Genomic DNA, 57,671 nt, shown 5'->3' on the forward strand with positions numbered 1-57,671 from the left:
GGGATAGGTTCGGATGAAGTTCTCGACGGTGAACCTTGGAAACTCGACGGCAATCCGCCTGGCGATCGACTGCGCCTGCGCCGGCTCTTCGAGCAGCGCGTGACACAGGGCACGGAACATCAGAGTGACGGGAATATCCGGCGGACTTTGGCACAGCGACGACAGACTGTCGGCATAGCGACCGGCGACGAACCGCGCCCGGGCGAGCTGCGCGTAGTACCAACTCGGAGCCTGCGGATTGAGGCGAAGCGCCCGTTCGGCAAGAGCACAGCCTTCTTCCGGATTTCCACACACGAGAGCTCGGCTTGAGGCAAGCATCGACAGCACATCGGCGTCGTTGGGTGCCAGGGCCAGCGCCCGGTCGTATTCCTCTGCGGCCCCGCTGACATCGCCGTCAATGGCGCGGAGAGCGCCCATGTAAAGGCGCGTCATCGGATCGGTAGGGTCGAGCGCCAGAGCCTTTTCCACGCATTCTCGCCAGCGCTCGACCGAAGCGGCTGAATCTGGCGTGAAGGCATTGAAGGCATCGACCGCATGTGCCAATCCCAACGTCATCCAGGCCCGCGCGAAGCCGGGGTCGAGTTCCACGGCGCGGGACAGCATGCGTATGGCTTCTGCCCTCGCGTCGGTCGTGAATCTGTCGTGCAGTTCCACCCCGAGTAGATAGCAGTCGTAAGCACCCAGGCTCGAGGGAGGCTTCCGCCGAGCCACCTCACGCCCGAGATTGGCGAGCTTGCCGAAAGTGCCTGCCAGGGCATTGATGACGTTCTGTGTGATGCTGTTCTGCATGAGAAAAAAATCATCGGTCGACTCGTCGAACCGCGCCGACCAAAGGTTGGCTCCGGTCCGGGTGTCGACCAGCTGCACCGCGACGCGGACACGCTGTCCGATTGCCTGGAGGGTGCCTTCCAGCAGGTAATCGGCGTTCAATTCCCGTCCAACCGAGCGTGTGTCGCTCGCCCGTCCCCGATAGGACTGCATGGTCTGGCGCGAAATGACCGCAAGGTCGGGATAGCGCGCTAGGTCGCCGATCATGTCGGCCGACAGGCCGTCTGCCAGCCGCGTCCAGCCGTCGTCGGCGCTCAGGTTTTCGAACGGCAAAACCGCAATTACCGGCGGCTTACTGTCGTCGCCGGCAGAAAGGCCTGGTTTGGCACCGACGATCTTGCCCGCAGTAGCGGGGTCGATCAAGACACGGTACACGCGAACCGGTTCGGCGATACTTTTCATTTTCTGCTCGCCGAGTGAGGCAAAGCCGATCGGCACCTTTCCCCTCACATGGTCGCAGGCGGTGGCGGAAATCGCGATTCCTCCAGGTTCCGCCAGCCCTTGCAGCCGATCGGCGATGTTCACCGCATCGCCGTGGATGTCGTCACCCTCAACGATAACATCGCCCAGATTGATGCCGATGCGGAAATCAAGCCGCCGTTCTGGCTGCGTGAGAACGTTCACCTCCGCCTTCTGTTGCTGGATTTCGACCGCGCAGCGTAGGGCGTCGACCACACTGTGGAACTCGACCAGCATCCCATCTCCCATGGTTTTCACTAGTCGACCATGGTGCGCAGCGATCCTTGGCTCGAATACTTCGTTCAGGTCGGTTCGGAAAAGCGCACGCGTACCCTCGTCGTCGATCTGGCTCAAGCGGCCATACCCGACGACATCGGCAATCAGGACGGCTGCGAGATGACGTTCCATCCCCCCAATCCTTCGCGGATTGTTACCCGTTTTCCAAGCTTACAGCAGGTCGCAGGTTGATGCCATTGCCGCCGCCCCTGAAAGACAGCTTTTCGGGTCTGTGTACCTTGCTGCATGAGAGCCCGAATGTCGGACAAGGGTCAGATCGCGTCATGCGACGCTCCCAACTGGATGACGGCAAAGGGTCGAACTCGGTCGTTCAGAGTGATTGGGTTTTGACCCAAGCATTTTGCAGCCAAGTGGAAACGCGCCTAAAATAAATAGATAGAACGGGATGCTCGGTTCAACTTGAAAGCATCCCGCCTCAGCTGAAACGGCTACCGATCAGCCGGCTCCACTGCTCGCCCGCAAGCCCATTCAGAAAGACTTGCGAGTTCTTCATCGCGTCCAAAAGCTCTGGATCACGTGAATGTACCACCGTTGAGGCAACGGTCAGGAAAGCAATGCGTCGTCCAAGCATCGCCTCCAGAAGTGCAGGTTGAATGCGTCCGCGCAGGCCGCTGACGCCGCGCGCCGCGGCGTGATCGATAAGGCAGTCAATCACCGCGCCCGCCTGGCCGGGGAGGGCGAAGATCTGCAGCACGCGACCAATTTGATACTTCCGTGCGTAGTAGGCGAAAGCGCCGACATTGGTGCCGACTGGCGATGTCACGCAAACGTACACAAGCTCGCCCAGATCCGGCTTTTGTGCGGCATCGGTCAGGATGTGGTCGAGTTGGTCTTCCGTCCATTCCGGGCGCAGGGCGAATTGAGCGGTAAACGGTTCGATGAGCTTGGCAAATGCGTGGCTGTCGATTTCGGATGTACGAAATGCTCCGTGGCCTGCCCCGTCCACCGCCACACCCGACCAACGTCGTTCGCTGGACGTCATCCTTCTGCAGTAAAATCGGTCGACTGTACGCGCCAGCGGATTGAGCATTCGCGCAAGCGCCATGCGATTGGCGGAAAGGCTGAGCATGAAGGCCGCGGGGCGCATCACGCGGACCCAGTCAAGGCTGTATTGCGGCAGGACCACGCCGCGCAGCCGGGTCCACAATTTCACGGAAATATCGTTGGCCGTCTCGCTGAAGGAGATGTCCTGCGGACCATCCAGGTAAGCTTTCAGCAAGCGGGCGCCGGCCAGCGGGTCGTGCTCATGGTCCTCGACCATGAGCGAGCTACAGATGGCCGCGCGTAGTTGTCGGCCGTTGAACGTCATCGGCAGGACGTGGACGCCGACAAATCCGGAGACGCGACCGGCGTCGTTGACATGGACAAGCGACCGGAGGTTGTCTGCGCAACCGGGCGCATCCAGATAAAACCGTTTCATGTATTCCACGAGAGAGGCCGGCGCTTCGGTTCTCTCCTTCAACAGCACGCGCTGAAACATGTTCGCAACTGCCGGGAGGTCGGCGCCTTGCAAGGCGCGAATGACGCTCAAGCCCGGCTCCCGCCACCAAAGTCCCATCCACCGAGCTTCCGGGCCAAGGCGACGCGAGGCACGAGAACATCGGGCGCGCGTTCCAACTCGACGCCCATGAAGCCGTGCAACCTCGGCCAGTTGCGATCGCCCCGGTGACCGAACGGAGTGCTGAATTGCTGCGGCAAGGTGGAACCCTTTGCTTGACCGACGAAAAACCGGCGTCATTGCTGCTAGCAGATTCAGGTAAACCGATATTAAAGTCGTTGCTTTGAATGGTAGCGAACCGGGTTTGTCCGGCGCGCTCAGCGAACGTGGATTTATTACGCATTCCACGGCGAACCATAGCGGCTACCCCAAAGTTTCCGGCCGATCTAGCAAGAACGCTCGGGGGCAGCAGCATGTGTCATCGGATGTGATCGGCCCTCGCCGGCGCCGTTCGGCAGTGACCGGTTGGCAAGATCACCCATTTACATCTGACATGTTAGTGTGCTAACGCTACGTCCACATTGATTTCAACGGAGATCGCATTGGCTTCCCGCTTTGGTCTTTCGGTTGCCCTGACCACACCCTTCGACCCGTCGGGGCAGATAGCGCTCGCGCCGATGATCGCGCATGCCCGAGGCTGCCTTGGCGCCGGCTGCAGCAGCGCGACGCTGTTCGGCACCACCGGCGAAGGAGCCTCGGTCGGCACCGACGAGCGACGGATCGTCACCGAGGCCATGCTGGCTGCCGGTATTCCGCCACATCAGCTCGTCGCCGGAGTGCTGGTCGATGCAGCCGAGGATGCCGCCGATCAGGCCCGGCACGCTTTGCAGCGCGGCGTTCGCAACATTCTGCTCGCTCCGCCGAGCTACTTCAAGAATGTCGGCGAGGACGGGCTGTTCGGATGGTTTTCCGCCGTCTTCGCCGCACTCGGTCCGCTGGCGCGCGACGTGCTGCTCTATAACATCCCCTCAGTCACCATGGTGCCGCTCCCGCTTGGGCTGATCGGCCGGCTGCGCGCCGCTTTTCCCGCTGTGGTGGCCGGGGTGAAGGATTCCGGCGGGGACTGGAGCTACAGTGAGGCGCTGCTTGAGGCGCACGGCGATCTGGTGATCCTCATCGGCGACGAACGGCATCTGGCGAGAAGCGTGCGCCGCGGCGGACAGGGCGCGATTTCCGGCATGGCTAATTTTGTTACCGGCGAAATCCGGGCAATGGTCGAAAACGGGGGCGACGACCCACGCGTCGAAGACTTCGTGCCCGAATTGCTCAAATACCCGGTCACGCCGGCGGTGAAGGTCATGGTCGCGCGCAAGACCGGCGACGAGCGCTGGCTGGCGGTCCGCCCGCCCCTAGAGGCGATCGATCCGCAGGGACAGCGGCAGCTTGCCGCTGCCTACGACAGGCTGTTTGCGACAGAGGCGGCCTGACCGACAAGGCCGGGCCGACCGACAAGGAAGCGAGCTGAAGTGGAAGACGGCAGCGAACCGATCACTCTCCGGGAGAAGGCCTATGCCAGCTTCACGCGGCATTTGCTGGCCCGCGATCTGCGGCCGGGGCAGTTCGTGTCACAGCGCGAACTGGTCGCTTTCACCGGGCTGCCGCTGGGTGCCATTCGCGAGATCGTCCCGCGTCTCGAGGCCGAGGGACTGCTGACCACCATCCCGCAGCGCGGCATGCAGATCGCGCATATCGATATCAATCTGATCCGCGAGGCGTTTCAGTTTCGGTTGTTCATGGAACGCGAGGCAGTGGCGCTATTCACGACCAGCGCTTCTGATGCCGAACTTGCCCGCATGCGGCGCGAACATGAAGAGATGCTGGCTCAAGCTCTCGGGCAGGCGCCGACGCCGGAAATGGAAGCCAAGGCCCAGAACATCGACTGGGCGATGCACGACACCTTCATCAATGCGCTCGGCAACGAGATTATCGCCAAGGCCTATCTGGTCAACTCGGTGAAAATCCGGCTGATCCACCAGGAGCGTTTCCGCATCGACGGTCGTGTGGTGCCGGTGATGCGCGAACATTTGGCGGTCATCGAAGCCATGGAGAGCCGCAATCCGCAAAAGGCGGTTGAAGCGATCAGTCTGCATATCGACAATGCGCGCCGGCTGGCGCTCCAGATCTGAGGAAATATAGCCGCGCCGCGGTTCGCGGCGCATCCACAACGACAGCAACCGGGAGGAAGAAATGTCGTCCAATCTGTTCAACCCAACCAGGAGGCAACTCCTTGCCGGAACCGCGGCGCTAACCGCTGCCGGCCTTGTGGGGCTTCGCCCCGGCTTTGCCGCAGGCGTTGACTGGAAACGCTTTGCCGGGACGACTCTTGACGTCAATCTGGTGAAAAGCCCGCGCAGCGACACCATCCTGAAATATCTCGCCGAGTTCGAGGAACTGACCGGCATCAAGGTCAATGCCGAGGCAACGCCCGAGCAGCAGCAGCGCCAGAAGACGGTGATCGAGTTGAGCTCGGGCAAGCCGAGCTTCGACGTCGTGCATCTGAGCTACCACGTGCAGAAGCGCCAGTTCGAGAAGGGTGGCTGGCTGGCCGACATCGCCAGCTATCTCGCCGATCCGTCGCTCACCGACCCGGCGCTGGTCGAAAGCGACTTCGCCGAAGCCGGCATGCTGTTTGCCAAGGACGGCCAGGGCTTGCTGCGTTCGCTACCGTTCTCGGTGGACTACTGGATCCTGTATTGGAACAAGGAGTTGTTCGAGGCCAAGGGCCTCAAATACCCAGAGACCTTCGAGCAACTGGTGGCAGCCGCCGAAGCGCTGACCGACCCCTCGACCAATACATACGGCTTCGTCGCCCGCGGGCTCAAGAACGCAAACACGCCGGTGTGGACGTCGCTGATGCTCGGCTACGACATGACGCCGCTAGATGACAAGGGCAAGCTGCGCACCGAGGCTCCCGAGGCGATCGAGGCTGCCGCGCTCTATCAAAGATTGATGACCAAGTCCGCCCCTCCGGGCGTTACCGGGTTCAACTGGGCCGAAGCACAGTCGGCCTTCCTGCAGGGCAAGATCGGCATGTGGCTCGACGGCGTGGGTTTTGCCCCGCCGATGGAAAATCCGGAAAAATCGAGGGTGGTCGGCAAGGTCGGCTACGGCGTGATGCCCAAGGGTCCCAAGGCGCATGCCTCGGGCACCTTCGGCGACGGGATTGGCGTTACCGCCGCCAGCGAGAAGAAGGAGGCTGCCTATCTGTTCTGCCAGTGGGCGGTATCGCCAACCATGGGTGCACGGCTGTTGCAGGCCGGCGCCGGCGTTCCGTTCCGCAAATCCGTGCTGGAGGATCCCAAGGTGCGCGAAGGCGTCACCATGCCGGCAAGCTGGCTTGATGCCGTGGTCGGCTCGGGCAATATCAGTCGGCTGGCACTGCCGGTCATCATCCCGGTCACGGAATTCCGCGACATCTATGGCGTGGCGCTGACCAACATGATTGCCGGCGCCGATCCCGCCGCGGAGCTGAAGAAGGCCACCGAACAGTTCCAGCCGGTTCTCGACAGGAGCGAGCAGGGCTGATGTCGGCCACCACCCCAGAACAGACCGGGGTGACGATGCCGGTTATCGACGGGAGCCAGACGATCCGGCTGGCTCCCAACTACTGGCCTTTCGTTGTCCCCGCACTCGTCGTCGTCGGCGCCGTCATCGTTTTCCCCTGGGCTTTCACCCTGTGGATGAGCGTCAATCGCTGGACGCTCGGCCAGTCGCGGAGCTTTGCCGGGATGGAAAACTATCTCCGCCTGGCCAGCGACCCACGTTTCTGGGAATCCCTTGTTCATACGTTGACCTACACCTTCCTCTCGGTTGCAGCGCCGATGCTGCTGGGCACTTTGGCCGCCCTGATCTTCGATGCCAGGTTTCCGCTGCGCGGCTTGCTGCGCGGCGTCTTCGTCATGCCGATGATGGCGACACCCGTTGCCGTCGCACTGGTTTGGACAATGATGTTCCATCCTCAGCTTGGCGTACTCAACTACCTGCTGTCGCTGGTCGGCATCCCGGCTCAGGAATGGATATTCAACGCCAACACGGTCATCCCGTCGCTTGTTGCGGTCGAGACCTGGCAGTGGACGCCGCTGGTCATGCTGATCGTGCTTGGCGGGCTGGCCTCGGTGCCGCGCGAGCCGTTCGAAAGCGCCGAGATCGACGGCGCCAATGCCTGGCAGCAATTCCGCTATCTCACTCTGCCGATGATCGCGCCGTTCCTGATGATCGCGGTCATCATCCGCACCATCGATGCGCTGAAGAGCTTCGACATCATCTACGCGATGACCCAGGGCGGGCCGGGAACGGCGTCGGAGACCATCAACATCTATCTCTACAACACCGCCTTCTCCTACTACGATATCGGCTACGGCTCGGCCATGGCCGTGGTGTTCTTCGTTGTCATCGTGGCCCTGTCGTTTGTCCTGCTGATGCTGCGCCAACGCTCGCAGTGGATCGATACGGAGGGCAAATAGATGAGTTCACGGCTGCTCAACCAGATCGGTCTGTTTTTCGCTGCCCTGGTTTTCGTCTCGCCGGCGATCCTGTTCTTCCTCTGGATGATCTCGCTGTCGCTGAAATTCGAGATCGACAACGGTGCCTATCCGCCGATCCTGATCCCCGAACGCTTCGCCTGGTCGAACTATGTAAAGGTGTTCGAGGAGAACAATTTCCTGCTCTATCTCTGGAATTCGGTTCTGGTGACCGGCACGGCGACCTTGCTGGCGCTGCTGATCGGCGTACCGGCCGGCTATGGCATCGCACGGCTCAAGGCTGAACGATCGGCGGTCGTCATCATGATCGCCCGCATGACGCCTGGGCTATCCTATCTCATCCCGCTGTTTCTGCTGTTCCAATGGATCGGGATACTCGGCACGCTGTGGCCGCAGATCATCATCCATCTGGTGGTGACGGTGCCGATCGTGGTGTGGGTGATGATCGGCTATTTCGAGACCACGCCGATGGAACTGGAAGAGGCGGCCAACATCGACGGCGCCAGCTCCTGGCAGGTTTTCCGGCTGGTTGCCCTGCCCATCGCCAAGCCGGGCATCGTCGTCGCCTTCATCCTGTCCGTGATCTTCTCGTGGAACAATTTCGTCTTCGGCGTGGTGCTTGCCAGCCGTGAGACGCGCACACTGCCGGTCGCCGTCTACAACATGCTGTCCTACGAGCAGGTGAGCTGGGGGCCGCTCGCCGCGGCGGCGCTGGTGGTGACGTTGCCGGTGCTGATCCTGACCATGTTCGCGCAAAGGCAGATCGTCGCGGGGCTGACCGCCGGCGCCGTCAAGGGCGGCTGAGGGCGCGCCCGGACATCACTCTTTTCCAGGAAAGATCCAATGGCATCGGTAACGATCAACAACGTGCAGAAGGCCTTCGGGGCCACCAAGATCATTCACGACGTCAGCGTCGACATCGCCGACGGCGAATTCGTCATCCTGGTCGGCCCGTCGGGATGCGGAAAATCGACGCTGCTGCGCATGATTGCGGGCCTTGAAACGATCTCCGGCGGAAAGATCGCCATTGGCGAACGTATGGTCAACAATCTGCGCGCGCGGGACCGGAACATCGCCATGGTGTTCCAGAATTATGCGCTCTATCCGCATATGACTGTTGCCGACAATATGGGCTTTGCCCTCAAGATCAAGAGAGCCGATCCGGCCGACACCGCTGGCCGGGTCCGGAAGGCAGCCGGCATTCTTGGCCTGGAAAAGTTGCTTGACCGCTATCCGCGCCAGCTTTCTGGCGGCCAGCGCCAGCGCGTCGCCATGGGCCGCGCGATCGTACGCGACCCACAGGTCTTCCTGTTCGACGAGCCGCTCTCCAACCTCGATGCCAAATTGCGCGTCCAGATGCGCGGCGAGATCAAGGCCCTGCACCAGCGGCTGGGTACCACGACGATCTATGTCACGCACGACCAGATCGAGGCCATGACCATGGCCGACAAGATCGTCGTGCTGCATGACGGCCTGGTCGAGCAGATCGGCGCGCCGCTGGACCTCTACGACCATCCGGCCAACCTCTTCGTTGCCGGTTTCATCGGCTCGCCCGCCATGAACTTCATTGCCGGCCGCATCGAGGAGGGCGTGTTCCGCAGCGCCGGCGGGTTGATCCTGCCGTTGCCGGAAGGCGCCCAGCCGGCGGATGCCGCAGGACGCGAACTCGTCTACGGCATTCGCCCGGAACATATCCGGGCGACGGGGCAAGGCGTGCCGGGCACGATCACACTTCTCGAGGCGACAGGCTCGGAAATCTTCGCCAGGGTCGACTGCTCCGGTGAAGAAATTTCCTGCCTGTTCCGAGAAAGGCTTGTGCTCAAGCAAGGCGAAGGAGTGCGGATCGAAATCGACCGCGCCTGTGCGCATCTGTTCGACGCCGAAACTGGTCGGCGCATCTGACTCGGTGGTCCGCTGAATGCGTGGTCGGCCTTAGGTCGGCAAGGCGAATTCACCGGCGAGTTCGATGGCGCGGCCTTCGCGGGCCGATCTCTGGGCGGCGAGACCCATGACGACGGCCCACCAGCCGTCTTGCAAGGTCACTTCAACCTTGCTCTGTCCGCGCACCGCAGCGGTGAAGCGGGCGTGCTCGAAATAGGTCGAACCGTTATGGTCGCCTGCCTCGAGCAGCCGGGGGTCGACGGGAATCTCCAGCAGTCGTGGTCCAGGCGGATTGCGCGGACTAACGATCAACTGGGGCACTGGCGCAGGGCCAAGGTGGGTCGGCCAGAAACGGCCTGGTCCGGGCACCAGACACTCGATCTTTCCGTCGCCGCCGACAGCGCAGAGTTCCTCCTGGTAGCGGCTGCCCTCGGCAAACATGCAGAGTTCCAGCATGGCGCGCGCGCCGCTCGCGAAATCAACCAGCACATAGCCATGGTCAAGGATATCCGGCCTCTCACCGCCATAGCGTTCGTCGAGATGGTTTACGGCCTGTCCAGCGCTCGCCATCACGCGGACGGGGTCCGATCCGAGGATCAGCCGCATCAGGTCGAAGAAGTGGCAGCACTTCTCGACGAACGTGCCGCCGGTGTTGCGGTTGAAGCGGTTCCAGTCGCCGACCTTGGCCAGAAACGGGAAGCGGTGCTCGCGGATCGTCAGCATGCGGATGCCGCCGGTGGCGTGGCGCGCCTGCTCGACGAATACGGCGACGGGGGGCATATAGCGATATTCCATGGCCACCCAGACGAGCGGAAGCCGAGCTTTCAACGCCGCGATCCGCCCCTCGTCGGCGCCCTCGGTGAAGAGCGGCTTTTCCACCAGTACCGGCAGTGGTCGAAGTGCGGCGATCTGCTCCATCTGACCGAGGTGCTGGTGGTTGGGGCTGGCAATCAAGACGCAGTCCACCTCATCCATGGTCAGCAGTTCGGCGATCGATGCCGCCGATCGCGCGCCCGACGCCGTCGCCAGCGACGCCGCCAACATGCCGGGGTCCGGCTCGACGATCGCGGCCACATGCGCATCGGGCAACAGAGCGATGTTGCGGATATGCTCGCGGCCCATCATGCCGCAGCCGATGATGCCGTAGCCAATCGATGATCTGGTCACGCTGGATCTTCCTCCGGCCTATCTGAAACGCGTGACGTACCGCGCCGCGCCCGGATCGAACCAGCTGCGGGAATATTCCGCGCTGGCGCCGTCGCCAGCCCAGGCGATACGTTCTATGAACCCCACGACCGTCCCCGGCGGTGGCCTGAACTCGAGCGGGACCCAGTCCGGCGCAGGCGCGACGGCGACGTGGTCTTCGGCGCGAACGATCGAAAAGCCGAGCGCGAGCCGGTAGTGGAGATAGAGGGATTCCGACAAATCCTCGCGCTTGAGCCGCTCGGCGCGGCTGACGTCCAGCCAGATCTCCTCGACCGCGGCCGGCTCGCCGTCGAGCCGCCGCAGCCGGCGTATACGGTGGGCTTCGCCGGAGCTGCCGAATTGCGGCAGGTCGGCGGGCTTGCGCAGCCGCTCGACGGACAGCACGTCGGCGCTCGGCAGGCCGCCACCGCCGATGCGCTCAAGGCGAAAAAAGGCATAGACCCCGAGCAAGTCGCCGCGCGCCCGCACATAGTTACCCGAGCCCTGGATGCGGTCGAGAAGGCCCTTTTCGGTCAAATCTGCCAGCGCCCTCCTGAGCGTGCCGACGGCAATCCCGAGGCTCGCGGCCATCTCGCGCTCGGGCGGCAGCCGCGCCCCGTCGGCCAGCCGTCCGGCCGCGATTTCGCGGATCAGCATTTCGCTGGTCTGCAAGTGCACAGGCAAGGGCCCACGCATCTGGCTGGATCGGTGGCCGGGGTCAGCCCTTGTCAAATGCATCCCGCGTTCCAATCGCATCCCGGTTTCGGGTTTGGCTCAAATTGATACAGTATTGATCTACACCAAAACGAATGCTACGCAAGCCCTATTCGCAGCTCCGGACCTCTTTGAAGAATGGCCCGGGCTTCTTTTTTGAAGAGTGGCAATGAGCATCGTCCCAATCACCTCGCCGGATCTCGATGCAGCCGAAGTCTCGTGGTTCGCCGCACTCTGCTCGGACGACCATCGCTATCTCGGTGTGCCGGACGGCGCGTTGCGCTCGAGCTGGGCGCATTGCTCCGAGATCGTGAAGATGTCCGAGGAACTAGGTTTCCGCAACATCCTGTGTCCGTCGTCCTATCAGGTCGGCCAGGACACGCTGAGCTTCGTAGCCGGCTGCGCGCCGATCACCTCGAAGATCAATCTGCTCGCCGCTGTGCGCTGCGGCGAGATGCAGCCGATCATGCTGGCGCGCACGATCGCGACGCTGGATCACATGCTGGAAGGCCGGCTGACGGTGAACATCATTTCGTCGGACTTTCCGGGCGAGACAGCCGACAGCGCCTACCGTTATCAGCGTTCGCGCGAGGTTGTGCAGATCCTGCGCCAAGCCTGGACCAGGGACAGCATCGATTTCGAGGGCGAGGTCTATCGCTATAAAGGACTCTCGACGGCGCCAGCGAAGCCCTATCAGCAAAATGGCGGCCCGCTGCTCTATTTCGGCGGTTATTCGCCCGACGCGCTCGAGCTTTGCGCCGAACAGTGCGACGTCTACCTGATGTGGCCGGAAACCAGGGAGGAACTTGCCGGCCGCATGAAGGCCGTCCACGAACGCGCCGAGCGCCATGGGCGGACGCTCGACTACGGCCTGCGCGTCCACATGATCGTGCGCGATACCGAGGCCGAGGCAAAGGAATATGCCCGGGAGCTGGTTTCGAGGCTGGACGACGAGCAAGGCAGGGCGATCCGCGAGCGCGCGCTCGACGCCCGATCGCTCGGCGTATCGCACCAGGCCAGGAACCGCCAGATCGCCGATGCCGAAGGCTATGTCGAGCCGCATCTGTGGACCGGCGTCGGGCGGGCGCGCTCTGGTTGCGGCGCGGCGCTGGTGGGCTCGACCGATCAGGTTCTGTCGGAAATCGAAGCGTATATGAAGATGGGGATCCGCGCTTTCATCTTTTCCGGCTACCCGCATCTCGACGAGGCGCGTCATTTCGGCACCAAGGTGTTGCCTCAGCTCAAGACATGCTCGCTCCCGCACGCCTATGGCCGTGTGCCGGAACGGACCCCGGCGACACCATTGGGAACGGGGGAGCGCCGCTGATGGAGCATGTCGTGTGCGATCCACGCCTTTTGCGCAATGCCTTCGGGCGCTTCGCCACCGGCGTCACGGTCGTCACCACCGGCACGGCCGACGGCCCGGTCGCAATCACTGCCAACAGCTTCTCATCCGTGTCGCTCGATCCGCCGCTGGTGCTCTGGTCTATCGGCCGCCACTCGCGCCGGTTCGAAGCCTTCGCCAATTCCGCGCACTACGCCATTCACGTGCTGGCGGAAGATCAAATCGATCTGTGCTGGCGTTTTTCGAAGTCGGGGACGGACTTTGCCGATCTTGACCTGTCGTGGAGCGAGCACGGCGTGCCATTGCTGCCGCGCGCACTGGCGCGGTTCGAATGCAGCGTCGCCGACCGCTTCCCGGCTGGCGACCATATGATCCTGCTTGGACGTGTCCTTGAACTGCAGACGCAAGAGGGTTTGCCGCTGCTCTTTGCTGGCGGCAAGTCGCGCGCTCAAGAGGCCAGTTGATGACCGCCGGCGCCGCTTCGGGCTGGTGCCGTCGACTGGCGCACCACGAGATTGCAGGCAAGTTCGACGCGACGCGGCGGCGACCCCGAATGGGCCATATCGTCGAGCAGCAGGCTAAGCGCCGCCGATCCGATCTCGCGCATGGGAATGTGCATCGCCGTCAGCGGCGGGTTGCAGAAGGCAGCGAGCGGCAAGTCGTCCATACCGACCACGGACACATCGCCAGGCACCGAATATCCGGCCTCCTGGACGCCGGCGATGGCACCAAACGCCAAGCTGTCGCCGGCCGTCAGCACGGCGGTGAAATCGAGGCCACGGGCCGCGATGCGCTCGGTCACGGCCCTGCTCGCAAGTTCCGGCAGCCAGTCCTGCACCTCAACCACGAAGTCGTCGAAGCCGGCAATTCCAGCTGTGATCAGCGCGTCGCGCCAACCTTCGTAGCGCCGCTCGATCGTGCGCCGGCCACGCCGCATCAGGAACAGGATGCGGCGGTGGCCGAGGCCGATCAGATGCTGCGCCGCAAGCATGGCGGCAGAGCGATTGCAGGGCGTCACGCTCGAATGGCGCATCGAGGGATCGTCGCCGTTGACGAGCACGATCGGCTTGGCGAATCCGGCTGTCAGCGTCAGCACATCGTCATCGTCCAGCGTCAGAAACAGGCAGCCGGCGACGCTGTCGTCGCGCTCGGATTCACGCAGCAGCGCGATTTCGTCCTCGGGCGCCGAAACCGGCCGGGTCACGAGTTCGACGCCCAGCAACCGGGCGCGCTCGTTGAGTCCATCAAGGACATGGTAGGTGAACTGATTGCGGGCACTGTCCACCATTGCCACGCTGCTTGCGGCCAGGATGACCTTGCGGCCGGCAACCGAGGCGGGAATGGCATAGTTCATCGACTTCGCCGTTTCGATGATCCTGGTGCGAAGCTCGTCCCTCACGCCGCCGACGCCGCTCAGCGCACGGGAGGCGGTGCTGACCGACACGCCGCAACGCGCCGCTATCTCTTCAAGTCGAATGCGGCGGCTGGGGCGGCCGCGCTTGCCCCGGATATTCATCCGCTCCGTCACCTCTGGCAAAGTCATCCGATTAATGCAAAAAATTTTCAGATTGCGCAAGAAAAATGGCTGTGAAACAGTTCCGATGAAGCGGGAGAAACGGGAGGAGTGATGCCGCTATCGGCCGAACGCCTGAATTCCGTGCTTGCCAGCCTTGTGGCCGGCATGACCGGCTTGCGTCATGACGGGCGGTTCCATGAGCCGAATCTCGACGGCACGCCGGGCGACTATGTCAGCTTCGACAGCTGGGAATGGCCGCAAGGCGTCGGGCTCTACGGCCTGGTTCGGCTGTGGGCGCAGACCGGCGACGATCGGCTGCTGCAGACGATCGAGGCCTGGTACGACCGACGCATCGCTGCCGGTCTCCCTGCGATGAACGTCAACACCACCGCGCCCCTTTTGGCGCTAAGCGAATTGTGGCGGCGCCGGCGCCAGCCGCGCTTCGAGCCGGTGCTGCGCGAATGGGCCGAGCGGGTGGCCACCGCCTTGCCGCGGACGCCCGAAGGCGGTTTCCAGCATGATGTTTCGGACCGGGTCAATGACGACGAATTGTGGGACGACACGCTGTTCATGGTGGCGCTGTTCCTCGCATCCTACGGCCAGGCTGCCGGCCAGCGTCGTTTCGTCGAGGAAGCAGAAAGGCAATTCCTGGTCCACGCCCGCTATCTCGCTGACCCGGCATCAGGGCTGTGGTTTCACGGCTGGACGTTCGCGGGACGGCACAATTTCGCCCGCGCGCGTTGGGCGAGAGGCAATGCCTGGATTACCGTCGGCATCCTGGAACTGGTGGAGTTCGCCGAAATTGCACCTTCGGTCCGGGCCTATCTGCTCGGCGTGCTGGACACGCAGATCAACGCCCTGCTCGAGGTGCAGGCAGGTTCGGGCGCATGGCACACTCTGCTCGACGACCCGACGTCTTACGAGGAGATTTCCGCCACGGCCGGCTTCGGCTACGGGTTGATGAAGGCCGCGCGGCTCGGAATCGGCTCGACAGAGTGCCGTGCCGCCGGCCTCCGCGCCTTGGAAGCCGTGGTGGCCAACATCGATGACAAAGGTGTGGTGGCGAACGTGTCCTATGGCACACGCATGGGCGCCGACCTGCAGTTCTATCGCGATATACCCATCCATCCGACGGGCTACGGGCAGGCGCTGGCCATTCTGTGCCTGACCGAAGGGGCGCGGCATCTGCAGTCGAAGGTGGAGGCGGCATGATGCGGACGCTCTATGGCGCGTCGCCGGGCGATATTGCCGGCATGGACACGGACCGGCTGAGGGCCGAGTTCCTCGTCGACGGCTTGTTCCGGCCTGGCGCGATCGAATTCGTCTACACCCATGTCGACCGCATGATCGTCGGCGGCGCGGTGCCGCTGGCCAACCCGCTGGCATTCGGCAACGGGGCCGAAGTCGGCACCCCGCTCTTCTTTGACGCGCGCGAGATGGGCATCGCCAATCTCGGCGGCAATGGCGCGGTCGCGGTGGACGGCCGGCGCTTTCACGTGGCTAACCGCGACATCGTTTATGTCGGACGCGGAGCGCGTGAGGTGACGCTGGAGAGCGACGATCCGGAGAGGCCGGCACGCTTCTACATGAACTCGGTGCCGGCCGGCGCCGATATTGCGCACCGTCTCATCGTCAGCAGCGAAGCCAGGCCGCTTGTGCTCGGCGAGGAGGCCCGTGCGAACCGGCGCACGCTGCGTATGTACATCCATCCCGAAGTGGCCCCGTCCTGCCTCTTGCTGATGGGGATCACCGACCTCGCGCCGGGCAGTGTGTGGAACACCATGCCGCCGCATCTGCATGAGCGGCGCATGGAAGCTTATTGCTATTTCGACCTCGCCGAGGCCGACCGTGTAATCCATCTGATGGGCCGGCCAGACAAGACGCGCCACCTGATGGCCGCTGACGGCGACGTCGTCCTGTCGCCTGCCTGGTCTATCCATATGGGTGCCGGCACCGGCCCCTATGCCTTCGTCTGGGGCATGACCGGCGAGAACCAGGCCTACACCGATATCGATCCAGTTGCCGTGAAGGATTTGCGATGAGCGAGGCCGCGCAAAGCGTTCGGACGGATTTTACGCTGCGCCGGCCGCTCATGGCGGGGCAGCCAATCGTCTATTGGCGGCTCGGGTCTATCGCCGAGCAACGCTACGACGTGGCCGACCAGCCTATGCAAGGCGAGATGGATCCCTTCTTCTTCCTGACCAAGCACAAGAATTTCATTCCCCATGAATATCCGTGCCGCACGCAGTTCGCAGCGGAACGACGCGGCAAGCGACCACAGGTCAGCGCCGAATTCGGCGCCGAGCGCATCTGGCTGCCCTTCGCCTCGCCGCGCATCGACCTGTCGGGCTTCTGGTTTCGGCCGACGGTGCTTGGAACCTGGGCCGAGACCACCATCGAGGCGGCCTCGAGTGGCGAGGTGATGATGCGGCTGCGCACATGCGGCGGCGCCATACTCTTTGCCAATGGCGAGGAAGCCGGCTGGATGGCGCCCTACGGCCGCAACCTGGAAAGTGCCGAGCACTTCAAGATCGCGCTGCGGGCCGGCCGTAACGACATTCGCGTGTGGTTCGACGATCTCGCCGAGCGCGACGCCCGCTACTATTTCCAGCTCGACTATCTGTCCGGTCCGGCTGCTTCGGTGGCACTGCCGATCGAAGTCGAGAGCGGCGTTGCCGATGCGATGGAGGCAGCCCTTGACGACATGCATTTCGACCGTCCCGCCTATGACGGCGGCGAGGTGGCGCTCGTCACCGGCGTGGCCCTGCCGCGCGACGCGCAAGTCGAGATCGAGATCGAAGGCGATTTCATGTCGATCGAGACGCCGGTGCGCTTCGCCTTCGATCTGCCGGCGGGCCAGACGCGGCTGCCGATCGCCGATACCGAGCAGCTGCCGGCCGACTTTCGCCATTTCAAGGTGGCGCTGACGGTCGCAGACCATGCCGTATCGCGTGTCTTCGGCGTCGAGATATGCCACGCGCGCCGTCAGGGCGATGCGCCGGAAACGCTTACCGCGCGTATAGATGAAGCCCTGCGCGAGGTCGCCGGTCACGCCGAGGCCGATACGGTGCGCGCGCTGGCGCGCCTGGCGATCGGGCGGCAGGGCGCCGAGACCGACGCCATGATCTCCGGCACGCTGCCGGCGATCGAGGATTGTCACGATTGCGCCGACTTCATCCTAGTGCCGCTGCTGTGGTGCCGCAAGGCCTATGGCGATCGGCTGGAAGCGAGCCTGCGCGCGCGCGTCGACAACGCCATCCTCGGCTATCGCTACTGGATGGACGAGCCCGGCAATGATGTGCAGTGGTACTTCTCCGAGAACCACGCGCTGCTCTTCCACACCGCCGCCTATATTGCCGGGGGCCTGTTGCCTGATGTGCGGTTCGTGCGGTCGGGCCGCCTTGGCCGCGAACAGTCCGCGCTTGGAGCCGCGCGTGTACGCGCCTGGCTCGACCATTTCGAGGCATGGGAGATGGCCGAGTTCAACTCGGCGCCTTATTTCCCGATCGACCTCAAGGGCCTGTGCGCGCTCTACGCGCTGGCCCCGGACAAGGACATCGCCGAACGTGCCGGCAAGGCAATCATACGCCTGCTTGAAATCGTCGCCCGCTCGGCGCATCGCGGCATCCTCACCGGGGCGCAGGGCCGCTCCTATGAGCACACGCTGCGCGCCGCGCGTTCCCTGGAATTATCCGGCATCTGCCGCATGCTTTGGGGCAAGGGCAACTACGGCATGCGCTTTCACGCGCTGCCGCAGCTGGCATTGTGCCTGCGGGATCACGATTTGAGCGTTCCGGACGGGTTGGCAGCAATTGCTTCCCTCACCGACGATACGGCGTGGGAATGGACTTTTGCGCAGGGACAAGATCGCTTCGCGCGGCTCTACCACTACAAGACGCGCGACCATGCGATGGGCAGCGCCGCTGGCTACCGCTGGAACCAATGGGGTTATCAGGAGACCGTCATTCACGCCCGGCTGGGCAAGAATCCGGATGCGCAGATCTGGATCAACCACCCCGGCGAAGTGCTGCAGTCGGGATATGGCAGACCATCATATTGGGGTGGCTCAGGCACGTTGCCCCGGCTTCACCAATACCGCGACCTCGCCGTCGTCAGCTTCTCCTGCTCGGATGAACAGCCCGACTTCACGCACGCCTGGTTTCCCGCACGTGCCTTCGATGCCGTGCAAGTGGGTGGCGATCGGGCGTTCGCGCAATCGGGCGACGCCTTCGTCATGCTGACGACGGATGTGCCGCTCACGCAGGTAGTGGCCGGCCCGACCGCCGGCAACGAGCTGCGGGCGGCGGGACGCAGGACGACATGGATCGTTCGCCTCGGTGACCGGAATGCCAATCGGCCGGCCCTCGACGCCTGGACTGCCGTTTTTGGGGACCTGTCGGTGCGGCCAGGTACCGACGGCGAGTTGATCGTCGAGGATCCGGAATACGGCACGGTGCATTTCCTCGCCGACGCAAGGATCGTGGCTGAGGGACGTACACTCGATCCGGCCAACTGGACCGTGCGCGGTGAGGCGATGCGCATGAAGCACAGAGAGTAGGGAGGAGATCGGCTGCGACGCTCAAGAGGAGGAGGGCGTAGCAGGCTTGAACCATCGGGGCGCCGCCCCGCTAAAGGAGGAGACGAAGCATGAATAAGACCCGCACTTTGCTGGCCGCGCTATCGGTCAGCCTGCTCGCATCGACCAGCGCGTTTGCCGGCGACGTGCGCATCATGTGGTATTCGGACGGTGTCGAGGGCGATGTCATCCAGGACATTCTGAACCGCTTCATGAAGGACAATCCCGACATCCACGTCACGCTCGACAACGTCGCCTACAAGGTGATCCAGGAGCAGTTGCCCATCCAGCTCGAAGCCGGCCAGGGTCCGGACATCGCCCGCGTCACAAACATCAAGGAGCTTGCCCAGCACTGGCTCGATCTCAGGCCACTGGTGGCCGATCCGAAATATTGGGAGGACAATTTCGCTGACACGCTGGACTGGATGCGCCCCGACGGCTCCAACGTCATCCCGGGTTTCATGACCCAGCTCACGCTCACCGGCGGCTTCGCCAACAAGACGCTGTTCGAACAGGCCGGCGTGCCGCTGCCCGGTGACAAGGCGACCTGGGACGACTGGATCAACGCCGCCGCCGAGGTGGCGAAGAGCCAGCAGCTTCCGGCTGCCTTCGCCATCGACCGTTCCGGTCACCGCATTTCGGGCCCGAATGTCTCCTTCGGAGCGAACTATATCGGGCCCGATGGCATGCCGGCGAAAGTGGACGACGGCACCAAGGCTTTCGTCGGCAGGCTCGTCGACTGGACCGCCAAGGGCCTGATGCTGAAGGATACCTGGGTTTCGGCGGCAGGGTCGACCTATCGCGCGGCCGCCGACGACTTCATCAACGCCCAGATCCCGTTTTATTATTCGGGTAGCTGGCAGGTCGCCAATCTATCGACCAAGATCGGCGATAGTTTCGACTGGGTGGCGACCGGCTCGCCTTGCGGTACCGCAGGCTGTTCGGGCGTGAAGGGCGGCGCGGCGCTGGTCGCCATCAAATACACGAAGAATCCCAAGGACGTCGCCAAGGTCATGGATTATCTAGCCCGTGAAGACGTGGTAAAAGAGTTCAGCGAGCGCACGCTGTTTCTGCCCGCGCACAAGGGCGTCGTAGACAAGGGCGGGCTGAAATGGGTCTCGGCCGACAAGAACGTCGGTCCGGCGCTCGACAAGTTCGTCAAGGCGGCGGGTGAAACCCTGCCGGCGGCCGATGCGCTGCCTCCGTGGAAGTGGGCCAACGCTTACTTCGCCGCGCTGGTGACGCGCGTCAGCCAGGTGATGGCCGGCGAGCTTAGCCTCGACGATGCCTGGGGCAGGATCGACCAGGATATCGCCGACAAGGTTGCCGAGGCGAAGTGACCGCCGCCGCGACACTGAAGGCATGGATTGGCGCCGCCCTCGCGGCGCCGGTTGTGTGGCTGGCGTCGATCGTCAACGTGCCGCTGAAGTTCTGGCAGCGAGCGACGGGCACCGGCGGCATGGCCGCGTTCTTCCTCGCCCCAAACATGGCGATCTTCGGCATTTTCGTCCTAGTGCCGATGATCATCAACTTCTTCTATTCGGCCACGTCGGGAACGGCCTACTTCCTGCAGGACCGAACCTATGTTGGGCTCGAGCAATATCAGCGCCTGCTCGATTGCGGCAACTACCTGGACACTGCCACTTGCCACGAGGATCTCTTCTGGAAGGCCGTGCACAATACCGGCCTGTTCGTCGTCGTGCAGGTGGCGCTGATGACGGTCGTGTCGATGGCGACAGCGTTGATCCTCAACCGCGAGATCGTCGGGCGCAGCTTCTGGCGCGCGGTGTTCTTCTTTCCGGTGCTGCTGTCGCCCGTCGTCACCGGCCTGATCTGGCGTTGGATCCTGCAGCGCCAGGGCCTGCTCAACCTGATCGTCCATGATCTGGGCGGCGAGCCGCACAACTGGCTGACAGACCGTTTCTGGGCCTTCACCGCCGCGGTCAGCGTTTCGGTTTGGGCACATATGGGCTTCTATACGCTGATCTTGCTTGCCGGATTGCAGGCGATCCCGCGCGACCTTTACGAAGCGGCCGAGATGGACGGCACGAAGCCGGCGCGGGTGTTCTGGCGCATCACGCTGCCGCTGCTGATGCCGAATCTGCTTGTCGTCATCGTACTAGCGCTGATCCGCGCCGTGCAGATCTTCGACGAGGTCTATGTGCTGACGGGTGGAGGGCCGGGAACCTCGACGCTCTATATCACGCAGTACATCTATGAGATCGGCTTCGCCTCCCTGTTGCGCAATCCGGGGCTGGCTTCGGCGGCTTCGATCCTGATGGGGTTGGTGCTGGTCGTGCTCACCTTGGTTCAGCTGCAGGTCGGACGCCGGGGTGAGCGGAAAGGAGCCCGCGAATGAGCCGGGTCGTGACATTCCTGACCCGCCGGCGCGGTGGTCGCGGCTGGCACTGGACGGATATCGTGAGCTGGCTGTGGCTGCTCGGCGGCGTTGTCATCATGTTCGGCCCGGCCGTCTGGCTGGTGGGTTCGTCATTCAAGACGCCGGCACAGCTCGCCGAGTTCCCGCCGACCATAATGCCTTATGTCAGCCAACACGCGAGGGTCGAAGGCTACGACAAGCCGCTGACCCTCTACAGGGTGAAGTTGCCGGATGGTTCGACCAAGGTGCTGGCCGAGGTGCGGCGCATCGGCATCGTGGCGCAGATGGTGGATCCGCAGGTGCCGAACGATATCGTGAAGGTCAACATCGCCGACCGGCAGCCGGTGCGCGAAATCGGCTTCGCGACGGAGAATTACACCGAGCCCTTCGTCCATTTCGACTTCCTGCGCTATCTGCGCAATTCGGTTTTTGTGACGGCAATGGCAACGCTGATCACGCTGCTCACCAATTCGATGGCCGCCTTCGCCTTGTCGAAATACAAGTTCCGCGGTCGCGATCTGACGATGCTTGTGATCGTCGGTACGCTGATGGTGCCGCTGTCGGTCATCCTGGTGCCGCTCTATTCGGTGGTGGGCGCCGTCGGACTGCTCGATTCGCTGTGGGGCGTGATCTTGCCGACCGTGGCGACGCCAACCGGCGTCTTCCTGCTGCGCCAATATATGCTGACCATCCCCGACGAGCTGCTCGATGCGGCGCGCATGGACAACGCTTCCGAATGGCAGATCTACTGGCGCATCGTATTGCCGCTTACAGCACCGGCGCTCGCCGTGCTGGCGATCTTCTCGGTCGTCTGGCGCTGGAACGACTTTCTGTGGCCGCTGGTGGTGCTGTCGCGCAAGGAACTCTACACACTCCAGGTCGGCCTCAACACCTATGCCGGCCAGCTAAACGTGCAGTGGCACTACATCCTGGCGATGACCGTGGTGACGATGATCCCCGTCGTCCTCGTCTTCGTCTTCCTGCAGCGTTACATCACTTCCGGCATTGCCGGCACCGGGCTGAAGTGAGGATGTCATGGGACGGATAACGCTGACCAACATTGATCGCGCTTACGGCAAGATGAAGATCTTGCACGGTATCAACCTCGACGTCGGTGACGGCGAGATGCTGGTCCTCGTCGGCCCGTCGGGTTGCGGCAAGTCCACGCTGCTGCGGTTGATTGCCGGGCTCGATCGGCCGACCGACGGCAAGGTCGAGATCGACGGGGTCGACGTCACCAACGTTTCGGCCGCGCAACGCGGTCTGGCGATGGTGTTCCAGTCTTACGCGCTCTACCCGCACATGAGCGTGCGCCAGAACCTCGCCTTCGGGCTTGAAAACATTCGTATGCCGAAGGCCGAGATCGACGCGCGGATCACGGAAGCGACGCGCATGCTGGAAATTGCTCCCTATCTAGACCGCCGGCCCGGTCAATTGTCGGGCGGCCAGAAGCAGCGCGTGGCGATCGGCCGTGCGGTGGTGCGCAATCCGACCGCCTTTCTGCTCGATGAACCGCTGTCCAACCTCGATGCCGAACTGCGCATCACCATGCGCGCTGAACTGGCGGGCCTGCACCGGCGGCTGACAACGACGATGGTCTACGTCACCCATGACCAGATCGAGGCGATGACGCTGGCGGACCGCATCGTGGTCATGCGCTCGGGGCGGATCGAACAGGTCGGCCGGCCGCTCGATCTCTACAACGCGCCGGCCAACCTGTTCGTCGCCGGCTTCATCGGCGCGCCGCGGATGAACCTGCTGCCGGTGAAGGTGCGTTCGGCAAGCGGCGCCGAGGTGCGTGTCGACGGTCCAGGCGGGCTGTCGGCCTCGATCGCCGCCGACGGGGTCGCGCTGAAACCGGGAGACGACGCGACGCTTGGCATCCGGCCACACGACATCCAACTTTCGAATGGCGGCAAGGGATCGGTGGAAGCGCGGGTAACGCTGGCCGAGGCGTTGGGACCGGAAACAGTTGTCCACGCCACCATTGCCGGCGACAGCAAACTTATCGCCGTTCTCAAGCAGCAGGGCGTTGAATCGCAAGGGCCGCCGATCAACCTCGCTCTGCCGCCGGAGCGCATGCATCTCTTCGATGCCGCCGGGCTGCGTGTCGCACCGCGTTAGCCGGCGGCAAAATAGCGGGTTGCTTTTCATGAAGTCGCAACTGCGCACAGCGAATGCGTGTTGCGCGCTTGTCAAAATAGGTGAACGTTAAGACAACCGAACTCTTCAAGAGGGCGCTCTCTGCGATCATTGCTGCCACAGGATGATCCGGAAACACTTCAAAGTGGATTTTCTCGTGGGCGGTCTTCGGCACTACGGAGGTCCGCGCCGGCACGTTCGCGCGCCTGAATCCGGCTGACTGATAATACGACCTGTGCTGAGGTTCAGTACGAACTACCGATCAGGGCAGATGGGATGTTCGTCCGCGTGATAGCGGCGAGACCGTGAAATCCGCGATCGTTCTGCAGTTCTGCTTTGCTGCAGAGCCGCAGCTCGACGGAGACGTTCTCGTGAAACTGTACTGCGCACCGTGGGTTTGCAGCCTTGCCGAACATCTCGCTCTTCGGGGGGCGGATACCTCCTTCGATAGCGAGCGCATCGACCGGGTGTCGAGGCAATCATGAGCCGAGCCCGCAAGATCGCAATCGCCATGGTTGCCCTTATGGTGATTCCAATGGCAGCTATTTGGAGCTGGCAATGGTTCACGCGGGGCCGGTTCGAGGAAACGACCGATAACGCCTATCTCCGCGGAGACATTACCAGCATCGCGCCGAAGCTCGCCGGTTACGTCGTCGAAGTCGACATAGACGACAATGCCAGTGTGTCAAAGAGTGCTGTCCTGTTTCGCATCGACGACAGCGACTACAAGGCCAAGGCGGAGCAGGCGAAAGCCAACATCGCCGCCCGGCAGGCGGAAATCGCCAACATCAAGGCGACCCGTGAACTGCAGGACGCATTGATCGCGCAGGCTGAGGCGTAGAAGCAATCTGCCGCAGCCGACCTGCAATTCGCCCGCGCCAACCTGAACCGCTACGTCACGCTGCAGAAGAACGGGACCGCAAGCGATCAGAAGCTGCAGGATGCGCACGCCGGCCATGACAAGGCAAAGGCATCGCGGGACGGTGCAGAGGCCAAACTGCTGGCTCAAAAATTGAAGCTCGGTGTCCTGGATGCGCAGTTGTCCGGTGCGCAGGCAGCCCTGTCCCAGGCACAGGCAGCGCTCGACCTGGCAATGCTCGACCTGGCCAACACCGTCGTGAGGGCCCCGGTCGACGGCATCGTCGGTAATCGCCAGATCCGTGTCGGCCGCTATGTCACCCCAGGGACAGCAGCCTTGGACATCGTTCCGACAATTGCTCGGATCCTCCTGAGGACCAGTTCCTTGACGGCCTTGCTCCACATCGACGTTGCGCTTGACTCGTCCATATTATCCATAATAAATCATACATATCGCCTTCGAAAAAAGGCGGCAGGTCTGGGAGGACCAATGAAAATTACGGCCATCAAGGCGCGCGTCTGCAATGCGGAAATGCGCAACTGGGTCTTCGTCCGGGTCGAAACCGACGAGCCCGGGCTGTTTGGCTGGGGTGAGGCAACGCTGGAATGGAAGACCCGAGCCGTCGTTGGGGCGCTTCAGGACCTTGAGGCCCTGCTCATCGGGCAGGATCCGCGCAACGTGGAGCAGTGCTACCAGATACTTACACGCCACGGATTTTGGCGTCTTGGCGTCGAGGGAATGTCTGCCGTCAGCGGCATTGAGATCGCGCTCTGGGACATCTTGGGCAAATCATTGGGAGTCCCCGTCTGGCGCCTTCTGGGCGGACAGGTTCGCGACTATCTGCGCACCTACACGCATCTCGGCCTCGGAGACATGAAGGCGGTCTATGAGACCGGATCCGTGGATGCCATCGTGGAACGCGGACGTATCGTGACGCAGGCAGGCTACGACGCTGTCAAGGTCGTCTGCATTCCCTACACCCACTACGTATCGCCTGCGAAAGCCGTTGATTCTGTCGCCAACATGGTTGGCTCACTTCGCGAGGCCATAGGTCCGGACATCGACATCATGGTCGATTTCCATGGACGCCCTGCATCCGTTAACGCTGCGATGGATTACCTCAAGGCAATCGAGCCGGCCCGCATTATGTTCGCGGAAGAACCCGTGCCGCCCGAAGATGTTGCCGGACTGGCGCATATCACGGCGCGATCGGCTGTGCCGATCGCTTCCGGCGAGCGGCTGATCGGCCGTCGCGAATTCACGCACTCGATCACAGCTCGCGCCTTCAACATTGCCCAGCCAGATATCTGCCACACTGGTGGTCTGCTCGAGACAAAGAAGATCGCGGCTATGGCGGAAACCGCAGGCATCGGTCTTGCGCCGCACAACCCGCTCGGTCCGATTGCCGGTGTGGCTGCTCTTCATTTCGGCATATCGACGCCAAACGTCGTCATTCAGGAGGAGATGTCCGGTGCCGTTGCCTGGTACGACGAGGTCGTTACCTGGCCAATTCAGCGTAAACCAGGCCGCTGGGATCTGCCCGAACTGCCGGGCCTTGGCGTCACCGTCAATGAGGACGTGATCGCGCGCCACCCCTTCAAGCAGGAAGTGCTGCATGCCCGCAATGCCGTCATGCCGGACGGCACCGTGGTCGACTGGTGAATGCAATGGCAGGTCGGCTGCAAGGAAAGATCGCAATCATCACGGGCGCCGGCCAAGGCATCGGTGCCGCCACCGCCCGCGCCTTTGCAACACATAAGGCAAAGACCGTCATTGCTGAACTGAATGCGGCAAGCGGGAAAGCGGTCGCCGACGAATTGCGTGCCCAGGGCGCGGACGCCCTGTTCATCGAGACGGACGTCACCGACGCATCCGCAGTCGCGGACATGATCGCGCGGACGATCACGGCCTATGGCGGCGTCGACATTCTGGTCAACAATGCCGGTGCCAACGTCTTCTACGAACCATTGATGATGCCGGATGAGGAATGGGAGCGCTGCCTCAAGCTCGACCTCCAGGCCGCGTGGTTCTGCGCCAAGGCGGTTTTGCCGACGATGCTGGCGAAGGGCTCGGGGTCCATCGTCAACATAGCGAGCTGTCACGCCTTCCAGATCATTCCCCATACGTTCCCGTATCCGGTCGCCAAGCATGCACTTTTGGGCCTGACCCGTTCGCTGGCCATCGAATATGCCGCACGCGGTATCCGGGTGAACGCGATCGCCCCTGGCTATATCGAGACGCCAATCGCGGAAGCCTACTGGAACACATTCCCGAACCCCGCCGAGGAGAAGCGGCGAGCCTACGACCTCCATCCGCCCAAGCGAATTGGCCGGCCGGACGAGGTTGCAATGACGGCGGTTTTCCTCGCTTCGGACGAAGCGCCGTTCATAAATGCCGAGACGATCACCATCGATGGTGGGCGCTCGGTTCTCTACCACGACTAGCAACCACCATTGAGCTCAGGGAGGATCTTCATGAAAACCACAACAAAGGCTTTGGCGACATTTGCGGTACTGGCTGCCGGACTGATGAGTGGCGCAGCAAGCGCAGACGACATCAAGATCGGCTACATCAACAAGATGGGAGACCATCCATGGTTCGTCGCCGAAGTCGGCGGCGCCAAGAAAGCGGCTGAGGCGGCAGGGGCCGCGTTCGTGTCGCAGGACGTTCAGTTCGACGCCAATTTGACGATCACGACCTTCGATACGATGGTCGGCGATGGCGTGAAAGGCATCGCCATCGTTGTCCCCGACAAGGCGCTGGGACCGGTCATCGCGGAGAAAGCAAAGGCTGCAAAAATTCCCTTGGTGGCGGTGGACGACGATATCTACTACCAGGATGGCACCCAGGTCCCATATGTCGGCATGAATGCTTACAATATCGGTGCGCGGGTGGGCGAAGAGCTTGCCAAGCTCTACAAGGCTGAAAGCTGGGCGGGCAAAGAGGTGCGCATCGCCTCGATCGAGGACCGCAAGGCCGATACCTGCATGCTGCGCAACAAGGGCGCGGAAGAAGCGTTCCTGAAGGCGGTGCCCGATTTCAAGCCGGGCAGCATCGTTCGCGTCCCCTACGACAATACGATGGTCAACGCCATCGATGTGATGACCACCACATTGACGGCCAATCCCAGCGTCACGAACTGGATATTCTATTCATGCAACGATGACGGCGTGCTGGGTGGTGCGCGAGCACTGGAGAATGCCGGCTATTCCGCAGACCAGGGCATGGGGATCGGCATCGACGGGAGCCGCGCTTGTGACGCCTTCGGATCCGGAAAGCCCTCGGCGTTCCGTGGTACGATGTGGCTCAATTCGGAAAATCATGGCGCGCTGGCGGTGAAGATTCTCTTGGCCTCCATCAAGGACGGAACGAAGCTTCCCGTTCAATCCTTCACTGACCCGGAATACATCACCGCCGACAATTTCGCGTCGGACTACAAAGCCAAGCTCTGCCACTGAACCAGATATGCGTCATGCGCCGCAGGGCGCATGACGCTCTTTGGGCCGGCAGTTCGTCGGCGGGCACACGGGATCGATCCTCGGGAGTGAGCTTTTGATGCAATCGGATTTCTTCTCGCTCGATAGGATATCGAAGCGCTTCGGCGTCGTGCAGGCGCTCGACAATGTCTCGATTGCCTTTCGGCCAGGAGAGGTGCTTGCCCTGGTTGGCGAGAATGGCGCCGGCAAGTCGACAATGATGCGAATTCTCGAGGGCGTGTTCGCACCGGACACCGGCACCGTGCTGCATGGCTCCACGCCGATCGTTTTCAGCGAACCGCGCGACAGCCACAGAGCCGGAATACGCGTCATCCATCAGGAGCCGGAGATCGTTCCGAACCTGACCGTGGCCGAGAACATTTTCGTCGGCGAACTGCCGCGGCTGGCAGGCGTCCTGCTCGACTGGCACAGGCTCGAGGACCAGACCGATAAGGTGCTTGCGACCTTCGGCATGCAGCAGGATATGCTGCCGCGTCAACTCTGCAGCACACTCGGTCCGGCACAGCGCCAGATGATCGAAATCATGCGCGCCATACGTGCCGGCGGCCGGCTGATCGCATTCGATGAGCCGACCTCGTCACTGACCGACGACGAAGCGCGTCGTCTGTTTTCAGTAATTCGCCGGCTGCGCGGCGAGGGCACTTCGATCGTCTACATCTCTCACAGGCTGAACGAGGTCATCGACCTTGCGGATCGCATTGTCGTCTTGCGGGACGGCCGGCTGGTCGATGATTCCCCCGCTGCCGGTGCCAGCGAGCAGACCATAGCCAAGCTCATGGTCGGCCGCGACATAGCCGATCTGTTTACGCGCGAGACGTGGCAATCGGGGCAACCGTTGCTGGAGGTGACGGGCCTGACCACCGACCACGTCACCGATGTGAGCCTCAAGGTCCGCCGTGGCGAGGTGCTCGGCATTGCCGGCCTTATGGGTGCGGGTCGATCCGAACTGGCAAAGGCGATTGTCGGCTATGATAGGCGCGTCGACGGAACCATAACGATGAATGGGGTGCCCGTTGGCCCTAACAGCCCGCATGCAGCGATCGTGGCGGGCATCGGCTTTGCCCCGGAAGACCGCAAGCACGAGGCGCTGCTGTTGTTCCGAAGCATTCTTGATAACGCCTCGCTTTGCGTGCCCGACAGAACGTCGACCTTCGGCTTCTTCAACCGGCGCAAGGCACTGGAGATCGTCTCACCGCTTGCAGCAAAGATGTCGATCAAGGCGCCCAACCTCGACGAACAGGTTTCGAAATTATCGGGTGGCAACCAACAGAAGGTCGTTCTCGCGCGCTGGCTTGCGCGGCAGCCGATGCTTCTCATCCTCGACGAGCCGACCCGCGGCATCGACATCGGCGCCAAGGCGGAAATCTATCGCCTGATCGACGAACTCGCCGCCAGCGGCATCGGCATAATCCTGATTTCCTCGGAAATGCCGGAACTGATCGGGCTGGCCGACAGGGTGCTTGTTATGGCTGGAGGCCGGATCACGGCCGAACTTTCCCGCTCTGACATCGACGAGGCCACGATCCTGAGACATGCCATGCCTCAATCTGCAGCATCGCTTGGAGGACAAATTCAATGAACAGCCTTGAGCTCAGGACAGCAACAACGCAAGCCGGCAAAAGGCGCGCTTCCTTGCGCATCGCAGAGCGCATCGGCATTCACAACATAAGCCTTCTTGTTGCTCTCGCCATTCTCGTGCTCATTTTCGGCACCCTGAGAGGCGACGTGTTCTTCTCCAGCCGAAACCTGCTGAACATCGGTCTAGGCATTACCATCCTGGGCGTTCTGGCGATGAGCCAGACCGTGGTTATTGTCGCCGGAGGGCTCGATATTGCCGTCGGCGCAATTGTCGGTCTGACCACAGTATCGACGGCAATGGCTATCCAGGCCACCGGATCACCCGCCGCGGGCATTCTTGCCGGCCTGGTCCTGGGCGGTCTTGCCGGCCTCGTGAACGGCATCATCATCACCTATGGGCGGGTCAACGCTGTCATCGCGACTCTCGGTACGATGGCGATCTTCCGCGGCATCGCGTTCATCATGTCCGATGGGCAATCGATCGCGATTTTCAGCGACACTTTCCGCTTCATCGGGATCGGACGAATCCTCGGCCTGCCTCTGCTGATCTGGATTCTCTTGCTGACCGCGATCGTATTCCATCTCTTCCTTGCCCGCTCGATCGTTGGCCGCAACATCTATGCCCTGGGCGGCAATCCCGTTGTCGCACGCTTCTCCGGCATCAACATCAACCGCTACCGCGTCGGCATCTACATCATGAGTGGAGTGGCGGCCGGATTGGCCGGGATTCTGTTGGCTGCCCGTACCGGCTCCGGGCAGCCCGTATCCGGATCCCAAGGCCTGGAACTCGAGGCCATCACAGCGGCCGTTCTTGGTGGCTGCGCCTTGCAGGGCGGCAAGGGCACGATCGTCGGCGCACTGCTGGGCGTCGCCATCATTGGCGTCCTCAACAACGGAATGATACTGACGTCCGTGCCAACCTTCTATCAGTTGCTTGCCAAGGGCTCGCTGCTGATACTTGCTGTGGTAATTGCCGAGTACCACTTGAACAGGACATGACGATGGACGCGGCGATCGCTTCGACTGGCCAAGGCAAGCAGGACATTCCTGCCGCAGATGGCACCACGTCATCGCTCAAGGATCGCATCGCACGCGATCTCGGACAGCGCATCCTCGCCGGCTCCTACGCCCAGCACTCCGTCCTGCCGACGGAAGCCGAGCTTTGCGTTATCTACGGGGCGAGCCGCACCGCGCTTCGCGATGCTCTTCTGACGCTTTCGGCGAAAGGATTGATCGAGGCGCGCAAGCGGGCCGGGACGCGTGTGCGCGTGTCGAGCGAATGGAACAGGCTGGATGCACAGGTTCTGGAATGGATGCGCGATATCGAGCCCGATCTCGATTTCGTCCGCGGATTGATCGAGGCGCGGCTGGTCATTGAACCCGCTGCCGCCCAACTTGCGGCCAAGATGGCGACGTCAGGCGATCTCGCAGTCATCGAAGCGGCCTATGAAGCCATGCGCATTGCTCCGCAGGACGATCTCGCTGCGTGTCTCGATGCCGACGTCAGGTTTCATACCGCCATCCTTCGTGCCAGCCGCAACCCGGTGTTCGCCAATCTCGGCAATATGCTTGCGGCCGCCCTCAGCTTCTCCTTCCGCTTGACCACATCGGCCACCGCTAATTACCAGCAGACGCTGAGCGCGCATGGCGACGTGCTGGAGGCAATCAGGATGCGGAGGGAGGACGATGCACACGATCAGATGAAGGCGCTCATCGGGATCGCGTCGAACGACCTTCTTGCAGTGGCTCGCAAAGGCCGCCATCAACAGCCGATCGCCGCTGCCAAGGCCGATACCGTCTGAAGCGGATGGTCGGGACGATCCAGATCAGAAGCGGAGACCTGTCTGCTGAAATCGTCCCATCGCTTGGGGCAGGTCTTGCGAGACTGGACTATGGACGCGTGCCGCTCTTCAGGCCTTGGCCAAACGGCGGGAGCAGCAAACCGTTCGACCTTGCCTGCAACCTGCTTTTGCCATGGTCAAATCGCATCTCGGGCGGCGGGTTCACATTCGACTCCAAATTCCACGAACTGCCTGCCAATGTTGCAGGCGAGCCATTTCCCATTCACGGCAATGGGTTTTCGAGCGAGTGGGACGTCGACAGCGTAACGCAGGACAACGCAAAGCTGTCGCTCATCAGCAACGGGCCCGGCCCATACCGATATCGCGCCGAGGTGAGCTACGCGCTGGCCGGACAGGGGCTCGAGCTGAAACTTCGCATCGTCAATCGGGCCTCGATCAGATTGCCGTTCGGGCTTGGCATCCATCCATCGTTCCCGAGAACGGCACGAACCGCGCTTCATGCGGCGGCCTCGCAGGTTTGTCTCGAACTGCCCAACCACCTCCCTGAACGGTTTGTGGATGTCAAAACCCATCCCGATTGGAATTTCGGCGCCCCAGTCGTATTGCCGAGTGGATGGATAAACAATCTGTTTGCCGGTTGGAACGGCGTCGCTACCATATCGTGGCCGGAGCACAGTTGCAGCCTGCGGATTGAAGCTTCATCGTCCTTGAATTTTTACCTGGTCTATTCGCCATCGAAGGACAGCGACTTCTTCTGTTTTGAACCGGTCAGTCATACTGTCGATGCTCACAATCGTGGTTCGATCGACAAATGGAATGGACTGTCGGTGCTTGGGCCTGGCGAGAGCCTGGCGGCCCGCTGCAGCTTCGCCGTCAGTTAGGCGGACCTCTGCGGCGCCCTCGAATTGGCGGATGTCGGCCACATGTCCGGTGAGAACGAAGCCGGGTTTTCGTCCAAACGGAGCTTGGGAAGAGGGAACTCCGGCGACCGGGAACCCGTGAGCCAGTTCGACGTTTGCCGGATGTCGCTGCGCAGCTCGTCTGCTTGACGGCCCACCAAATGTGTCTGGCAGGATTGGATCAATGACGGATGTTGAACCAAAAGAATTCGTGCTCGCAGGCATCGTCATGAAGCGACTGGTCTCCGGCGAACAGACGGGAGGCTTGTTGAGTCTCTTCGAAAACAGAAGCGACGGGCACACGAAAACGCCAATCCATGTTCATGCGAATGACGACGAGACGGTCTACGTCATCGAAGGGCAGTTGACCGCGGTTGTGGCCGGCGAGGTCCGAACGCTCTCGCCCGGCGAGAGCATGTTTTTGAAGCGCGGGATCCCGCGCCAGCTCATGAATCCCGGCAACCAGCCCGTTCGCTACATCCTGATAGACACGCCAAGTGTGTTCGAGCAGTTTCTCGCCGAAGGTGGCCATGAACGCAGCAAGGGAGAGGTGGTCGGGCCGCCGACGCCTGCCGATATCGAGCGGCTCAAAGTAGCCGCGCCGAAGTTTGGGATTACGCTTCTGCAGGACTGGCCGGCAAGAGAGTAGATGGCTTCGTGATGGCGGCTTGGATCGCCGCTAAAGCCGGCCCTTGCCCGAGGAACCGGTATTGGCTAGCCGCCGGCAATCCAATCCGAGAGGCTGCGGGCAAAACTTCGCGGCACGATGAGTTCGCACGCGGTCTCGCCGGTGCGCAGGAAGAGCACGGGCACGTGATGCAAGGATGTTTGCACGGCGCGGCCCGGAGCGGCGGTCGGCGCGTGCCAGTCGACGGCAATGCAGCCGGACAGAAGCCTTGCGATACCAGGGCCGGCCATTTTCAAACGAACGCGACCTTCCCCGAGGGGCACGGAACAGCCGAGATCGGGGTCGACGACAAGGGCTGGCGCTTCTGTGCCTTCGTCGAGAGCCAACCAAAGGCGGCGAGGTGCAACGCGGATGGTTAAAAGGCCCTTGTGGCGAACCGTCTCTCCGACCGAAGCGGGAAGTTTCGTGTTAAGCGACGCCGAGACGCTCTTTTCGAATCGCCTCAGTGTCGCGTCCCAGCCCTCGATCTGGATAAGCGGACAATCCGCCACGGACAGGCTGAAATCCCGAGAAGAGGTCAAGCTAGCCATGCAGCCGTTCTCCCTGCGGATCGATGAATACCGGCGAGACAACGCGGGCGCGAACCGTTTCGGCCTTCATCGGATAGACCGCCACGACCTCGCTTCCTTCTGCCGCGACATCACCGGCAAGCAGGGCCAACCCGACATAATGGCCGCGTTCGGGGCTGAAAGTGACGGAGGTGACACGACCGCGCCCATGGCCATGGGGTTTCTCATCCGGCAGGAACAGGATGGCGCCGCCGCGGAGGCGTTTTCCCTCTTCGATGCATTCCAGCCCGACCAGACGCTGCCGGTTGGGCGCCCGGAGGGCAGGGCGCCGTCGCAGGACGTCGCCGACGAAGCCGCTGCGCTTGCCGGCCATGCGGCCGAGGCCGAGATCGTCGAGCGTCGTGCGCCCATCGATCTCCGGTCCGGCGACATGGCCCTTTTCGACCCGCAGCGCGCCAAGCGCCTCGACACCGTAAGGCTTCAGGTCGAAGGGTCTGCCGGCTTCGAGCAAGCGGCTCCAGAGCTGTTCACCGGCAGTGGCGCCGACATAGACTTCGTAAGCGCGCTCGCCGGAATAACTGAGACGCAGGATGCGGAGCGCACGGCCCTCCCATTCGCTTTCGAGTAGTCCCATATGCGAAAGCGCCTCCTCGGAAACGTCGAGAGCGGGAAACGCTGCATTCAGGATCGCGCGGCTGTTAGGCCCAGCAACCGACATCGCCGCCCATTCATCGCTGACCGAGGTAACGGCCACGCGCAAATCCGGCCAGGCCGTGTCGAGCAGGAATTCGAGACGCGACAGCACATCGGCGGCCTTGGCGGTCGAAGTGGTCATGAAGAACCGGTTTTCCGCTAGCCGCGTCGTGGTGCCGTCGTCGAAGACGATGCCGTCGTCGCGCAGCATGACGCCGTAGCGGGCGCGGCCTATCGCCAGTTTGGCAAAGCCGTTGGCATAGACGCGGTCGAGGAAGATTGCCGCATCCGGGCCCTGGACATCGATCTTGCCGAGCGTGGAGATGTCCATCAGGCCCGCCGCCTGACGTACGGTCCGCATTTCGGCGACGTAAGCTTCGTTCACGTTACGCCCCGACTGCCGGTAGAAATAGGGCCGCATCCAGAGCCCGACCTCGAGCATCTCGGCGCTGTTTGCGATGTGCCAGTCGTGCATCGGCGTGCGGCGGATCGGCTTGAAATGATGGCCTATAGCGCGTCCAGCAAGCGCGCCGATCGCCACGGGCGTATAGGGCGGCCGAAAGGTCGTGGCGCCGGTCTCGGGGATTGTTGCGCCGCGCAGGCTGGCCATCGCGGCAAGTGCTGGAAAATTGCTGGTCTTGCCTTGATCGGTGCCCATGCCGAGCGTGGTGTAGCGCTTCAGGTGCTCGACCGATTCATAGCCCTCACGATGGGCGAGCTCGATATCCCCGGTCGTCACGTCCATCTGGAAATCGACGAAAGCCTTTCCACGTCCAACGGAAGGGATTTCGCGAAGTGAACTCGTGGCGGTCTCGTCGAGATCGAGTTTCGACGGAGCGGGCACCGGCGCCGACTTGCCGCAGGAGGCTGCGGCCTCGGTACCGGCGCGATGACCGTCGTCGATGGCATCGGCCGTCGCATAGGTTCCCATCATCGCGCCGGCGCCGAACCGGCCGGCCGGAAACGAACCCGGCACGAAGCCGTCGATGTCGTCGCGGTAGGTGGGCTTGCTCCCCAGGTGCGAGGTGAGATGCACAGTTGGCGACCAGCCGCCGGAGATGCAGACCAGGTCACAGGCGGCCGAGGACTGGCCCTCCGGCCCGTTGAGCGTTACTTGCCTGACGGCATGGCCGCCGTGCAGGTCGACGATGCGCGTTGCGGCCCGCACCACCACGCCGAGCCGTGCGGCTTCCGCGGCAAGTGCTGCGGGCGGGACGGCGCGCAGATCGGCAACCGTCACCTCCGCGCCGGCTGCGGCATAGTCGAAGGCGGTGCGCCAGGCACCGTCATTGGTGGTGGCGACAATGATTTTCTTGCCCGGCAGGACGGCGAAACGGTTGAGATAGGTCCGGGCGGCCGAGGCAAGCATCACGCCGGGCCGGTCATTGTTCGAGAACACGATCGGCCGCTCGATGGCGCCGGTGGCGAAAACAATCGAGCGGGCGCGCAGCATAGTGACCGTTTGGCGGGCCTCGCCATTCGGCTTCGGATCGGTTGGATCGCGCTGTTCGACCAGTCCAAGGACATTGCCGTCATAGCTGCCGAAAGCGGTCGTCCGCTTCATCAGCGCGACGGTTTCGAAGTCCTCCAACTCGGCCTTGGCCTGCCTCAGCCATGCGGCCGCTGCGCTGTCGGACGGTTCCGCCAAAAGCTGGCCGCCAAGCAGAAAATCTTGCTCGATCAGCGCGACCCGCGCGCCGGCCGCGGCCGCTGCCCGCGCCGCCGACAATCCCGCCGGGCCGCCGCCGACAATGGCGACATCAGCGAAGGCATGACGAACCTCATAGCGGTCGGGATCCGGGCCGGTGCCGGCTCTACCCAGGCCGGCCGCCTTGCGGATGAAATGTTCGTAGAACATCCAGGCGCGGCGCGTCGGGCCCATGAAGGTCTTGTAGTAGAAGCCGGCGGACAGAAACGGTGCCAACAGCCCGTTGACGCTTTGCACGTCGAAGGCAAGCGATGGCCAGCGGTTCTGACTCTCCACGACCATACCGTGGGCGAGTTCCAGTGTCGCCGCCGGCAGGTTCGGCTCGCGCCTGCCGGCGCTCCCGAGCGTAACCAGCGCATTCGGCTCTTCGGGCCCGGCGGAAAAAATGCCGCGCGGGCGATGATATTTAAAGCTGCGACCGACCAGCGTGACGCCATTGGCGAGCAGCGCAGAGGCAAGCGTGTCACCGCGATATCCAGCCAGCTTGCGGGCGTCGAAGGTAAACTCGACCGGCTGCTCGCGGTCGATGCGGCCACCTAACGACAGCCGTTTGCGGTTCGAACTCATGCCGGGGATTTCCTTAGAGTTGATTTCCTGGCCCGCAATTTTCTGGCGAAGTCGACGGATGCGACGGCATGGTTGCGTGTGTCGCGTTCGACCACCATCCATTGGCGGCAGCCGGTCACGTGCTGCCAGAATTCGCGGTGCTGGCCGGCCGGGTTTGTCCTGATATAGACGTAACGATACCAAACCTCTGGATCGGGATCGTCATGGGCCGGACGCGTGACCGAGGCATCGCCGCCGTAGCGGAACTCGTCATGATCGCGCGGGCCGCAGCAGGGGCATTCGATGCGCAGCATTTTGTCCCGCCTCCTATTGCAGCCAGGCGGAAGGGCCGACACCGGCCTCATCGAGCGTGTGGCCGGTGCGGAAACGATCGAGCCCGTAGGCCGCGATCAAGGGATGCGGCTTGCCGGTGGCGATCGTGTGGGCGAAGCACCAGCCGGAAGCCGGCGTCGCCTTGAAGCCCCCATAGCACCAGCCGCCATTGAGATAGAGGCCGTCGATCGGCGTCGGGCAGATGATCGGGCTGGCATCGGGAGTCATGTCCATGACGCCGCCCCAGTGGCGCAGCAGGCGGACGCGCGAAATGCACGGCATCAATGCAATCGCCGCCTCCGCCACCTCGCGAACGACGCCGAGATTGCCGCGCTGGGCGTATGAATTGTAGCCGTCGAGATTGCCGCCGAAGACCAACCCGCCCTTGTCGGACTGGCTGACGTAGAAATGGTCGGCGCCATAGGCGACGACGTGATCTACCAGCGGCTTCAGCGGCTCGGTGACGAAAGCTTGCAGGACGTGGCTTTCGATCGGCAGTTCAAGGCCGGCCTTGGCACCGAGCACGGATGTATGACCGGCAACAGCGAGGCCGACCTTGCCGGCGCCGATCCGGCCTTTCGTCGTTTCGACGCCGACGATACTGTCGCGGTCGCGGAGGAAGCCGGTCACTTCGCAGTTCTGGATGATGTCGACGCCATGGCCGTCGGCGGCGCGCGCAAAGCCCCAGGCGACGGCGTCGTGGCGCGCCGTGCCCGCCCGGCCCTGGAAGATAGCGCCATGGATCGGAAAGCGGGCGGTGTCGGAAAAATCGAGATAGGGCACGAGACGGCGCACCTCGTCGCGGTCGAGGATATCGGCATCAATGCCGTTCAGCCGCATGACATTGGCGCGGTGGCTGAAGCCGTCGAGCTGATCGGCCGAATGCGCCGTGACGAGCTGGCCGCGCTGCGAGAACATGACATTGAAGTTCAGCGCCCGCGACATGCCCTCCCAGAGCTTCATCGAGAATTCGTAGAACTGGGTGTTGCCGTCGAGCAGGTAGTTGGAGCGGATGACGGTGGTGTTGCGGCCGACATTGCCGCCGCCGACATAACCCTTTTCGAGCACGGCGACGTTACGGATGCCGTGGTTCTCGGCGAGGTAGAAGGCGGTGGCGAGGCCGTGTCCGCCGCCGCCAATAACGATCACGTCATAGGACGATTTTGGCTCCGCTGCCCGCCAGGCGCGCTGCCAATTCTTCTGGCCGGACAGCGCGTTGCGCAAGATCGAAAATGCCGAGTAGCGCGCCATGTGTGCAGGCCTATCGAACGATCGGGCCGGCCGGCGTGCGGGTGAGCACTTCAGCGCCCGCATCGGTCAACAGCACCGTGTTGGAAACGAAGTCATCGCCGCGACCGGTGCCCATCAGCCATGACAGGATGTGGAAGCTCATCCCGGTCTCGATCTCGAGGTCGGAATCGTGCCTCAAGCCGGTCACCGAATTGCCGCCGGTCCATGATGGCGGCTGGCCGGCGCCGACAAGATAACCGCAGTGATGGCGGCGATAGTGGGAAAGACCGGCCGCGTCGGCGACAGCCTGCCAGGCGGCGTAGACATCGCGCGCCTTGGCGCCCGGCCGCAACGCCTCGACGACCGCGTTGAACGCCTTGGCGGTCACTTCCGCCATTGCGGCGTCTTCGTCGCTGATGTGGCCGATGCGAACGAGCCGGCCGAGCGGGGCGTGGTAGCGCGAGATGCAGCCGGACAATTCGACAAAGACCGGCTCGCCCTTGCGGTAGATCCCGTCGCCCCAGGTCGTGTGCTCTTCACCCAGGCGCGCGGCTGGGCGGATGAACGGTCCGAAGCCCGGCGCATGACCGCCGGCGCGGATCATTGCCGCAACACATTGGGCGGCGACCTCCTGTTCGGAAGCGCCATCGGAGATCGCGGCGATCGCGGCACCGGCGGCGGCGTCCGTCACCTTGGCGGCTCGACGCATCAGCGCCTGTTCCTCGGCGCTCTTCACCCACCGCATCTTATCGACCAGACCGGAGACGTCGCTCCACTTGGCATCGGCTTGCATCTGGAGTGCCATGGCAAGTCCATGGCTAAGGCCGGCCGTCCAGTATTCGAGACCGATCCGCTTGCCGGACAGGCCGAGCTCCGCAAACACCCGCGCGGCAAGGTCGGCCGCCGTTTCGCTGTCGGAGTGGCCACGGAATTCCGCTGCCTTCACCTGCTTCTCGATCGTTACCTTTTCCATCGAGCGGGTGACCAGGACGGGTCTTTCCTGGAGCGGAACGATCAGCAGGTGAGGGGCAAAATACCCCCAGTGATCGAGCCCGGTGAGATAGAAGACGTTCTCCGGCGAGGCGAAGACCGCCGCGTCGAGCTCGCGCTCGGCTAGAGCAGTACGGATCTTCGCAAGGCGGCCGGCGATTTCGGCTTCGGAAAACGGATTGCGGTCCATCGGGCGTCCTCGTGCTTGTTGCCGGCTTGCTGGCGGGCATGGTCTTTTCGGCAGCCGGTTTCCCAGCCGCCATGTCAGTCGATGACACGAGTTCGCGCGCCACATCGCAGAGGCGTTCGCCGCCGCGATCCGTGACGACGAAGGATTCCGAGATGGCGATGCCGAAATCGTCGAGCCAAACGCCGGCCATGAAATGGAAGCACATCCCGGGCTGCATCTCGGTGGTGTCGCCGGGACGAAGGCTTGCGGTGCGTTCACCCCAATCGGGCGGATAGGCGAGCCCGACCGGATAGCCGACGCGGCTTTCCTTCTTCAGCCCGTTCTTCCTCAACTCTGCCTGCCAGGCGGCTTCCACCTGTTCGGCGGTGTTGCCGGGGCGCGCCTTCTCGAGGCCAGCGTCGACGCCCTCGACGATCGCCTTGGCCATGTCGAGGATGGCTTGCGGCGGCTGGCCAAAATGCACCGTCCGGGTCAGGGCCGCATGGTAGCGGCGCCGCACGCCGGCGATCTCCAGAATGGCGAGGCCGCTGTCCGGCAGCGGCGCGTCGGACCACGTCAGATGCGGCGTGCTGGTGCCCTCGCCAACGGGCATCAGCGGACAGATCGCGGCATAGTCGCCGCCCGCTCCGGGCACGCCCATGATCTGTGCGTGATAGATTTCGGCAATGACATGGTTCTGCGGCACGCCAGGCCGCATTTTCTCGATGGCGCGGTTCATGGCATGCGTGCAGATCGCTCCCGCCTCGCGGATCAGCACCAACTCGGCCTCGGATTTGACCAGCCGCGCCCAGTTGACGAGATCGTGGTTGTTGGCGAAGTGCGCGTCGGGCAGCCCTTGGATCAGATGGGCGTGGCAGCGCGCCGTATAATAATGCGCGTCCATCTCGACGCCGATGCGGGCTTTTCCCCAACCGCGCGACCGGATCAGTCGGGCGAGTTCGTCATAGGGGTGTTCGACGGGCTGCTGCACCAGCCGTTCCGAGAACGGCACGATGTTTGTCTCCGGCAGGCCGGTGGTCAGGCGTGCGCTCTTGGCATCCTGTGCCCTGCCGAACCAGATCGGCCGGTCTTCCTCCAGATGGACGAGCACGCACTGCGGAACGTAGAACGACCATCCATCATAGCCGGTCAGCCAGCACATGTTGGCGGGATCCTGACAAACGATGAGATCGAAGCCGGCTTTTTGCATGCGTGTCTTCACGCCGGCGAGGCGCTGCCCATACTCCGCTTGCGTGAATGTCCCGAAGCCGTTCGCGGTCGCCACCGAAATCCTGCCTTCCAGGTACGCCGTTTGCCTTTTGTAAGTGGCAACTAGGCCAAATTGTGCACAACTCGACGTCAATTTGCTGGCTAACTGCGAACTATCGTCGAATTTTCATGGTTTCTATATCTCTGCTTGCGAAATGTCTAGGGCAGTTGTATACGTCTTATCAAGCAGGCGTCGACCTCGAAGAAGGCCGCGCCCTGGGAACCATCCACAGTTGTCCAATGGGAGAAAAGCATGTTCAATTCATCGATATCGCGCCGCATGGTCGTGAAAGCGGCTGCCTGCATCGCGCTCGCCGCGACGTCATTGACGTCGTTGTCCGCTCACGCGGAAACCACCCTCGAACGGGCCAAGAAGGACGGCTACATCCGCGTTGGTTTCGCCAACGAGGCGCCGTTCGGTTACGCCACGCCAGACGGCAAGCTGACCGGCGAGGCGCCGGAAGTCGCCAAGGCGGTGCTCGCCAAGATGGGCATACCGCAGGTCGACGGTGTTTTGACCGAATTCGGCTCGCTCATTCCAGGTCTCAAGGCCGGCCGCTTCGACATCATCGCCGCCGGCATGTTCATCACTCCGAAGCGGTGCGCCGAGATCAACTACTCCGAGCCGTCCTACGGCATCGGCGAGGCTATGCTGGTGGCAAAAGGCAATCCGAAAGGCATCAAGGATTTTTCCAGCATCAAGGACAATCCGGATCTCAAGCTTGCCGTGATGGCCGGCGCCGTCGAAGGCGGCTTCGCCAAGGAAGCGGGCGTTGCCGGTGGGCAGATCGTCTCCTTGCCCGACCAGTCAAGCCTGGTCGCCGCCGTCCAGTCGGGCCGCGCCGATGCAGCCGCGCTGACCGCTCTTTCGATCGCCGACATGGCCAAGAAAGCCGACGGCGTCGAATCGACCAAGCCCTTCGGCGAGGTCGCCGGCAAATCGGTAAAAGGTCATGGCGGCTTCGGCTTCCGCAAGGAAGACACCGACCTGCAGGAGGCTTTCAACGCCGAGCTGAAGAAGTTCCTCGGTTCGCCGGAGCATATCGCGCTGGTCGAGCCACTCGGCTTCGGCAAGGATTATCTCCCCAACAAGACCACCGCAGAGCTCTGCGCTGGCAAATAGGTTCCCAACTGCTGGCGGCGCGAAAGCGCCGCCCTTTTTCCTTGGGGGAATCGCATGGGTATCCGTACGCTCGTTGCCATGCTGGTCATCGCGCTTGTCGTGATCGGTGCCTTGGCAACACAGGAATCATATCAAGTGTTTATGCCGGGGCTGCTGCAAGGCGCGGTCCTGACAATCGAGATCGCCGTCCTCGGCAGCCTGCTCGCAATTGTCATGGGCGTGCTTGCGGCACTTGCAAGGATGTACGGCCCGACGCCGCTCAGATGGCTGGCCACGGTTTACGTCGAGATCTTCCGCGGAACGTCGGCACTGGTGCAATTGTTCTGGCTGTTTTTCGTGCTCCCGCAATTCGGCGTCACGATCAACGCGTTCGTGGTGGCGGTGCTCGCGCTCGGCCTGAATGTCGGCGCCTATGGATCGGAGTGCGTGCGCGGCGCGATCCTGTCCGTCGCCCGCGGGCAGTGGGAAGCGTGTACGGCATTGAACATGAGCCGCCCGCAGATGTTGCGTCGGATCATCCTGCCGCAGGCCTTTGTCGCGATGATCCCACCCTGGGGCAATCTGTTCATCGAGCTTCTGAAATCGACGGCGCTGGTCTCGCTGATCACGCTTTCGGATCTCGCCTTCAAGGCGCAGCAAATGAACCAGAACACGTTCAAGACCATTCCGATCTTCACCCTCGTTCTTTTGATGTACCTGGCAATGTCGCTGGTTGTGACCATCGGCATGCGGCTTCTTGAAAGGCGGGCATCGCTCGGACTGGCGCGGGGGAAGGCGGCATGATCTGGGATTGGGGATTTGCCCTGGAAATCCTGCCGGTGCTTGCCCGCGCCGCCGTCATTTCCATCGAAGCGACGCTGATCGGCTTTGCGCTTGCCGCCTCGCTCGGCCTGGTGCTGGCCGTTGTCCGCATCGCCGTGCCATGGACCAGCTGGACGATTTCGGTGCTGGTCGAGCTGATCCGCTCGACCCCGCTGCTCATCCAGATATTCTTTCTCTATTTCGTCTTTCCGAAATTCGGTGTCGTGCTCGACGCTTTCACCGCCGGGGTGCTGGCCATCGGCATCCACTACGCCGCCTATTGCTCCGAGGTCTATCGCGCCGGTTTCGACAACATCCATCGCGGCCAGTGGGAAGCTTCGATCGCGCTCAATCTCTCGTCCTGGACGACGTTCCGCGACATCATCATTCCGCAGGCGATCCCGCCGATCGTTCCGGCGCTCGGCAATTATCTGGTGGCCTTGTTCAAGGAAACGCCGTTGCTTTCCGCAATCGCCGTGATGGAACTGATGCAGACCGCCAAGATCATCGGCTCCGAAACGTTCCGCTACACCGAGCCGATCACGCTGGTCGGCCTGTTTTTCCTTGCCATGAGCCTGGTTTCGGCGGCGCTCATCCGCTCCCTCGAAGGGTTGCTCAACCGGAGGACCACCCGATGACTGAACAACCGACGGTCCGCTTCGACAATGTATCGAAACGCTACGGCACGTTAACCGTTCTCGACGGGCTCAATCTCGAAATAGCGCGCGGCGAAAAAGTCTCGGTCATCGGTCCGTCGGGTTCGGGCAAGACGACGGTGCTGCGCATGTTGATGACGCTGGAGACGATCAATGACGGCGTCATCTGGGTCGAAGGCGAGCCGCTGACCCATATGGAGAGGAACGGCAAGCTTGTTCCCGCCGATCTCGCCCACATCCGCAAGATCCGCGCCAAGATCGGCATGGTGTTCCAGTCGTTCAACCTGTTTCCGCATATGACGGCGATGCAGAACTGCATCGAGGCGCCGATAACGGTGCTCGGAATGAAGCGGGCGGACGCCGAGGCACGAGCGGCCGAGCTGCTGGAGCTGGTCGGTCTGGCCCAGAAGAAGGACCACTATCCGTCACAGCTTTCTGGTGGCCAACAGCAGCGCGTCGCCATCGCCAGGGCGCTGGCAATGCGGCCCAAGATCATGCTGTTCGACGAGGTAACGTCGGCGCTCGACCCGGAGCTTGTCGGCGAAGTGCTACAGGTGATAAGGCAGATCGGGCGCGAGCATGATCTCACCATGCTGATGGTCACCCATCAGATGGGCTTCGCCAAGGAGTTTTCCGACCGCGTTTGTTTCTTCTATCAAGGCAAGATCTGCGAGCAGGGGCCGCCAAGCGAACTGTTTGGTGCTCCCAAGAACGAGCGGACACGGCAATTCCTGCACGCTGTCCTGGAGGCTGGGTGACGATCGAGACAGAGGCCAAGCCGCCCACGACGGTGACCGCCGCGCCGCCGCGCCCGCTCTCCGCCCGGGAGCGGTTCGAGCGCATCTACCGGATATTGCGCGACCGCATCTGCCTGCTCGATTATGCGCCGGGAAGCCACCTTTCCGAGGAAGAACTTGCCCAGGAATTCGAGATCAGCCGCACGCCGGTCCGGCGCGTGCTGGCGCGCCTTGAATCCGAGGGTCTGGTTCAATCCGTCCACGGCGTCGGCACGATCGTCACCGACGTCGACATCGAGGAATTGCAGCAGGTCTATCATCTGCGTCTGGAGCTGGCGCTCCTCGTCGGCAAGCTTTCGCCGATCCCGCGCACGGCGGACGACCTCGACCGGATACGGGCGCTCATCGCGCGCTGCGATTCCGATATACTCAATCCCGACCAGCGCGCTTTCCTGCGCCTCAACATGGATTTTTTCTACGAGCTCACGGCGATGACCGGCAACCAGCCACTGCGCGAGATCAGCGAGCGCCTGTATTTTCAGGTCGCGCGCGTCGTCCTGAAGCTGATGCCGCAATTGGGCCTTGTCGAGGAATTCACCGCGTTCCGCCGCGAAATGGAAGAGGTCCTTGCCGCCGCTGAGATCGGCGACTGGGAGTCCATCGGGCACATAAGGCGGGCGCATATCTCAATGAGCTTCCGCCGCATGATGCGTCACGCAGGCGAGGCGAATCTGGATAGAGCTACATAATCAGCGCTTAAGATTGTGCCGGTGGCCTGCCATCGAACTTGCCTAGTTGCCAGGGAAAGCATGGCCGCCCGCCCGGTGCCGACAGAATTTGCCAGCACCGGCGAGACTGCAGGCCCGCGCCGCCCTTAAAGAGGATTCTCATTCGGTATGTTGGCGGGATTCCAGACAACCTCCCATAGGTGTCCGTTCGGGTCGCGGAAGTATCCGGCATATCCGCCAAAGAACGTGTCCCGGGCAAGCTTGATGATCTCGGCTCCGGCGCGGGCGGCCTCATCCATCACTTGATCGACTTCTTCGGGGCGCACAACGTTGTGGCCGATTGTGAACGAGGTCGAACTGATCGGCGCTTTGGGCAGGCCGGTGTCGCAGGCGAGGTCGTCCTGAGCCCAGATCGCGAGCTTCAACCCGCCGGACAGCGTGAAGAACGCGACGGCGCCATGCTCGAACTCGCGGCCGATGATCCCTTCCGTCGGCAAGCCGAGACCGTCGCGGTAGAACGCGAGAGAACTCTCGAGGTCGGCGACAGCGATGGTCAAAACCGAAACGCGCGGTTTCATGGCAGTCTCCTCTGGTTGTCGGAGATACCAGGATAAAGTCGGGCGATAGTGAAGACTTGAACAAAACGGCCAAAAGCGTGCCGCCATGTCGAAGAACGCGCCGAGGTTTCACTCGTTGTGCAGCAGGTGATGAATCTGTCGCGGGGTGCTTCCCGTCAGGCGGCGGCTCTCGCGGACAAGATGCGCCTGATCGGAATAGCCCGCCTCGGCCGCCAGCATGGCGGTGGAGCTGTTGGAGTGGCTCGAAAGCCGCAGAAAGCGCTGGTAGCGGAGGATACGGTCAAGCGTCTTGGGGCCATAGCCGAAGCTCTCGTCGAAGCGCCGGCGCAACATCCTTTCGCTCATCTCGAGCGCGCGCATCAACCAGGGGACGAGAGGCGCGTCGGGTGGCAGCCCGCGCTCAATCAAGCGATATGCCGCCTGCATGGGAACGTCTGTCGCGTGGGAGGCCATTTCCTCGGCGACGACCTGTTCGAGAGAGCAGGCCAGTTCCTCGAGATTGTCGCCAGCGCGCACGCGGCTGGCGAGGCGGCGAGCGCGCGCGCCCCACAAATCGTCGAGCGACAGCCTCTTGCCGACCAGCTCGACTTGCGGCACGCCGAGCCATGCCGCCGCCGTGGCAGGATGGAAGCGCAAGCCGATCACGACCTCGTCCGCCGCTAGAACCTCGGTCTGCGGCTCCTTGTCAGGGCCGGCAATTCGGCAGCTGCCTCCGATCCATTGCAAATCGATCGTCGCGTCGGGCATGATCACGATCGGCGGTGAGCCCGCCGGGTCCATTCGATGCACCCACACCGAAGCAAAGCTCCCGTGAAGCCGCGCCGACGCTGGACGTTGCTGAAATGAACCCGTTGCCTGTGCTGGGACGGGATCGCTCATCTCGCTCCTCTTCGAACTAGCGGCGGTGACCCTACGGCGCAGCGGCTGCGCCCGGCCGTCGCTCGAGGCAACAATCTGCACGGCCGACAACGTCTTCCAATCGAGAACAGTTGCAAGAATCGGTCGTTTTCTTCCGGCCGGAATGAAGAGGGCAGGTGAGGGGTGATGCCACGCGCATCGCCATCGGTAGCGCCATGTGCGGCGCATACGTCGATGGCCGTTTTGTTCAATCCGGCAAGCGAGATGCGTGCTTATCTTTCGGCGTCGTACATCACACGAGAGGTTTGCGTCATGAGCAACAACAACGACCAACGGATCGACTACGTCGAATTCAACGTGAAAGACATTCAGCAGTCACGCGACTTCTACGGAAAGGCATTCGGCTGGACCTTCACCGACTACGGCCCGCAATATTGCGAGTTCAACGACGGGCGCTTGTCAGGTGGCTTCGCCGCTGGCCCAGCGAGGTCGGGAGGAGGCCCGCTCGTCATTCTCTATGCCGATGATTTGCCGGGAACGGTCAAACGTGTCGAGCAGGCGGGAGGCAAGATCGTCAGACCGATCTATGGCTTCCCCGGTGGCCGGCGCTTCCATTTCGCTGACCCGGATGGTTACGAGCTTGCGGTTTACACCGAGGACGGCAGCAAGGAATGATCGCGTTCTTCCACCACCTCGGATTGGTTTTGCTCGGCGGCGTCTTTATCTGGGCGGGCGCCGAGCATTTCCTCAGGTTCCGGGCGGTTGCAGCGTCCCTGGCCGAGCGGGGCTTTCCTGCTCCCAGGCCTCTTCTCGCGGCCGGATCGGTGCTGGAGATTGCAGGCGGCTTTTGCCTAGCAACGGGCCTTGGTGGACCCTTTCCCGGCGCGGCCTTGGCCGTATTCACCATTGCGGCGTCTTTCATGGCGCTCAACTTCTGGCGCTACAGCGGTGATGAATGCGAAGCGCTTCGTACCGGCTTCACCATCAATGTTGCCGTCTTGGGCGGGTTGATTGTCGCCGCGACCACTAGCCTGTGATCATCGTTTCGGGGTGGCGGGCCACTGGACCACGTCAGAGCCATTCCATGACGCTGCGCTGCTTGAGCAGTTCATTGATGGCTTCCGCAAGGCCGGTCTTCCGGCGTGACCTCCCAAACGGCCAGCATTGAACGCGGCGCTCTGTACAAAGCCTACTTCAAGATCGCGGCGACGATGAATCCCATCCCCTGCGGTCCTCCTCTAAAAGGTAACGGCGCCTTGGCTGTCACGGGTCGCCTTAGGCGCTCACGAATGCCTTGGGCAATGTGGATGAAGGCAGCGCACCTCGTAAACATGCAAGTTCACATTTTAGCGGCGTGAGCAGGCGGTCCCTGAAAATCCGTGTTCTGATGTCGTTGCCTCCTCGGCACCGTTCGTGCGACCTATTCCTCAAAGCGACCCGTGGCGTCACGATCGCGCTCGTATCGTCTGGTGAGCGGAAACGGCGGCAACCAGGACTCGCGTCGGATGATCCAGCTTTCGTAGGTTGGCATCAGTTGGTCAGGCGCATCAAGGGACCCTAGGTTTACTTCGATTTCGTCTGCGGTGCGTCCGAAAATGGAGGAGCCGCAGCGGGGGCAGAAAAACCGCCCGGCATAGTCGCGTGTTTCGCCGTCGATCGTCACCGCATCCTCAGGAAAAATCGCGGAAGCGTGAAAAAGGGCGCCATGATGCTTGCGGCAGTCAAGACAGTGACAAAGGCCGACCCGGTATGGGCGCCCCGACGCGATAATTCGGACGTTGCCACACAGGCACCCGCCGGTGAATCGGTCCATGCTGCGTCTCCTCCAAAATCAAACGGCCGGAATGGTTACAACGACCGGCACTGTTGTTGCAATCGCCGCGCCGCGGGCGGGGACACGTCGTTCTTCCGTGGCGATGACATTGCAGCCGCCTCTCTATGCCTTGCGCAAGCTTGCCGCCGAAAATAGGCTTTGGTTTGTCATATGGAACGAAACGGCGCGTTCCATTGAGCCGCCAACTCGGCGGCCGAGGCGATCTTGACGCCGCAGTCGGCGAGTATGCGTGCGACGGTCGCTACCAGTTCAGCGTTGGACGAGGCTATGCTGCCGTCCGGAAGGAAAAGATTGTTTTCGAAGCCGACCCGGACATGGCCGCCAAGCAACGCGGCGGCGGTCACGCACGCCGCTTCGTTGCGGCCGAAGGCGCAGACGCTCCAATGGTCGAAGCGCGGCATGTTCGCCGCAAGGAATGGCAAGAGATCGGCAGGAACGGACGTCTGTCCCGGCGTGTAGCGGCCCAGCACGTAGAGAACCGGTATGCTTGCCCAGGGGATCAGTCCGCGCTGCTGCATGTCCGAAAGCCTGACGGCCTCCTCGGGCGAATAGAGGATGATCTGCGGCGCAACCCCCTGGGTGTGCAGCCAGGCCATGAAGCGCACAAAGGCGAGTTCCGATCCGGCATCAGGAACGATTTCCCGAAGCGCCAGCGAGACAGCTTGCGGCTTCACATCTTGTACGACGGCCATCTGTTGGGCCGGCGAATAGATGCCGAGTGCTTCGGAGGTGATCTGAATTATCAAGCGGTCGCCGGCAGCACCGCGGATGGCGGCGATCGTCTGGCGGTAGGCGTCGGCGTCGAGCAGATGATTGCCGCTTCTGTCGCGGACATGGACGTGGATCATAGCCGCACCGGCATCAGCGCATTCCGCGGCCGTCCTCGCAAGTTCGGCTGGTGTTAGTGGAATCGCCGGATGGTCGGCCTTGCTGCGACGTCCCCCATTCGGGGCGACGGCTATGGCGATGCGGTCGAGACCATGGGCCGGCTTCATGGGGACGTTCTGTGAGTGACAAGATTCATATGAATCAATCTTTGATCACACTGAAACAGACGTTGCAATCGCTGGTCTGGCGAGCTAGCAATATCCATGGACCAGGGAGAGCTTGCTGGACAGATCGTCAGTGCCTTCGACGGCATGTCGGCGCAGCTTCGGTCCGCCGCGCGCTATGTCCTTGATAAACCGTATGATGTCGCGCTGTTGTCCATGCGCGAGCAGGCCCGGCACGCAGGCGTGCAGCCGGCGACGATGACGCGGCTGGCCCAGCATCTCGGCCTTGATGGCTACGAGACCGTACGCGATATTTACGCCGCCGCGATCCGGGACGGCGAAATCGGTTTCGCCGGCAAGGCGGGCCTTCAGGTGGCCAGCCAAAAGCTCAAGGGCGACCACGCGCTGGCGGCCGATATTCTGGATTCGATTTCCAGCCAGCTTTCCCATCTCGCCGAAGGCAGGTCGATCGACCGTCTGGTCGAGACGGCGAGGGCGCTGAGTGCGGCAAGGCGCGTCTATTGCCTCGGCCTGCGCTCGAGCCACGCAGTCGCCTGGCATCTGCATTACATCCTGTCGCTGATCGGCGAGAAGTCGGTGCTGCTGCACGGCATCGGCGGAACCGATGGCGACGCTCTGGCCCATGCGACCAAGGACGACGTGCTGATCGCCGCCAGCGTCCTGCCCTACACGCGCTTCACCATCGAGCTTGTCGAGTACGCTGCCGGCCGCGGCGTACCGGTCATTGCGATCACCGACAGCGGGGTAGCGCCCTTGGCGCTGCTTGCCGATCACCTAGTCGTCGTGCCGACCGGCAGCCCGTCCTTTTTCCACACCATGACGCCAGCTTTCATCGTTGCTGAGGTCCTCGGTGCTCTTGTCGCAGGGCAGGCAGGTGAGGGCGCTGTTGAGTCGCTGCGACGTTTCGATGAGCAGGGCGCCGCTCTCAAGACCCATCTGAACCAACGTCCGCCGAAGAAAATGCCCATGAGGGACCGTCGATGACACACATTCTTCATCGAACCATCCACTCGACGCTGCCGGTCGCCATTCGCGGCCAAGGCATCGAACTGTTCGATGCCGAGGGCAAGTCCTATATCGACGCGTCGGGCGGCGCGGCCGTGTCCTGTCTCGGCCACGGCCATCCCGACGTGATCGCTGCACTGCACGCCCAGCTTGACCGCATCGCCTACGCCCACACCAGCTTCTTCACCACCGAGGTGGCGGAGCGCTTGGCGGATCGGCTGGTCGAGGACGCGCCGAAAGGCTTGGACCACGTCTATCTAGTCAGCGGCGGCTCGGAGGCGGTCGAGGCCGCGCTCAAGATGGCCAGGCAATATTTTGTCGAGAAAGGCGAGCCGCAACGGCGCCATCTCATCGCACGCCGGCAGAGCTATCACGGCAATACGCTCGGCGCTCTCGCCACCGGCGGCAACGAATGGCGGCGCGCCCAGTTCAGGCCGTTGCTGATCGAGACCCACCATATCGACCCCTGTTACGCCTATCGCTATCAAAAGCATGGCGAAAGCGACGAAGCCTATGCGGCGCACGCCGCCCAGCAGCTCGAAGACAAGATCCTCGAACTCGGCCCGGACGAGGTCATCGCCTTTGTCGCCGAGCCGGTGGTGGGTGCCACGCTCGGCGCGGTGCCGCCGGTCGCGGATTACTTCAAGCACATTCGCGCGATTTGCGACCGCTACGGCGTGCTGCTCATTCTCGACGAGGTGATGTGCGGCATGGGCCGTACAGGCACGCTGCATGCGTGCGAGCAGGACGGCATCGCTCCCGACCTGCTGACCATCGCCAAGGGACTTGGCGGTGGCTACCAGCCGATTGGCGCGGTGCTGCTCGGCCGGCATATCTTCGATGCCTTTGCCCAAGGCTCGGGCTTCTTCCAGCATGGGCATACCTATATGGGCCATCCAATGGCAGCGGCGGCCGGCCTTGCCGTGCAGGAGGTCATCCGGCGTGACGGTCTGCTCGACAACGTCAGCGCAATGGGCGCGCAGCTGGACGAACGCCTGCACCAACGCTTCGATAACCACCATCACGTCGGCGACATTCGCGGGCGGGGTCTATTTAGGGGAATCGAGCTGGTGGTTGATCGCGCCAGCAAGGAACCATTCGACCAGAGGCTTGAACTCAACGCCCGCATCAAGCGCGAAGCAATGGCCCGCGGCCTGATGATTTATCCGATGGCCGGGACGATTGATGGTGTGCGGGGCGTTCATGTGCTTGTTGCGCCGCCATTCATCATTTCCAAACAGGATATCGATCGGATCGTCGAACGGCTCGGTGAGGCGATCGACGCTGCGATCGCTTCAGCGGCCTGACCCGCACGACGCGGACCGCCTCAACCAGTTCCAACGCGTCATCGGCGACGGGCCGGGACACCCACCAGAGAGGTAGCAACCATGTACAGTTCAATGAAAACCCTGATCGGCGCGGCGGCCTGCATGCTGCTGGCGCTGCCATCCGTCGGAGCCGAGCAGCGCTTCGTCACGGTCGGCACCGGCGGGGTCACCGGCGTCTACTACGCCGTCGGCGGCGCCATTTGCCGACTGATGAACAAGGACCGGCAGAAAACCGGAATCCGATGCTCGACGGAGTCGACCGGCGGTTCGGTCTTCAACGTCAACTCCATCCAGACCGGCGACCTCGATTTCGGCTTGACCCAATCGGACGTCCAGTACCAGGCCTATGAGGGGACCGGAAATTTCGACGGCAAGCCGTTCAAGGATCTGCGGGCCGTGTTCTCCGTCCATCCCGAGCCGTTTACCGTGCTGGCGCGGCCGGACGCCGGCGTCACCAAATTCGAGGATTTCAAAGGCAAACGCTTCAACGTCGGCAATCCCGGGTCAGGCACCCGCTCGTCCATGGAGGAGTTGCTCAAGCAGATGGGCTGGACGCTCGGCGATTTCTCGCTTGCCGCGGAGCTGAAGGCGGACGAGCAGGGCAGCGCGCTGTGCGACAACAAGATCGACGGTTTCTTCTACGGCGTCGGTCATCCTTCCGCCGCGATCCAGGATCCGACCACGGCCTGTGGCGCCAAACTTATCCCGCTGACCGGTCCGGCAGTGGACGCGCTGTTGGCAGCTCATCCGTACTATTCAGTCGCCACCATCAAGGGCGACATGTACGCCAACAATCCGGACGACGTGACGACATTCGGCGTCCGCGCGACAGTGGTGACGAATGCCAGCACGCCCGATGAGGTGGTCTACGAACTGGTGAAGTCGGTCTTCGAAAATTTCGACGACTTCAAGAAACTGCATCCGGCTTTCGCCAATCTCGATCCCAAGGAGATGATCAAGACCGGTCTGTCGGCGCCAATGCATCCGGGCGCAGAGCGCTATTACAAGGAGAAGGGCTGGCTCTGAGGCCTTCAATGCGAGGCGCCACAGGCGCCTCGCATCGCAAATAATTGTGGGGAACGATGACAGATCAAAGCCAGCGCGCGGCAGGGCCTGACCAACCCGTTATCGACATTGACAAGCTTAGCGAGATCGTCGCCGAAGCCGACACCGGTGGGCGCAAGCCGACCGGCCGCACCGCGAAGCTGATCCTCGGCGTATCGCTGGCATGGTCGCTGTTCCAGCTCTGGTATGCCTCGCCCCTTCCGTTCATGCTCAATTTTGGTGTCGTCAGCGACGGCATCGCCCGCTCCATCCATCTGGCCTTCGCCCTGTTTCTGGCGATGCTGACGTTTCCGGCCTTCAAGACCTCGTCGCGCAGCCGGGTACCGCTGCCCGACTGGGTGCTAGGCGTCGCCGGGGCGGCTTCCGCCCTCTATCTGTTGGTCTTTTACAGCGATATCGCCCATCGGCCGGGCCTTCCTACTACGGCTGACCTGATCGTCTCGATCGCCGGCGTCCTCATCCTGCTCGAGGCCGCCCGTCGCGCCGTCGGGCCTGCCATCACCGTCATCGCGGCGATCATGCTGATCTATATCTTCGCCGGACCTCACCTACCTGGCCTGCTCGGCCACAAGGGCGCGACGTTATCGCGCGCAGCCTCGCAGATGTGGCTGACGTCGGAGGGGGTCTTCGGTGTTGCCCTCGGTGTGTCCACCAACGTCGTCTTCATGTTCGTTCTGTTCGGAACATTGCTGGAGCGCGCCGGCGCCGGCGGCTTTTTCATCCAGCTTGCCTTCTCGCTGCTCGGCAAATACCGCGGCGGTCCGGCCAAGGCCGGTGTCGTGGCTTCCGGCCTGACCGGCATGATTTCCGGGTCGTCGATCGCCAATGTCGTGACCACCGGAACCTTCACCATCCCGCTGATGCGCCGGGTCGGATATTCTGCGGTGAAGGCGGGCGCCATCGAATGCGCGGCCGGCGTCAATGGTCAGCTGATGCCTCCGGTGATGGGCGCCGCCGCGTTCTTGATCGCGGAATATGTCGGCATCTCCTATGCCGAGGTGGTCAAGCACGCCTTCTATCCCGCGCTGCTGACCTACGGCTCGTTGTTCTACATCGTCGATATCGAGGCGATGAAGACGGGGATGAAGGGCCTGCCGTCACGCAGCACGCACTCCGCATTTCAGGGTGCGCTGCGCGGGCTGATGGGCATATGCGGCTTCATCGTCCTCGCAGGGCTTGTCTATTACGGCATTGGCTGGACGAAGATCGTTTTCGGCGCGGCCGCGACCTGGATGATCACTGCCGCGCTGATCGCCGTTTACATCGGCCTTGTCGCCTACCGGGCGCGTTATCCCGACCTGCCGCTGGAGGATCTGGAGGGCGAGATCGTCAGGATTCCCCACTTCGGCGAGACGGCGCGCACCGGCCTGCATTTTCTGCTGCCTGTGATCCTGCTGATCTGGTGCCTGATGGTGGAGGAGTTGTCGCCCGGCCTGTCGGCATTCTGGGGCGCTGTCGCCCTTATGGCGCTGATCGTCACGCAGCGGCCGCTCACCGCCTTTTTCCGCAAGGACCGCGCGCTGGCGCAGCATTGGCTTCACGGTTTCGACGATCTGGTCGGTGGGCTGTCCGCCGCCGCACGCAACATGACGACGGTCGGCATTGCCACTGCGACGGCCGGCATCATCGTCGGCACGGTTCTGCTCACGGGCATCGGGCTGGTAATGACCGAGCTGGTCGAATTCATCTCGGGCGGCAGCTTCATCGTCATGCTTTTGTTCACCGCGGTGATCTGCATCATTCTCGGCATGGGCATGCCGACCACTGCAAGCTATGTCGTCGTCGCCACCTTGATGGCGCCGGTCATCGTCGATTTGGCGGCGCAGAACGATCTTGCCGTGCCGCTGGTCGCCGTCCACATGTTCGTTTTCTATTTCGGGCTGATGGCGGACGTGACGCCGCCAGTGGGCCTGGCGGCTTATGCTGCGGCGGCAATTTCCGGCGCCGATCCGGTGAAGACCGGCATTCAGGGCTTCAAGTACGAGATCCGTACCGGCCTGCTGCCGTTCATCTTCATCTTCAACACCGGACTGCTGATGATCGATCTCGAAGGTCCGTTCGATTTCGTCGCGATGGTGGTGACATCGACGCTGGCCATGGTCTCGTTTGTAGCAGCGACGCAGAATTGGATGCTCGTGCGCAACCGCTGGTACGAGACGATTGCGTTGCTTGTAGCCTGTTTCATCTTGTTCAGGCCGGGATTGTTGCTCGATCAGGTGAGTGAACCGTATCGGGCAGTACCTGCCTCCCAACTCAGCCGTATCGTCGACGAGACAGCCGAGGAGGGCGCAGTTCGCTTGCGCCTGACGACACTGAACCTCAACGGCGATGAGATATCGAAGCTGGTACGTCTACAACTCGGGCCTGCAAATTCATCGGCCGAACGCCTGAAGGCGGCGGGCCTGGACGTCAATGCGCTTGGCGATAGCGTGACGGTCGGCGTCGTGCGACTGGGCAGCCAGGCGGCCAAATTCGGCCTGCAGCCCGGCGACGAAATCAACCAGGTGCTAGTCCCTGCGGAACGGCCATCGCGCTATTGGTTTACCATCCCGGCCCTGTTGTTGCTCGGTCTCGTCTTCTGGGTTCAGAAGCGGCGAAGGAGGACAATCGGTCTGTAAGCGTCTTGTGAGCGGAAGAGTCTTGGCCAGCATGTCGGTAACAAGAGAACCAAACGGCGCCGCGGAACCGGCTAACGTGGAAATGCGCATGACGACGCGCGACCGCCCCTTCGAACCCGTCGACTACGGGCTTTACGCGCTGACGGTCATTGCCTGGAGCGCATCGTGGTTCGCGATCGAACTTCAGGTCGGCAGCGGTGTGTCGAACGAGATCAATCTGGTCTGGCGCTTCGCCATCGCCTCGCTGCTGATGTTTGCCTGGGCGGGCTTTTCCGGTCGGCGGCTCCGCTTTCCGATCACCGATCATTTGCGCTTTGCTGTGCTCGGCATCCTCATCTTCTCGTCGAACTTCCTGTTTTTCTATTACGGCGCCGGCTATCTCGTCAGCGGCTTGCTCTCGGTCGTCTTCTCGCTCGCCTCGGTCATCAACATGCTGCTCGGTGCCTTGGTCGTCGGCGAGCGCCCGGCACCGCGCATTCTCGCCGGCGGCACCATCGGCTTCGCCGGAATAGCGCTGATGTTCTTTCCCGAAATCGCCGCCAACGGGCTTTCCGGCGGCACGTTGGTGGGCCTTCTTCTGTGCCTCTGCGGCACGGTGAGCTTCTGCGCCGGCAATCTCGTCTCCGTCGCAAACCAGCGCCGCGGCCTGCCGCTCGTTTCAACGAGCGCCTGGGGCATGCTTTATGGCACTTTGTGGTCGGCGTTCCTGGCCTTCCTGCTCGGTGAGCCGTTCGTGTTCGCGACGACCGCCTCTTACATCGGCTCGCTGGTCTTCCTCGCCGTCATATCGACGGTCATGGCTTTCGCCGCCTACCTGACGCTGCTCGGACGCATTGGCGGCGCCCGCGCCGGCTATGCGACCGTCATATTTCCCGTCTTTGCGCTTTTGATCTCCACGGCGCTGGAAGGCTATGCCTGGACTGCGTACGCGATCATCGGGCTCGTCCTCGTCGCCGCCGGAAACGTCCTGGTCATTCGCGGAGGACGGCGCTGACGCATGGAATGCTTGCGCAATGCCGCGGCGTTCCGGTTGTGCGGGCCGCGGTTCTATCGAGCTTGACTCTCCGCATCCTCTGTCTAAGCTGCGGCCAATGGGTCAGACCAATGTACCAGGGTTGGCCCGGGAGGGAACTAAACGCGCATGCCGATCCAGGCCGTTGAACCACGCCGGCTTTACCGACAGGTCGCCGATCAGCTCAGGCAGCTGATCGATGCCGGCGAGTTTTCCGTCGGCGACCGCCTGCCGACCGAGCGGGATCTGGCCGACCAGCTCGGAATTTCCCGCCCGACAGTCCGTGAAGCGCTGATAGCGCTGGAGGTCGAAGGCCGCATACGCATCCGCGTCGGCTCGGGTATCTACGTCACCGATCCGCCGAGCGCCGCCGCCTCCGAACCCGAAGTCGAGGAAGGCCCGTTCGAGCTGTTGCGCGCGCGCGAATTCGTCGAAGGCGCGATCGCCGCCGAAGCGGCCCTCCATGTCCGGCCTGCAGATATCGAACGGCTCGACGACGTGCTGCGCCGGATGGAGGCCATGCGTCACCCCAACAAGATGACCATTGCGCTCGACCGGGAATTCCACACCGCTGTCGCCGGCATTCTCGAGAACGCGGTGCTGGTGCGCTTCATCGGCGAGCTTTTCGACCAGCGCATGAACCCGTACTTCGAACGCCTGTCGATCTATTTCGAGACCAGCGATTCCTGGCAGGTCGCGGCAAAGGAACATCGTGCCGTGCGCGATGCAATTGCCGCGCGCGACCCCGAGCGGGCCAAGGCCGCCATGCAGCAGCATCTGCGCCAGTCGCAAATCAGATTCTCACGCAATTTCGATGAGAGAGCCGCAGCCAAGGAAGTTGCGGAATAGCAGTTGGCCGGGGGGAGATCCGGCCGTCAAATTCAACCAGGGAGGAATTAGATGCTGAGAAAATACGCAGTTCTGCTCGGTGCGATCGCCGCAATTGCCATACCCATGGCGTCGGCCTCGGCGGAAACGGTCCTGAAATGGGCACATGTCTACGAGACGACGGAGCCCTTCCACACCGAATCCGTGTGGGCTGCCGACGAGATCAAGAAGCGCACCCAGGGCCGCTACGCCATCGACGTCTATCCGGCCTCGCAGCTTGGCAAGGAAGCAGACATCAACCAGGGCCTGATGCTAGGCACCGTCGATATCATCATTTCCGGATCGAGCTTCGCGGCGCGCGAATATCCACCGATCGGCGTCACCTATTTCCCATACACTTTCCGCGATGCCGACCATCTGCTGAAATACACCAAAAGCGACGTCTACAAGGCCCTGACCAAGGGCTATGAGGACAAGACCGGCAATCATATCGCCGCCACCACCTATTACGGGACGCGGCAGACCACATCGAACCGGCCGATCGCCAAGTGCTCCGACATGCAGGGCCTGAAGATGCGCGTTCCCGACGTGCCGGCCTATCTGGCCATGCCGCGTGCTTGCGGCGCCAACACGGCGCCGATTGCCTTCGCCGAGGTCTATCTCGCCCTGCAGAACGGCACGGTGGAGGCCCAGGAGAACCCGCTGACCACCATCGAGGCGAAGAAATTCTACGAGGTGCAGAAGAACATCGTGCTCACTGGCCACATCGTCGATCATCTCAACACCATCATATCGGCGTCGCGCTGGGCCTCGCTTTCCGACGAGGACAAGAAGATCTTCACCGAGGTGATGCAGGAGGCTGCCGCCCGCGCCACGGCAAAGATCGTCGCCCGCGAAAAGGAATTGGTGCAGGTATTCAAGGACCGCGGCATCAGCGTGACCGATGTCGATCGCGCCGATTTCGAGAAGAATGTCCTGGAGAAGGTCACCTTCGAGGAGTTCGGCTACAACAAGGCCGATTGGGAAGCGATCCGCGCCATCAAGTAGGGCATCGGGAAATCGGATGCTCAATCAAGAGGAGGGCGGCAATCGGATTCGCCGCTTTAACCTGCCTATCCGTCCGGCTTCAAATTGCGCCGGACGGCCTTGCCAATCCTTGACGATCCACCAGCTTCGGGAGCCCGCGCCAATGGCCGAGGAACACCACACCGAGATCACCGTCGAAGAGATTGCGCACGCCTTCGAGGAGGTGCCGATACGCGTCGACCTGTCGGACCACGGTATCGAGGACTGGGTCACGCTTGCCGTGTTCTGGGGCATGGTCGCCTGTGTCTTCTTGCAGTTCTTCACCCGTTATGCGCTGAACAACAGCTTTGCGTGGACCGAGGAGATCGCCATCAACGCGCTCGTCGTCG

53 protein-coding genes and 1 pseudogene (1 of these 54 running past the window's edge) are annotated in these 57,671 nt (G+C 62.6%); 39 read left to right on the forward strand and 15 right to left on the reverse strand.

From position 1 onward, the window contains the following. Together NKK47_RS10575 and NKK47_RS10580 are read right to left on the reverse strand one after the other, a co-directional pair. Positions 1-1,695 (reverse strand): adenylate/guanylate cyclase domain-containing protein (locus NKK47_RS10575; RefSeq protein WP_352576525.1); only part of this gene is annotated, 1,695 nt, incomplete at its 3' end. A 304-nt stretch (positions 1,696-1,999) separates the two neighbouring features. Then, complete coding sequence (locus NKK47_RS10580) at positions 2,000-3,115, reverse strand: hypothetical protein (protein ID WP_352576527.1); 1,116 nt, start codon at positions 3,113-3,115, stop codon at positions 2,000-2,002. 509 nt (positions 3,116-3,624) lie between these two features. On the opposite strand from NKK47_RS10580, the gene NKK47_RS10585 reads away from it, so the two are divergent. The 6 genes from NKK47_RS10585 (at position 3,625) to NKK47_RS10610 (ending at position 9,465) form a co-directional block, all read left to right on the forward strand. Further along, on the forward strand, positions 3,625-4,509 hold the full coding sequence (locus tag NKK47_RS10585) for a dihydrodipicolinate synthase family protein (protein ID WP_352576529.1): 885 nt from the start codon (positions 3,625-3,627) through the stop codon (positions 4,507-4,509). A 39-nt stretch (positions 4,510-4,548) separates the two neighbouring features. Then, complete coding sequence (locus NKK47_RS10590; RefSeq protein ID WP_023674176.1) at positions 4,549-5,208, forward strand: GntR family transcriptional regulator; 660 nt, start codon at positions 4,549-4,551, stop codon at positions 5,206-5,208. 61 nt (positions 5,209-5,269) lie between these two features. After that, the gene (locus tag NKK47_RS10595; RefSeq protein ID WP_352576530.1) at positions 5,270-6,607 is read left to right on the forward strand and encodes an extracellular solute-binding protein; all 1,338 of its coding nucleotides are present in this window, start codon (positions 5,270-5,272) and stop codon (positions 6,605-6,607) included. A 35-nt stretch (positions 6,608-6,642) separates the two neighbouring features. Beyond that, the gene (locus NKK47_RS10600; protein ID WP_352476784.1) at positions 6,643-7,545 is read left to right on the forward strand and encodes a carbohydrate ABC transporter permease; all 903 of its coding nucleotides are present in this window, start codon (positions 6,643-6,645) and stop codon (positions 7,543-7,545) included. Then, positions 7,546-8,367, forward strand: coding sequence for a carbohydrate ABC transporter permease (locus tag NKK47_RS10605; protein WP_023674179.1), 822 nt, complete (start codon positions 7,546-7,548; stop codon positions 8,365-8,367). It begins immediately after the preceding gene. Positions 8,368-8,406: 39 nt separating this feature from the next. Further along, a complete protein-coding gene (locus tag NKK47_RS10610; RefSeq protein ID WP_352576532.1) occupies positions 8,407-9,465 on the forward strand; it encodes an ABC transporter ATP-binding protein in 1,059 nt (352 codons plus the stop codon). A gap of 30 nt (positions 9,466-9,495) precedes the next feature. Here the strand turns inward: NKK47_RS10610 and NKK47_RS10615 are convergent, their stop codons facing one another. Further along, positions 9,496-10,569 carry a Gfo/Idh/MocA family protein gene (locus NKK47_RS10615; RefSeq protein ID WP_502904988.1) on the reverse strand — a complete coding sequence of 358 codons (1,074 nt, stop codon included), beginning with the start codon at positions 10,567-10,569 and terminating at the stop codon, positions 9,496-9,498. Between the two features lie 60 nt (positions 10,570-10,629). Further along, positions 10,630-11,286, reverse strand: coding sequence for a GntR family transcriptional regulator (locus NKK47_RS10620; RefSeq protein ID WP_352576536.1), 657 nt, complete (start codon positions 11,284-11,286; stop codon positions 10,630-10,632). Between the two features lie 226 nt (positions 11,287-11,512). On the opposite strand from NKK47_RS10620, the gene NKK47_RS10625 reads away from it, so the two are divergent. Both NKK47_RS10625 and NKK47_RS10630 read left to right on the forward strand, forming a co-directional pair. Further along, the gene (locus tag NKK47_RS10625; RefSeq protein WP_352576538.1) at positions 11,513-12,670 is read left to right on the forward strand and encodes an LLM class flavin-dependent oxidoreductase; all 1,158 of its coding nucleotides are present in this window, start codon (positions 11,513-11,515) and stop codon (positions 12,668-12,670) included. Then, the gene (locus NKK47_RS10630) at positions 12,670-13,152 is read left to right on the forward strand and encodes a flavin reductase family protein (RefSeq protein ID WP_023674185.1); all 483 of its coding nucleotides are present in this window, start codon (positions 12,670-12,672) and stop codon (positions 13,150-13,152) included. The genes NKK47_RS10625 and NKK47_RS10630 overlap by 1 nt, the downstream gene beginning before the upstream one ends. Here NKK47_RS10630 and NKK47_RS10635 read toward each other — a convergent pair. Further along, a complete protein-coding gene (locus NKK47_RS10635) occupies positions 13,137-14,204 on the reverse strand; it encodes a LacI family DNA-binding transcriptional regulator (RefSeq protein WP_352576540.1) in 1,068 nt (355 codons plus the stop codon). The genes NKK47_RS10630 and NKK47_RS10635 overlap by 16 nt on opposite strands. 111 nt (positions 14,205-14,315) lie before the next feature. Between NKK47_RS10635 and bglB the strand changes: the two genes are divergently transcribed. The 16 genes from bglB (at position 14,316) to NKK47_RS10715 (ending at position 32,586) form a co-directional block, all read left to right on the forward strand. Beyond that, positions 14,316-15,416 carry a beta-galactosidase BglB gene (gene bglB, locus NKK47_RS10640; RefSeq protein ID WP_352576542.1) on the forward strand — a complete coding sequence of 367 codons (1,101 nt, stop codon included), beginning with the start codon at positions 14,316-14,318 and terminating at the stop codon, positions 15,414-15,416. Next, positions 15,413-16,246, forward strand: a complete 834-nt coding sequence (gene kduI / locus NKK47_RS10645; protein WP_352576544.1) for a 5-dehydro-4-deoxy-D-glucuronate isomerase — start codon at positions 15,413-15,415, stop codon at positions 16,244-16,246. Before bglB ends, kduI begins: the two co-directional genes overlap by 4 nt. Further along, positions 16,243-18,762, forward strand: coding sequence for a hypothetical protein (locus NKK47_RS10650; RefSeq protein ID WP_502904985.1), 2,520 nt, complete (start codon positions 16,243-16,245; stop codon positions 18,760-18,762). The genes kduI and NKK47_RS10650 overlap by 4 nt, the downstream gene beginning before the upstream one ends. 89 nt (positions 18,763-18,851) lie before the next feature. Beyond that, positions 18,852-20,120: an ABC transporter substrate-binding protein gene (locus NKK47_RS10655; RefSeq protein WP_352576546.1), complete on the forward strand. Its 1,269-nt coding sequence runs from the start codon at positions 18,852-18,854 to the stop codon at positions 20,118-20,120. Continuing rightward, positions 20,117-21,139: a carbohydrate ABC transporter permease gene (locus NKK47_RS10660; RefSeq protein ID WP_502896943.1), complete on the forward strand. Its 1,023-nt coding sequence runs from the start codon at positions 20,117-20,119 to the stop codon at positions 21,137-21,139. The genes NKK47_RS10655 and NKK47_RS10660 overlap by 4 nt, the downstream gene beginning before the upstream one ends. Further along, positions 21,136-22,188 (forward strand): carbohydrate ABC transporter permease, encoded by a 1,053-nt coding sequence (locus tag NKK47_RS10665; protein WP_352576548.1) that lies wholly within the window; start codon positions 21,136-21,138, stop codon positions 22,186-22,188. Before NKK47_RS10660 ends, NKK47_RS10665 begins: the two co-directional genes overlap by 4 nt. 7 nt (positions 22,189-22,195) lie before the next feature. Next, positions 22,196-23,284 (forward strand): ABC transporter ATP-binding protein, encoded by a 1,089-nt coding sequence (locus NKK47_RS10670; protein ID WP_352576550.1) that lies wholly within the window; start codon positions 22,196-22,198, stop codon positions 23,282-23,284. A 499-nt stretch (positions 23,285-23,783) separates the two neighbouring features. Beyond that, on the forward strand, positions 23,784-24,143 hold the full coding sequence (locus tag NKK47_RS10675) for an HlyD family secretion protein (RefSeq protein ID WP_352576552.1): 360 nt from the start codon (positions 23,784-23,786) through the stop codon (positions 24,141-24,143). Positions 24,144-24,395: 252 nt separating this feature from the next. Then, complete coding sequence (gene dgoD, locus NKK47_RS10680) at positions 24,396-25,823, forward strand: galactonate dehydratase (protein WP_352576555.1); 1,428 nt, start codon at positions 24,396-24,398, stop codon at positions 25,821-25,823. Positions 25,824-25,828: 5 nt separating this feature from the next. After that, positions 25,829-26,605: an SDR family oxidoreductase gene (locus NKK47_RS10685; RefSeq protein ID WP_352576556.1), complete on the forward strand. Its 777-nt coding sequence runs from the start codon at positions 25,829-25,831 to the stop codon at positions 26,603-26,605. Positions 26,606-26,635: 30 nt separating this feature from the next. Beyond that, entirely contained in the window at positions 26,636-27,619 is a 984-nt protein-coding gene (locus NKK47_RS10690) for a substrate-binding domain-containing protein (RefSeq protein WP_352576558.1), read from the forward strand. 97 nt (positions 27,620-27,716) lie between these two features. Beyond that, positions 27,717-29,237, forward strand: a complete 1,521-nt coding sequence (locus NKK47_RS10695; RefSeq protein ID WP_352576560.1) for a sugar ABC transporter ATP-binding protein — start codon at positions 27,717-27,719, stop codon at positions 29,235-29,237. Continuing rightward, entirely contained in the window at positions 29,234-30,235 is a 1,002-nt protein-coding gene (locus NKK47_RS10700; RefSeq protein WP_352576562.1) for an ABC transporter permease, read from the forward strand. Before NKK47_RS10695 ends, NKK47_RS10700 begins: the two co-directional genes overlap by 4 nt. A 2-nt stretch (positions 30,236-30,237) precedes the next feature. After that, on the forward strand, positions 30,238-31,038 hold the full coding sequence (locus NKK47_RS10705) for a FadR/GntR family transcriptional regulator (protein ID WP_352576564.1): 801 nt from the start codon (positions 30,238-30,240) through the stop codon (positions 31,036-31,038). 5 nt (positions 31,039-31,043) lie between these two features. Beyond that, complete coding sequence (locus NKK47_RS10710; protein WP_352576566.1) at positions 31,044-31,919, forward strand: aldose 1-epimerase; 876 nt, start codon at positions 31,044-31,046, stop codon at positions 31,917-31,919. Between the two features lie 202 nt (positions 31,920-32,121). Continuing rightward, entirely contained in the window at positions 32,122-32,586 is a 465-nt protein-coding gene (locus NKK47_RS10715; protein WP_352576568.1) for a cupin domain-containing protein, read from the forward strand. A gap of 65 nt (positions 32,587-32,651) precedes the next feature. On the opposite strand, the gene NKK47_RS10720 is transcribed toward NKK47_RS10715, so the two are convergent. The 6 genes and pseudogenes from NKK47_RS10720 to NKK47_RS10745 form a co-directional block, all read right to left on the reverse strand. Then, a complete protein-coding gene (locus tag NKK47_RS10720; protein ID WP_352576570.1) occupies positions 32,652-33,155 on the reverse strand; it encodes a sarcosine oxidase subunit gamma in 504 nt (167 codons plus the stop codon). Beyond that, positions 33,148-36,102 carry a sarcosine oxidase subunit alpha family protein gene (locus NKK47_RS10725; protein ID WP_352576572.1) on the reverse strand — a complete coding sequence of 985 codons (2,955 nt, stop codon included), beginning with the start codon at positions 36,100-36,102 and terminating at the stop codon, positions 33,148-33,150. The genes NKK47_RS10720 and NKK47_RS10725 overlap by 8 nt, the downstream gene beginning before the upstream one ends. Continuing rightward, the gene (locus NKK47_RS10730; RefSeq protein WP_352576574.1) at positions 36,099-36,395 is read right to left on the reverse strand and encodes a sarcosine oxidase subunit delta; all 297 of its coding nucleotides are present in this window, start codon (positions 36,393-36,395) and stop codon (positions 36,099-36,101) included. The genes NKK47_RS10725 and NKK47_RS10730 overlap by 4 nt, the downstream gene beginning before the upstream one ends. Before the next feature lie 13 nt (positions 36,396-36,408). Continuing rightward, the gene (locus NKK47_RS10735) at positions 36,409-37,665 is read right to left on the reverse strand and encodes a sarcosine oxidase subunit beta family protein (protein ID WP_352576576.1); all 1,257 of its coding nucleotides are present in this window, start codon (positions 37,663-37,665) and stop codon (positions 36,409-36,411) included. A gap of 10 nt (positions 37,666-37,675) precedes the next feature. Further along, a complete protein-coding gene (locus NKK47_RS10740; RefSeq protein ID WP_352576578.1) occupies positions 37,676-38,929 on the reverse strand; it encodes a M24 family metallopeptidase in 1,254 nt (417 codons plus the stop codon). A 34-nt stretch (positions 38,930-38,963) separates the two neighbouring features. Further along, positions 38,964-40,088: pseudogene (locus NKK47_RS10745) on the reverse strand (M24 family metallopeptidase); the annotation flags it as partial. A 237-nt stretch (positions 40,089-40,325) separates the two neighbouring features. Here NKK47_RS10745 and ehuB point away from each other — a divergent pair. Genes ehuB through NKK47_RS10770 form a run of 5 tightly spaced genes read left to right on the forward strand, consistent with a single transcriptional unit; the run spans position 40,326 to position 44,138 of the window. Continuing rightward, the gene (ehuB, locus tag NKK47_RS10750; RefSeq protein ID WP_352576580.1) at positions 40,326-41,195 is read left to right on the forward strand and encodes an ectoine/hydroxyectoine ABC transporter substrate-binding protein EhuB; all 870 of its coding nucleotides are present in this window, start codon (positions 40,326-40,328) and stop codon (positions 41,193-41,195) included. Positions 41,196-41,249: 54 nt separating this feature from the next. Continuing rightward, the gene (ehuC, locus tag NKK47_RS10755) at positions 41,250-41,978 is read left to right on the forward strand and encodes an ectoine/hydroxyectoine ABC transporter permease subunit EhuC (protein ID WP_023674258.1); all 729 of its coding nucleotides are present in this window, start codon (positions 41,250-41,252) and stop codon (positions 41,976-41,978) included. Continuing rightward, positions 41,975-42,634, forward strand: coding sequence for an ectoine/hydroxyectoine ABC transporter permease subunit EhuD (gene ehuD / locus NKK47_RS10760; protein WP_023674259.1), 660 nt, complete (start codon positions 41,975-41,977; stop codon positions 42,632-42,634). Before ehuC ends, ehuD begins: the two co-directional genes overlap by 4 nt. Continuing rightward, on the forward strand, positions 42,631-43,410 hold the full coding sequence (gene ehuA / locus NKK47_RS10765; RefSeq protein ID WP_352576581.1) for an ectoine/hydroxyectoine ABC transporter ATP-binding protein EhuA: 780 nt from the start codon (positions 42,631-42,633) through the stop codon (positions 43,408-43,410). Before ehuD ends, ehuA begins: the two co-directional genes overlap by 4 nt. Continuing rightward, complete coding sequence (locus NKK47_RS10770; RefSeq protein WP_023674261.1) at positions 43,407-44,138, forward strand: GntR family transcriptional regulator; 732 nt, start codon at positions 43,407-43,409, stop codon at positions 44,136-44,138. The genes ehuA and NKK47_RS10770 overlap by 4 nt, the downstream gene beginning before the upstream one ends. A gap of 125 nt (positions 44,139-44,263) precedes the next feature. Here NKK47_RS10770 and NKK47_RS10775 read toward each other — a convergent pair whose 3' ends face one another. Then, a complete protein-coding gene (locus NKK47_RS10775) occupies positions 44,264-44,695 on the reverse strand; it encodes a VOC family protein (RefSeq protein ID WP_352576583.1) in 432 nt (143 codons plus the stop codon). A gap of 108 nt (positions 44,696-44,803) precedes the next feature. Next, a complete protein-coding gene (locus NKK47_RS10780) occupies positions 44,804-45,475 on the reverse strand; it encodes a helix-turn-helix domain-containing protein (protein ID WP_352576585.1) in 672 nt (223 codons plus the stop codon). A 390-nt stretch (positions 45,476-45,865) separates the two neighbouring features. Here NKK47_RS10780 and NKK47_RS10785 point away from each other — a divergent pair, with 390 nt between their 5' ends. Further along, positions 45,866-46,228 (forward strand): VOC family protein, encoded by a 363-nt coding sequence (locus tag NKK47_RS10785; RefSeq protein WP_352576587.1) that lies wholly within the window; start codon positions 45,866-45,868, stop codon positions 46,226-46,228. After that, positions 46,225-46,590, forward strand: a complete 366-nt coding sequence (locus NKK47_RS10790) for a DoxX family protein (RefSeq protein ID WP_352576589.1) — start codon at positions 46,225-46,227, stop codon at positions 46,588-46,590. Before NKK47_RS10785 ends, NKK47_RS10790 begins: the two co-directional genes overlap by 4 nt. A 383-nt stretch (positions 46,591-46,973) precedes the next feature. Here NKK47_RS10790 and NKK47_RS10795 read toward each other — a convergent pair whose 3' ends face one another. Together NKK47_RS10795 and NKK47_RS10800 are read right to left on the reverse strand one after the other, a co-directional pair. Then, entirely contained in the window at positions 46,974-47,366 is a 393-nt protein-coding gene (locus tag NKK47_RS10795; protein ID WP_352571209.1) for a GFA family protein, read from the reverse strand. Between the two features lie 167 nt (positions 47,367-47,533). After that, positions 47,534-48,382 carry a beta-keto acid cleavage family enzyme gene (locus NKK47_RS10800; RefSeq protein WP_352576591.1) on the reverse strand — a complete coding sequence of 283 codons (849 nt, stop codon included), beginning with the start codon at positions 48,380-48,382 and terminating at the stop codon, positions 47,534-47,536. Positions 48,383-48,478: 96 nt separating this feature from the next. Here NKK47_RS10800 and NKK47_RS10805 point away from each other — a divergent pair, with 96 nt between their 5' ends. The 8 genes from NKK47_RS10805 to NKK47_RS10840 form a co-directional block, all read left to right on the forward strand. Continuing rightward, positions 48,479-49,384, forward strand: coding sequence for a MurR/RpiR family transcriptional regulator (locus NKK47_RS10805; RefSeq protein ID WP_352576593.1), 906 nt, complete (start codon positions 48,479-48,481; stop codon positions 49,382-49,384). Next, complete coding sequence (locus tag NKK47_RS10810) at positions 49,381-50,712, forward strand: aspartate aminotransferase family protein (RefSeq protein ID WP_352576595.1); 1,332 nt, start codon at positions 49,381-49,383, stop codon at positions 50,710-50,712. The genes NKK47_RS10805 and NKK47_RS10810 overlap by 4 nt, the downstream gene beginning before the upstream one ends. A 93-nt stretch (positions 50,713-50,805) precedes the next feature. Then, positions 50,806-51,759, forward strand: a complete 954-nt coding sequence (locus NKK47_RS10815; RefSeq protein WP_352576727.1) for a TAXI family TRAP transporter solute-binding subunit — start codon at positions 50,806-50,808, stop codon at positions 51,757-51,759. Positions 51,760-51,815: 56 nt separating this feature from the next. Further along, the gene (locus NKK47_RS10820) at positions 51,816-54,416 is read left to right on the forward strand and encodes a TRAP transporter permease (protein WP_352576597.1); all 2,601 of its coding nucleotides are present in this window, start codon (positions 51,816-51,818) and stop codon (positions 54,414-54,416) included. An 88-nt stretch (positions 54,417-54,504) separates the two neighbouring features. Next, a complete protein-coding gene (locus NKK47_RS10825; protein WP_352576599.1) occupies positions 54,505-55,410 on the forward strand; it encodes a DMT family transporter in 906 nt (301 codons plus the stop codon). Positions 55,411-55,557: 147 nt separating this feature from the next. After that, positions 55,558-56,277: a FadR/GntR family transcriptional regulator gene (locus NKK47_RS10830; protein ID WP_352452148.1), complete on the forward strand. Its 720-nt coding sequence runs from the start codon at positions 55,558-55,560 to the stop codon at positions 56,275-56,277. Positions 56,278-56,328: 51 nt separating this feature from the next. Then, positions 56,329-57,303, forward strand: coding sequence for a sialic acid TRAP transporter substrate-binding protein SiaP (locus NKK47_RS10835; protein ID WP_023717039.1), 975 nt, complete (start codon positions 56,329-56,331; stop codon positions 57,301-57,303). Positions 57,304-57,445: 142 nt separating this feature from the next. Continuing rightward, positions 57,446-57,671, forward strand: the 5' portion of a protein-coding gene (locus NKK47_RS10840) for a TRAP transporter small permease (RefSeq protein WP_352576601.1). 347 nt of this gene lie beyond the right edge of the window; only the first 226 of its 573 coding nucleotides appear in the window; its start codon is at positions 57,446-57,448; its stop codon lies beyond the right edge, outside the window.

This window comes from Mesorhizobium sp. M0019 (assembly GCF_040323975.1).
Taxonomy (GTDB): domain Bacteria; phylum Pseudomonadota; class Alphaproteobacteria; order Rhizobiales; family Rhizobiaceae; genus Mesorhizobium.

Coding starts and splice junctions, on each gene's coding strand:
- ehuD (WP_023674259.1), top strand. CDS start 41,975: ATGATCTGGGATTGGGGATTTGCCCTGGAAATCCTGCCGGTGCTTGCC.
- NKK47_RS10620 (WP_352576536.1), bottom strand. CDS start 11,286: ATGCTGATCCGCGAAATCGCGGCCGGACGGCTGGCCGACGGGGCGCGG.
- NKK47_RS10595 (WP_352576530.1), top strand. CDS start 5,270: ATGTCGTCCAATCTGTTCAACCCAACCAGGAGGCAACTCCTTGCCGGA.
- NKK47_RS10835 (WP_023717039.1), top strand. CDS start 56,329: ATGCTGAGAAAATACGCAGTTCTGCTCGGTGCGATCGCCGCAATTGCC.
- NKK47_RS10780 (WP_352576585.1), bottom strand. CDS start 45,475: ATGGACCCGGCGGGCTCACCGCCGATCGTGATCATGCCCGACGCGACG.
- NKK47_RS10720 (WP_352576570.1), bottom strand. CDS start 33,155: ATGGCTAGCTTGACCTCTTCTCGGGATTTCAGCCTGTCCGTGGCGGAT.
- NKK47_RS10695 (WP_352576560.1), top strand. CDS start 27,717: ATGCAATCGGATTTCTTCTCGCTCGATAGGATATCGAAGCGCTTCGGC.
- NKK47_RS10730 (WP_352576574.1), bottom strand. CDS start 36,395: ATGCTGCGCATCGAATGCCCCTGCTGCGGCCCGCGCGATCATGACGAG.
- NKK47_RS10725 (WP_352576572.1), bottom strand. CDS start 36,102: ATGAGTTCGAACCGCAAACGGCTGTCGTTAGGTGGCCGCATCGACCGC.
- NKK47_RS10810 (WP_352576595.1), top strand. CDS start 49,381: ATGACACACATTCTTCATCGAACCATCCACTCGACGCTGCCGGTCGCC.
- ehuC (WP_023674258.1), top strand. CDS start 41,250: ATGGGTATCCGTACGCTCGTTGCCATGCTGGTCATCGCGCTTGTCGTG.
- NKK47_RS10655 (WP_352576546.1), top strand. CDS start 18,852: ATGAATAAGACCCGCACTTTGCTGGCCGCGCTATCGGTCAGCCTGCTC.
- NKK47_RS10825 (WP_352576599.1), top strand. CDS start 54,505: ATGACGACGCGCGACCGCCCCTTCGAACCCGTCGACTACGGGCTTTAC.
- NKK47_RS10815 (WP_352576727.1), top strand. CDS start 50,806: ATGAAAACCCTGATCGGCGCGGCGGCCTGCATGCTGCTGGCGCTGCCA.
- NKK47_RS10790 (WP_352576589.1), top strand. CDS start 46,225: ATGATCGCGTTCTTCCACCACCTCGGATTGGTTTTGCTCGGCGGCGTC.
- NKK47_RS10670 (WP_352576550.1), top strand. CDS start 22,196: ATGGGACGGATAACGCTGACCAACATTGATCGCGCTTACGGCAAGATG.
- NKK47_RS10675 (WP_352576552.1), top strand. CDS start 23,784: ATGAGCCGAGCCCGCAAGATCGCAATCGCCATGGTTGCCCTTATGGTG.
- dgoD (WP_352576555.1), top strand. CDS start 24,396: ATGCTCGACCTGGCCAACACCGTCGTGAGGGCCCCGGTCGACGGCATC.
- NKK47_RS10710 (WP_352576566.1), top strand. CDS start 31,044: ATGGTCGGGACGATCCAGATCAGAAGCGGAGACCTGTCTGCTGAAATC.
- bglB (WP_352576542.1), top strand. CDS start 14,316: ATGCCGCTATCGGCCGAACGCCTGAATTCCGTGCTTGCCAGCCTTGTG.
- NKK47_RS10625 (WP_352576538.1), top strand. CDS start 11,513: ATGAGCATCGTCCCAATCACCTCGCCGGATCTCGATGCAGCCGAAGTC.
- NKK47_RS10805 (WP_352576593.1), top strand. CDS start 48,479: ATGGACCAGGGAGAGCTTGCTGGACAGATCGTCAGTGCCTTCGACGGC.
- NKK47_RS10775 (WP_352576583.1), bottom strand. CDS start 44,695: ATGAAACCGCGCGTTTCGGTTTTGACCATCGCTGTCGCCGACCTCGAG.
- NKK47_RS10740 (WP_352576578.1), bottom strand. CDS start 38,929: ATGTGGCGCGCGAACTCGTGTCATCGACTGACATGGCGGCTGGGAAAC.
- NKK47_RS10795 (WP_352571209.1), bottom strand. CDS start 47,366: ATGGACCGATTCACCGGCGGGTGCCTGTGTGGCAACGTCCGAATTATC.
- NKK47_RS10650 (WP_502904985.1), top strand. CDS start 16,243: ATGAGCGAGGCCGCGCAAAGCGTTCGGACGGATTTTACGCTGCGCCGG.
- NKK47_RS10665 (WP_352576548.1), top strand. CDS start 21,136: ATGAGCCGGGTCGTGACATTCCTGACCCGCCGGCGCGGTGGTCGCGGC.
- NKK47_RS10800 (WP_352576591.1), bottom strand. CDS start 48,382: ATGAAGCCGGCCCATGGTCTCGACCGCATCGCCATAGCCGTCGCCCCG.
- NKK47_RS10630 (WP_023674185.1), top strand. CDS start 12,670: ATGGAGCATGTCGTGTGCGATCCACGCCTTTTGCGCAATGCCTTCGGG.
- NKK47_RS10600 (WP_352476784.1), top strand. CDS start 6,643: ATGCCGGTTATCGACGGGAGCCAGACGATCCGGCTGGCTCCCAACTAC.
- NKK47_RS10605 (WP_023674179.1), top strand. CDS start 7,546: ATGAGTTCACGGCTGCTCAACCAGATCGGTCTGTTTTTCGCTGCCCTG.
- kduI (WP_352576544.1), top strand. CDS start 15,413: ATGATGCGGACGCTCTATGGCGCGTCGCCGGGCGATATTGCCGGCATG.
- NKK47_RS10820 (WP_352576597.1), top strand. CDS start 51,816: ATGACAGATCAAAGCCAGCGCGCGGCAGGGCCTGACCAACCCGTTATC.
- NKK47_RS10690 (WP_352576558.1), top strand. CDS start 26,636: ATGAAAACCACAACAAAGGCTTTGGCGACATTTGCGGTACTGGCTGCC.
- NKK47_RS10610 (WP_352576532.1), top strand. CDS start 8,407: ATGGCATCGGTAACGATCAACAACGTGCAGAAGGCCTTCGGGGCCACC.
- NKK47_RS10635 (WP_352576540.1), bottom strand. CDS start 14,204: ATGAATATCCGGGGCAAGCGCGGCCGCCCCAGCCGCCGCATTCGACTT.
- NKK47_RS10735 (WP_352576576.1), bottom strand. CDS start 37,665: ATGGCGCGCTACTCGGCATTTTCGATCTTGCGCAACGCGCTGTCCGGC.
- NKK47_RS10715 (WP_352576568.1), top strand. CDS start 32,122: ATGACGGATGTTGAACCAAAAGAATTCGTGCTCGCAGGCATCGTCATG.
- ehuB (WP_352576580.1), top strand. CDS start 40,326: ATGTTCAATTCATCGATATCGCGCCGCATGGTCGTGAAAGCGGCTGCC.
- NKK47_RS10785 (WP_352576587.1), top strand. CDS start 45,866: ATGAGCAACAACAACGACCAACGGATCGACTACGTCGAATTCAACGTG.
- ehuA (WP_352576581.1), top strand. CDS start 42,631: ATGACTGAACAACCGACGGTCCGCTTCGACAATGTATCGAAACGCTAC.
- NKK47_RS10700 (WP_352576562.1), top strand. CDS start 29,234: ATGAACAGCCTTGAGCTCAGGACAGCAACAACGCAAGCCGGCAAAAGG.
- NKK47_RS10615 (WP_502904988.1), bottom strand. CDS start 10,569: ATGATGGGCCGCGAGCATATCCGCAACATCGCTCTGTTGCCCGATGCG.
- NKK47_RS10705 (WP_352576564.1), top strand. CDS start 30,238: ATGGACGCGGCGATCGCTTCGACTGGCCAAGGCAAGCAGGACATTCCT.
- NKK47_RS10685 (WP_352576556.1), top strand. CDS start 25,829: ATGGCAGGTCGGCTGCAAGGAAAGATCGCAATCATCACGGGCGCCGGC.
- NKK47_RS10830 (WP_352452148.1), top strand. CDS start 55,558: ATGCCGATCCAGGCCGTTGAACCACGCCGGCTTTACCGACAGGTCGCC.